The following is a 57,671-nucleotide window of genomic DNA, read 5'->3' on the forward strand; positions in this document are numbered from 1 at the left end:
CGAAATCCGTACTGCCATGTGCAACGCACTGGAAGAAATGGGCCAGACCGTTGAAGTTCACCACCACGAAGTGGCGACTGCCGGCCAGAACGAAATCGGCGTCAAGTTCAACACCCTGGTGAAGAAAGCGGACGAAGTACAGGCCCTGAAATACGTCGTGCACAACGTTGCCGACGCTTACGGCCGTACCGCCACCTTCATGCCGAAGCCACTGTACGGCGACAACGGCTCGGGCATGCACGTGCACATGTCGATCTGGAAAGACGGCAAGAACACCTTCTCGGGTGAAGGCTATGCCGGCCTGTCCGACACCGCCCTGTACTTCATCGGCGGTATCATCAAGCACGGTAAGGCCCTGAACGGCTTCACCAACCCGTCGACCAACTCGTACAAGCGTCTGGTACCAGGCTTCGAAGCCCCGGTAATGCTGGCCTACTCGGCTCGCAACCGTTCCGCCTCGATCCGTATTCCTTACGTCGGCAGCCCGAAAGCCCGCCGTATCGAAGCACGCTTCCCGGACCCATCGGCCAACCCGTACCTGGCCTTCGCGGCCCTGCTGATGGCTGGCCTGGACGGCATCCAGAACAAGATCCACCCAGGCGATGCTGCCGACAAGAACCTGTACGACCTGCCACCAGAAGAGGCCAAGGACATTCCGCAAGTGTGCGGCAGCCTGAAAGAAGCCCTGGAAGAGCTGGACAAAGGCCGTGCGTTCCTGACCAAGGGCGGCGTGTTCTCCGATGACTTCATCGATGCCTTCATCGAGCTGAAGTCGGAAGAAGAAATCAAGGTCCGCACCTTCGTGCACCCACTGGAATACGAGCTGTACTACAGCTGCTGATCTGACCGGCGCCTGGCGCCGATCACATGATCAAGACGGCCTCCTTCGGGAGGCCGTTTTCGTTTCTGCACCAGGCAAAAACCACCCCCACCACGCTATGCTCTATCTTGGTGCACCCAAAAGCACCCTGCCCCTATTTGCTCCCCAATCTGGTTCACATGAAACGTTTCATCCAGAGTTTCTGATCCGAATTTGCGCAGATACAGGCCTTTATCGGCAAATCCCGCTTCTTTTCGGAGCTTTGGTTTGTTTCTTGCATTTCTTGCGGGTAGAGAGCTTCGCACCAGCGGGGCCACCGCACCTGGCCCTGGCCAAAGCAGTGCCAGGCAAGCGCCAAAAGAGGTCAACGACGCCTTATGACCATCAGCGATGCGCAGCACCGTCTGCTTCTGGACAACCTGACCACCGCCACGTTGCTGCTCAATGCCGAGCTGCGCCTGGAGTACATGAACCCGGCCGCGGAAATGCTGCTGGCCGTCAGCGGCCAACGCAGCCATGGGCAGTTCATCAGCGAGCTGTTCACTGAGTCGACCGAGGCGCTCAGCTCGTTGCGCCAGGCGGTCGAACAGGCGCACCCGTTCACCAAGCGCGAAGCGCAGCTGACCTCGCTGACCGGGCAGACCATCACCGTCGATTACGCGGTAACCCCTATCCTCAACCAGGGCCAGACCCTGCTGTTGCTAGAGGTGCATCCACGCGACCGGCTGCTGCGCATCACCAAGGAAGAGGCCCAGCTGAGCAAGCAGGAAACCACCAAGATGCTGGTGCGTGGCCTGGCCCACGAAATCAAGAACCCCCTCGGCGGCATCCGCGGCGCAGCGCAGTTGCTGTCACGCGAATTGCCCGAGGAAGGCCTGCGCGATTACACCAACGTGATCATCGAAGAGGCCGACCGCCTGCGTAACCTGGTCGACCGCATGCTCGGTTCGAACAAGCTGCCGTCGCTGGCCATGACCAATATCCACGAAGTACTGGAACGCGTTTGCAGCTTGGTCGAGGCTGAAAGCCAGGGCTGCATCACTTTGGTGCGCGATTACGACCCAAGCCTGCCGGACGTGCTGATCGACCGCGAGCAGATGATCCAGGCCGTACTCAATATCGTGCGCAACGCCATGCAGGCGATCAGTTCGCAGAACGAACTGCGCCTGGGCCGCATCACCCTGCGCAGCCGCGCCTTGCGCCAGTTCACCATCGGCCACGTGCGCCATCGCCTGGTCGCGCGGGTCGAGATCATCGACAACGGCCCGGGCATTCCGCCGGAACTGCAAGACACCCTCTTCTATCCCATGGTCAGTGGCCGCCCGGACGGTACCGGGCTGGGCCTGGCCATCACCCAGAACATCATCAGCCAGCACCAGGGCCTGATCGAGTGTGAAAGCCACGCAGGCCATACCGCCTTCTCGATCTACCTGCCCCTGGAACAAGGAGCCACCGCCTCATGAGCCGAAGTGAAACCGTATGGATCGTCGACGATGATCGCTCCATCCGCTGGGTCCTGGAAAAAGCCCTGCAACAGGAAGGCATGACCACCCAGAGCTTCGACAGCGCAGACGGTGTGATGGGCCGCCTGGCACGCCAGCAACCGGACGTGATCATTTCCGACATCCGCATGCCGGGCGCCAGCGGCCTCGACCTGCTGGCGCAGATCCGCGAGCAACACCCGCGCTTGCCGGTCATCATCATGACCGCCCATTCCGACCTGGACAGCGCCGTGGCGTCTTACCAGGGCGGCGCCTTCGAGTACCTGCCCAAGCCGTTCGATGTGGACGAGGCGGTCTCGCTGGTCAAACGTGCCAACCAGCATGCGCAGGAGCAACAAGGGCTGGATGTGCCGCAAAACCTGGCGCGCACCCCGGAAATCATCGGCGAAGCACCGGCCATGCAGGAGGTGTTCCGCGCCATTGGCCGCCTCAGCCACTCCAACATCACCGTGCTGATCAATGGCGAGTCCGGCACCGGTAAAGAGCTGGTGGCCCACGCCCTGCACCGCCATAGCCCGCGGGCGGCGTCGCCGTTCATTGCCCTGAACATGGCAGCCATCCCGAAAGACTTGATGGAATCCGAACTGTTCGGCCATGAGAAAGGGGCCTTCACCGGTGCTGCCAACCTGCGCCGGGGCCGCTTCGAACAGGCCGACGGCGGCACCTTGTTCCTCGACGAGATTGGCGACATGCCCGCCGACACCCAGACCCGCCTGCTGCGGGTGCTGGCTGATGGCGAGTTCTACCGGGTTGGCGGCCATGTGCCAGTCAAGGTCGACGTGCGCATCATCGCCGCGACCCACCAGAACCTGGAATCGCTGGTGCAGGCCGGCAAGTTTCGTGAAGACTTGTTCCACCGCCTGAACGTGATTCGCATCCACATCCCGCGCCTGGCTGACCGCCGTGAGGATATCCCTGCCCTCGCCCGCCACTTCCTCGCCCGTGCCGCCCAGGAACTGGCGGTAGAGCCGAAGATCCTCAAGCCGGAGACCGAAGAGTTCATCCGCAACCTGCCGTGGCCAGGCAACGTGCGGCAGATGGAGAACACCTGCCGCTGGATCACGGTGATGGCCTCCAGCCGTGAAGTGCTGATCGGTGACCTGCCGCCCGAACTGCTGAACCTGCCACAGGATGCCGCGCCGGTCACCAACTGGGAGCAGGCCCTGCGCCAGTGGGCCGACCAGGCTCTGGCGCGTGGGCAGACCAACCTGCTGGACAGTGCGGTGCCGAGTTTTGAACGGATCATGATCGAGACGGCGCTCAAGCACACCGCTGGGCGGCGCCGGGATGCCGCGCTGTTGCTGGGTTGGGGACGCAATACCCTGACGCGCAAGATCAAGGAACTGGGGATGAATGTGGCGGGCGGGGATGATGAGGAAGGTGACGAGCACTGACTCTCGGTAATTCTGCAAGATCCTTGGGGCTGCTGCGCAGCCCATCGCGACTCAAGGCCGCTCCAGGAGAACGCAATCCTCTGTAGGAGCGGCCTTGTGTCGCGATTGGGCCGCAAAGCGGCCCCAGCCATTTCAGCCCCGATGCACCGATCCTGTGCCCAATGCACCTCTCGAAGGCACAAATCCCCTCAAAACCCGGCCAAATCCCCCTCAAAGCCCAGTATTTCCGGGTTTTGCAAAACTGGCACGCCCCCTGCAATAGCTAATACATATCCAGTTTCGGGGCCCTGGTACAGGCAGGCCGGGTGAACCCCTCTTTTATTTGCAGCATCGCCCGTTTCGGGGACCTCGGTACAGGCAGGCCGGGCCATCCCCTCTTTACACGCAGTACGCCGTAGCCCTTTTGGGGACCCTGGTACAGGCAGGCCGGGATATCCCCTCTTTTATTCGTGCAGTTTCACCTGCACCCGCCAGCGTCCAGCGTCCTCTGCACCGGCCCACTCGCCGTGCAGGGGGCGCGCGGCCACCACTGTCAGCAACAAGCCTTCCTTGCTCTTCTGCACCCGCCAGCTCACCGGCTTCCCCTCAAGGCTCAACTGCCCTTGCTGGGCCTTGCCCTGGGCCTGGAACAGCAACCCAACCGTACCTTCCACGTTCTCGCCGTGCAGCTGCGGCTCTTCGTTGAACCAAAGGTCCAGGCCGTTCTGCACCACCTCCACCTGCTGCAACACCCGCTCTTCGGGCATTGTCAGGCGGCCGATCATCAACCCGACCATAACGCCAACGATCGCCAACGACAGCATCATCCGCGGGAACGCCTTCGAACGCACGTCCGGTTCAGGGGTAGAATGCCCGTCATCTTCACGCTTGGAGCCGTGCATGTTTCACGTCATCCTTTTTCAACCAGAAATTCCGCCGAATACCGGCAACATCATTCGCCTGTGCGCCAACAGCGGCTGCCACCTGCACCTGATCGAACCCATCAGCTTCGAACTGGATGACAAGCGCTTGCGCCGCGCGGGGCTGGATTACCACGAGTATGCCACGCTCAAGCGCCACGAGAGCCTGGCCGGATGCCTGGAAAGCCTGGGCAATCCAAGGCTGTTTGCCTTCACTACCAAAGGCTCGCACCCGTTCCATGAAGTGGCCTATCAGCCGGGCGATGCCTTTTTGTTCGGGCCGGAGAGCCGCGGGTTGCCAGCCGAGGTGCTGGACAGCCTGCCGGCCGAACAACGCCTGCGCCTGCCAATGCGGCCGGGGTGCCGGAGCCTGAACCTGTCCAATACCGTGGCGGTGACGGTGTATGAGGCCTGGCGGCAGAATGGGTTTGCCGGGAGTTGATCTTTCTTTTGTGCGGGCCCTTTCGCGGGCTCGCCCGCTCCCACAGGGATCGCACCAGCCTCAAGTACAGCGCTGTACCTGTGGGAGCGGGCATGCCCGCGAAGAGGCCCGCACAGGCAACAAAAAAGCGCCCCGAGAGGCGCTTTTTCTGAAGCCGGCAGCGATTACTGCACGGTCGGCGCTTCGCCCGCTTCCTGCATGCGCTGCATCTCTTGCGCGTACAGGGCGTCGAAGTTGACCGGCGACAGCATCAGTGCCGGGAACGAACCGCGGGTCACCAGGCTGTCCAGGGTCTCACGGGCATACGGGAACAGGATGTTCGGGCAGAACGCGCCCAGGGTGTGGCTCATCGAAGGGGCATCGAGGTTGGCGATCAGGAAGATACCCGCCTGCTGCACTTCAGCGATGAAGGCCACTTCGTCACCGTTCTTGACGGTAACCGACAGGGTCAGTACCACTTCGTGGAAGTCGCCTTCCAGGGCTTTCTGCTTGGTGTTCAGGTCCAGCGCGACGCTCGGCTCCCAGCTCTGGCGGAAGATCTGCGGGCTTTTCGGGGCCTCGAACGACAGGTCGCGCACGTAGATGCGCTGCAGGGAAAACTGTGGGCTGTTGTCTTCTGCAGCAGCGCCGTTGGTCTGTTGGTCAGTCATGGCAGATCCTTATCCTAATGTTTTTGAATGCAGTGCAAATCAGGCCGCCAGCAACGCGTCGAGCTTGCCGGCGCGCTCCAGGGCATAGAGGTCATCGCATCCACCGACATGGGTGCTGCCGATCCAGATCTGCGGCACCGACGTACGGCCGGCCTTCTGGCTCATCTCGGCACGAACCTGCGGCTTGCCGTCGACCTTGATTTCCTCGAAGGCCACGCCCTTGCTCTCAAGCAGGTACTTGGCGCGCATGCAGTAGGGGCAGTAGTCGCTGGAATAGACGATGACGGGCTTCATATCACTTCACCAGGGGCAGGTTATCGGCTTTCCAGCTGGAAACGCCACCGCTCAGTTTGGCAGCGGTGTAACCAGCCTTGAGCAGCTCGCGGCAGTGGGTGCCGGACTGCTGGCCCATTGCGTCGACGACGATCAGGGTCTTCTCTTTGTGCTTGTCCAGCTCGGTCATGCGGGTGGCCAGCTTGTCCTGCGGAATGTTGATCGCACCGACGATGTGGCCGGCGGCGTATTCCTTGGCAGTACGGATGTCGAGGACCAGGCCCTTGTCGGCGTTGACCAGGGCGGTCAGCTGGCCATTGGTCAGGCTCTGGCCGCCACGGCGGATTTCATTGAGCAGCAGCAGGACCAGCAGAACAACGAAGATCGCAACCAGGATGTAGTGATCTGTCGCGAATTGAATCAGGTGAGCAACCATCAGCGGTGTTCCAGGCGATTGAAAATGCCGGCCAGTATACACAGCCCCCCAGTGCCACCAAAGCCCGACGGGCCGGCCGTAAAGGTACCTTCATGTTGCCGCATGAGGCGCGCTGGTCCGGGAACAGGACGAATATTCGCCGCAGGTGGCGCATTTGCCCTAAAATGCGTGTCTTTATCATCTTTGAACAACCGTGAGTTTGATTGATGACGAGTACGCCCAAACCCCTGGTCCTGATCATCCTGGATGGCTTCGGCCACAGCGAAGTCCCCGAACACAACGCCATTTTTGCCGCCAACACGCCGGTCTATGACCGCCTGCGCGCCACCCAGCCGCATGGCCTCATTTCCGGCTCAGGCATGGATGTCGGCCTGCCGGACGGGCAGATGGGCAACTCCGAAGTCGGTCACATGAACCTGGGCGCGGGCCGCGTCGTCTACCAGGACTTCACCCGCGTTACCAAAGCCATCCGTGACGGCGAGTTCTTCGAAAACCCGGTGCTCACCGGTGCCGTGGACAAAGCCACCAGTGCCGGCAAGGCCGTGCACATCCTCGGCCTGTTGTCGGATGGTGGCGTGCACAGCCACCAGGACCACATCGTTGCCATGGCCGAACTGGCCGCGCAGCGTGGCGCCGAAAAAATCTACCTGCACGCCTTCCTCGATGGCCGTGATACTCCACCACGCAGCGCGCAGTCGTCGATCGAACTGCTCGACGCCACCTTCGCAAGGCTGGGCAAGGGCCGCATCGCCAGCCTGATCGGCCGCTACTACGCCATGGACCGCGACAACCGCTGGGACCGTGTAAGCGCCGCCTACAACCTGATCGTCGACAGCACTGCCGAATACACCGCCGACACCGCCCAGGCCGGCCTGGAAGCGGCCTACGCCCGCGACGAGAGCGACGAGTTCGTCAAGGCCACGCGCATTGGCGAAGCGGTCAGGGTCGAGGACGGCGATGCCGTGATCTTCATGAACTTCCGCGCTGACCGTGCCCGCGAGCTGTCGCGCGTGTTCGTCGAAGCCGACTTCAATGAATTCCCGCGCGCCCGCCTGCCAAAACTGGCTGCCTACATCGGCCTGACCCAGTACTCGGCCAAGATTCCGGCGCCGGCAGCCTTTGCACCGGCCAGCCTGAACAACGTGCTGGGCGAGTACCTGGCTAAGAACGGCAAAACCCAGCTGCGTATTGCCGAAACCGAGAAGTACGCCCACGTTACCTTCTTCTTCTCGGGTGGCCGTGAAGAGCCGTTCGAAGGCGAAGAGCGCATCCTCATCCCGTCGCCCAAGGTTGCCACCTACGACCTGCAGCCGGAAATGAACGCGCCGGAAGTGACCGATCGCATTGTCGAAGCCATCGAGCAGCAGCGCTTCGACGTGATCGTGGTCAACTACGCCAACGGCGACATGGTCGGCCATACGGGCGTGTTCGAGGCTGCGGTGAAGGCGGTTGAAGCGCTGGATACCTGCGTCGGCCGCATCGTCGAAGCGCTGGCCAAAGTGGACGGCGAAGCGCTGATCACCGCCGACCACGGCAACGTCGAGCAGATGGAAGACGAATGCACCGGCCAGGCGCACACCGCGCACACCACCGAGCCGGTACCGTTCATCTATGTAGGCAAGCGCAACGTGAAAGTGCGCGACGGCGGCGTACTGGCTGATGTGGCGCCGACCATGTTGAAGCTGCTGGGGCTGGAAAAGCCGGTGGAAATGACTGGTACTTCGATTCTGGTAGACGCCTGAATCTGTGAATTGGGGCCGCTTTGCGGCCCATCGCGACACAAGGCCGCTCCTACAGGGGACCGCGTGATGACTGTAGGAGCGGCCTTGCGTCGCGATCGGGCTGCGCAGCAGCCCCCGATTACACATGAATTCCAGACAAACGCCCCTCTGCACCCGCAGCGAGGCGTTTTTTTTGCCCGCCCGGGCGGGCATACTAGGCCAGTCTCCATCCTTGGTACGCCAAACCCCATGCTTCGCGCCCTGATCCTACTCGCCCTGTCTTGCCTGCTCAGCCCGGCCTTCGCCGATGAGCGTGCACAGACCCAGCAGCAACTGGACGCCACCCGCCAGGACATTGCCGAGCTCAAGAAAACGCTGGGCAAGCTCCAGGAAGAAAAGGCCGGTGTGCAAAAGGACCTCAAAACCACCGAGACCGACATCGGCAACCTCGAAAAGCAGGTGGAGGCGCTGCAGCAAGAACTAAAAAAGACCGAGGGCGATCTGGAGCGCCTTGATACCGAGAAAAAAAAACTCCAGAGCGCCCGCGTTGAACAACAGCGACTGATCGCCATCCAGGCCCGTTCGGCCTACCAGAACAATGGCCGCGAGGAATACCTCAAGCTGCTGCTCAACCAGCAGAACCCCGAGAAGTTCGCCCGCACCCTCACCTACTACGACTACATCAGCAAGGCGCGCCTGGAACAACTGCGCACCTTCAACGAAACCCTGCGCCAACTGGCCAACGTCGAGCAGGAAATGGCCACCCAGCAGCAACAGCTGCTGGCCCAGCGCGCCGACCTCGACAGCCGCCGCCAGGCCCTTGAGGCCGAACGAGGCAAGCGCCAGCAGGTACTGGCCAAGCTTAATGGCGACATGAAGGACCGCGACCAGAAGTTGCAGGCCCGCGAGCAGGACCAGGCCGACCTGTCCAAAGTGCTCAAGACCATCGAGGAAACCCTGGCCCGGCAAGCCCGCGAGGCTGAAGAAGCGCGCAAGAAAGCCTTGCTGGCCCAGCAGGAAGCGGAAAAACGCCGCCAGCAGGAGGCCCTGGCCGCCGCCGCTGCCCGCGAAGAGGCCAAGGAGCCGGTGGAGCCACCGAAGAAGGCCCGCACCACCCTCGGCCCGATGGTTTCCACCGACGGCGAGAGCTACGGCGGCGCATTTTCTTCCGCACGTGGAAAACTTCCGTGGCCCGTGAATGGTCGATTGCTGGCACGCTTCGGCGATGCGCGCGGCAGCGATGCCCGTGCCAAGTGGGACGGCGTGATGATCAGCGCCAACCCAGGCACCCAGGTACGCGCCGTACACGGTGGGCGTGTGGTGTTTGCCGACTGGTTGCGCGGTGCCGGGCTTCTGGTCATTCTCGACCATGGCAATGGTTACCTGAGCCTTTACGGCCACAACCAGAGCCTGCTCAAGAGCGCCGGTGATATCGTCAAGGCCGGTGAAGCCATTTCCACCGTGGGCGACAGCGGTGGCCAGGACGCGGCAGGCTTGTACTTCGCCATCCGCCAGCAGGGCCGACCGACCGACCCTGCGCAGTGGTGCCGGGGCTAGTCAAATTTCTACGGCGTAGCCTGAATGCTGCGCCGATGCTCCCCAGGGAGCGCTTACAGGATCAGGAGTTCGTTCGACATGCTGCACTCGCCTCGTCTCACCCAGCTGGCCCTGTCCATCGCCCTGGCGGTCGGCGCGCCCCTGGCCACCGCCGCCGAGCCGGCCAAGGCCGCCGCAGTGCCCGCCACCGAGGTGACCGCCAAGGCGCCGCTGCCACTGGAAGAGCTGCGCACCTTTGCCGAGGTCATGGACCGCATCAAGGCGGCCTATGTAGAGCCGGTGGACGACAAGACCCTGCTGGAAAACGCGATCAAGGGCATGCTCAGCAACCTTGACCCGCACTCGGCCTACCTTGGCCCCGAAGACTTCCAGGAGCTGCAGGAAAGCACCAGCGGCGAGTTCGGCGGGCTGGGCATCGAAGTGGGCCAGGAAGACGGCTTCATCAAGGTGGTCTCGCCCATCGACGACACCCCGGCCTCGCGTGCCGGGGTGCAGGCTGGCGACCTGATCGTCAAGATCAATGGCGCACCCACCCGCGGCCAGACCATGACCGAAGCAGTCGACAAGATGCGCGGCAAGGTTGGCGAGAAAATCACCCTGACCCTGGTGCGCGACGGCGGCAACCCGTTTGACGTGACCCTGGCCCGCGCGGTCATCCAGGTCAAGAGCGTGAAGAGCCAGCTGCTGGAGAACGACTACGGCTACATCCGCATCACCCAGTTCCAGGTCAAGACCGGCGACGAGGTGGGCAAGGCCCTGGCCAAGCTGCGCAAGGACAACGGCAAGAAGCTGCGCGGCGTGGTGCTGGACCTGCGCAACAACCCGGGCGGCGTGCTGCAATCCGCCGTGGAAGTGGCCGACCACTTCCTGACCAAGGGCCTGATCGTCTACACCAAGGGCCGCATCGCCAACTCCGAGCTGCGCTTCTCGGCCGACCCGGCCGACGCCAGCGAAGGCGTGCCGCTGGTGGTACTGATCAACGGCGGCAGCGCCTCGGCCTCGGAAATTGTCGCCGGCGCCCTGCAGGACCAAAAGCGCGCCGTGCTGATGGGCACCGACAGCTTCGGCAAAGGTTCGGTGCAAACCGTGCTGCCACTGGCCAACGACCGCGCCCTGAAGCTGACCACTGCGCTGTACTTCACCCCCAATGGCCGCTCGATCCAGGCGCAAGGCATCGTTCCTGACATCGAAGTGCGCCCGGCCAAGCTCACCGCTGAAGTCGACACCGACAATTTCAAGGAAGCTGACCTGCAAGGTCACCTGGGCAATGGTAACGGCGGTGCCGACCGCCCGACCGGCAGCAGCAAGCGCAAGGAGCGCCCGCAGGATGACGACTTCCAGCTGAGCCAGGCACTGAGCCTGCTCAAGGGCCTGAACATCACCTCGGGCAAGTGATACAACGCATGCGTTATCTGCTGTGCCTGCTGTTTTGCCTGTTGGCCGGGGTCGCGCAAGCGGCACCGGCCAACAAGGCCTACATGAGCATCATCATCGACGACCTGGGCCAGAGCCCCGAGCGTGATAGCCGCACATTGGCCCTGCCGGGCCCGGTGACCATGGCAATCATGCCCGACACCCCGCACGCCACCGACTTCGCCCGCCAGGCGCACAAGGCTGGCAAAACGGTGATCCTGCACATGCCGATGGACCCGGCCACCGGGCCCTATGCCTGGCACCCGGGCATCGTCATCGAGGAACTGGCCCGGCGCCTGAATGCGGCCTTGGCCAAAGTCCCGTACGCGGCAGGCATCAATAACCACATGGGCAGCCGGATGACGGCCCAACGCGAACCGATGACCTGGTTGATGACCGAGTTGCAGCGGCGCCACCTGTTCTTTGTCGACAGCCGCACCAGTGCGGCGACGGTAGCGGCGGCCGAAGCGCAGGCACAGGGGCTGGCACACGTTTCCCGTGATGTGTTCCTCGACGACGAGCGCACCAACGAAGCGATCAGCCGGCAACTTCAGCAAGGTATCGCCCTTGCCCGCCAACAAGGCTCCGCCGTGTTGATCGGCCACCCTTACCCGCAAACACTCGACATACTGGCGCGCGAGCTGCCACGCCTGGCGCAACAAGGCATCACCCTGGTCAGCCTGCAGCAGATGATCGCCGAACGGGGTAACCAGGCCATGCCGGCGCACGGCAGGCATGGCCGGTACACCAACCGCAGCCAGCGTTAGCAATCAGAAGGGAATGATCCCCCGGGCTTGCTCCAGCGTCAGCTTGCCATAATGAAGGCGCTGGCCCGCGGCGGCGGCCAGGCGACGGCTCATTCGGCGCTGGCTCCAGGTTTTCAGGTGCCCGGTGGTGAAGTCCTGTGCGTAGTCATCAGGTGAACTGAAATGAAAGTGCGCGGCCCACAGGTTTCGCCTGCTCGGTAGGCGCAGCACCTTGTATTCATCAAATGCACTACCGTCCTGCATGGTGCGCCTTTCGTTGTATTCAACCGTGATCACGCCCTCTGCATGCAGGAACTGCAGGGCGTCAGCAGAGGGATAGCTGGTGTCGGTGTACAGGGTGGTCAGTTGCAGTTTTTTCTCGGCCCGCAGTGCATCTGCATCCCGCTCCAGCGTCCTGAGAAGGCTCTCGTTGCCCCCCGCATCGCGCACGACGCTCGCGGCCTGGTCCAGTTTGTTCAGCTGCTGATCAAACAGCTGGGCGAGCAAGGAGCCCTTGATATCGTGCTCGACGTACGACCTGGCCTTTTCCCGCACAGCCGTATTTTCTTCAAGCAGCGACTGCACCCACATGGGTAGATCGTCCGGAGGCGCCTGATCAACCAATGAAGGCCTTTTAGCCTCTCGCTCACGCCATTGGCCCTGAACCTGCTCGAATGTGGCCAACACATCGTCGGAAAAGGACTCGCGCACCTCGACGATGCGCTGCCCCTCCACCTCGGTCTCCGTCCCGATCAGCAACTGCCCTTGAGCATTGCGGACCAGCCGCTGCTGCGTGCTGGCGACCGAATAGGGCGAACGCCTATCGGGTACAGTGCCGGTTTCCTGCTCACGAACCGCTTCGACCAGGCGGCGTCCGGCGTCCAGCTTGAGCTTGCCGACATGTTCCTGGTATCGATCGATCATCCCCGGCTCGATCAACTGCCCGCCTGTTTTGCGGATACGCGCGCTGTTGAGCAGCGCGGCTGTGTATTCATCCCAGGCTTCCTGCAGGATGACAACCCTGTCCTGCGCCGACAGGGTGACAACGTCCAGTTCACCGTGGGCATCTGCGGCGCTACGCAAGTTCAGGCCGGCCAATTCTTCCCTGTAGCCGACAAGCGTTTCGATCCCGGTTTCGCTGTCCAGGTGCAAAGCAAGGTCACTCAGGTTCAGCACCTGGTGGAAACGCAATTGGACAGTGGTGAAGTGACGCGAAGCAATCAACTGGCCAACGGTATGCGCCGATTCCTCCGGCGCGCTGGATATCTCGAAATCGTCCGCTGTCACAGCCAATAATTCATCGAGATGCTCTTGAGCCAGAAGTATGCGGTCCTGCAGGCCTACAACGGTTTCAAGCTTGAGGCGTAACTTTTTGTACAGCTCGGAGACTTCAACGATAGGTCGCCCGTTCAGGCGGTTTCGCATCTCGGCAAGCGCCTGATAATCCGCTAATTCCCACAGCTCTTTGACAATGAAATCACTATTGCGGATTAGCCCCGTTCGAACGTTCTTCTCGTGCTGCTCGATCACGGCATCCCAATCGTCCATCGAGCGCTCGGTAGCAAATTTGGGCTCCTTCATGGTCGTTAGCAGTGGCAGAATCGCTTGTTCTGCGCGCACAGCGGTCTCCAATTGCTGTACCGATTCCTCCCTGCGCTTGAAATCCTCCGCTTCCCACTCAGCTATACGGTCATCGTACCGCTGAAGCAAACCCTGCATCTGCGTAACATCAGCCCCCTCTGGCGGTGAGAGTAGCGCTGCAGCTGCCTTCGCCCTGAGAGCCTTGAGGTTTTGCAACCGGTCTAACGATTCAAGCGATTTTTTTGCCCGTGCGCCGAACAGTTCCCTCGCTTCATTCACCTGCAGGTCCAGTTGGCGGATCTTGTCTTTCATCTCGTGGAACCGGTTCGCAAGCCTGGCCCGAGTAGCGCTTTGTTTCATACCGCCATACAGGCGGAGTGAGGTGTCGACTCGCCAGACACCATCGAAAACGATCCAGGGCCCTGGTGTTCCTCGGGGATCGACGACTCGTACACCGGCTGGTGATCGCTCCACACGGTAGGCGTCCCCGCCCAACGCCGCATAATAGTGGCCATCGATAAGGTACAACCCCCTCGCCTCATGGGTGGTCAACGGCTGCAGGCCGTTGAGCGCCACGTTTGAACGCATGGCATGGAGCGCTTGCCGCTGTGCAGGCGGCAACCAGTTGAGCCCACTCTGGCCCCGCCAGGAGAAGTCGAGCCAACGGCCAGGCAGCGCCGCCAATGCCTGGCCAGTGCCAACGTCCACGGGAACGAGCGTGTTCTCGGCAAAAGCGCCGCGCTGGGCAACGGGGCCTTCAAACACTGAAGCGTCAGGTAGCTCAGTGACCGCAGCCAGCCCCTGCACAGGTTGACGGGCATGCAACAAGGTCATACCCAGGTTCAACATCAGGTCGGCAATGGCAGCCGAACGTGCGAATTCGCCACCCTGCTCAAGCGCGTTCAGGTCGTTCTCCAAAGCACCAAGGAGCTGGACCAGCCAGGCCATGGAGGCGACTGGGCCACGGATAACCAGAGTCACCACATCGAACAGAAGCCACGCGCCTTCGCTCAGCGTCTGCCAGCGGCTTTCGGCATTGGAAACGGACTGCTCGTTCGCGAGCTCGACGAGCAAATCCCGGTTTGCGGCATAGAGCCTTTCATCAAGATCATTGCGCCAGAATTCAATAGAAAAGCTGGCGGGTTCAGGAGTAGCGGGCGGCGTGTAGAAATCAATTCCGATAACAGCAATGTGAGGCTCCTGAAACCCCCCGTTCTGATAGATCGCGCGAACAGCCGGGTCCATCCAGTCAACGATACTGCCCTGTAACGGCTGCGACTCGCGAACCTGGTCGAGCAAGGCCGGCAGGCTTGCATACTCGCGCAGGGTGTCTTGCGCAAACAGGGGCCGATATAGAAGTACCAGTGAAGGTTCGGCGCAGTACAACATGTACATGCCCCCTACCCGGTCCCTTTTCCCGGACGCCGGGCTGCGCTTGAACGCCAAGGGAATAAGCACCATTCGCGGTGTGATCGGGTCTATATGCCCGGCACAGAAGTCGACAACGCATTGCAGCCCGGCTTGCGAGACCCGCTGGTCAAGTTTGGCGGTGACGGCAGTGCAAAGCAGTGCGCTGCGCCATTCCCGCCCAAATCGCCTGACACGGTCGGCACGCGTCGTAGGGTCGTCCAGATGCCCGGCTACGTAGGCTGGATAACTACCACCAATGTCGACCTGAAGCACCAACCGCCTGACAGAGTCCGGATTCAGCCAAGTGGGCACTTCACTGCCATCACTGTGGCGAATGTTTCGAATGGTCGCTCCCTTCAGGGATGAAAGATTGCCGATGGCAAATTCTGTGAGGGTCTTGCTACCGACGAACGCCAGCGGCTCTCCTCCCCCGGCGCCTGTTGCCCCACCACCCGGCATCCCACGCGCCAGGTACAAATCCAGAAGAACGTTGTCTGCTGAGCCTTCGTCAGCGTGGTCCAGGCGAATTTGCTCCGCCAACTGCTGGCGGGTATAGGCTTGCAGAGACTGAACACCCTCCAATGCGGCGATGCCGTCTGCATCGAGTTGGTAGGCGGCGATTTGCAACAGCGCGGCACTCCACGCAAAGCTGTCCTGGGCGCTGCTGGCACGCAAGCCCAGTGGCGGTTGAACCGCTGGCGTTTCATTCTCGTAATCGACGAACCATGACGATGGATCACTCAACTCGGCAAACCGCTGCTCAAGCGCCCCAACATCGCTAATGGCACTGAAAGATACCCGATCAAGCCTGCGGAACACGGTTTCGAGCAGCAGCGAAACTTGCTGGGCGAAAGCATTGCCTTGCACAGGGTAACGCTGCCAGCTCATCTGCTCGAATGCGTAGCGCTGCGCCAGCTCATCACGAAGGGCGTAGCCGAAATCAACCAGGGATTCGAAACTGCGCACGGTGCCAGACGGCTCGCACCACAACACAACCTGCCGCTCGTCCCACTCGCCCAGCACCAACAGGTGGCACAGCATTTCATCGTATTGCTGTGACGCACTCGTCAGTTGGGCCTGCACGAAATAAACCGACGGCTGGTCAGCCTGGCCGCGTATCACCCCTCGGATGCAGGCCTGCTCCTTTGCATCCAGGCCTTGCATGGGCAGGCCGCGCAACAGGGCGGTTTGCAACACAAGCTGCAACCAGCTATCCCGGCTGACCCCAGCGCTACCCTGGGCCTTCCAGTACTCAAGCTGGGCCTCACAGAAGCTTTGCGCCAAGCGCGCAACCAGTTCATTCAGCGAGCGCGACAAACCCGTCAGCCGCCGGGTATCGAGCTCACTGTGGGAGCCCGCAAAACGGTGGGGCGCCGTGAGCCCGACATTGAACTGGCGCCCGTCCTCCAATGGCTCGATATCAAGCAGCTGTGGGTCCAACAGCGCTTGCAACACTCGGTCGAGCAACGGTTGAGTGGTCCAGTAAGGCGTGTCGGGGTCCGGGCTATCCAGCATCAGGGGTTCAGCCGTTGACAGGGCGGGCGTTACATCAGCCAGCCATGGCAGCTCGGCCAGCAACACTGCCAACAGCTGCTCACTGGCGACCTGCCGCAAGGTGGGCCGGCCAGCAAACTGTTTGGCAACTGCTTGCGCGAAGGCAAACGTGCGGGGCTCGGGGCTGTTCATGTTGCGCATACCTCCTCGGTAAATCCGGGAGGCTGCTACACGCCTTGCCGAGGCCTACGCTAAATATTGCTCGCGCAAAAAAAAAAGGCCTTGCTCTGTCGAGCAAGGCCTTCTTTTCAGCGTATCAGCATCAGCTGTACACACGCCCCAACAGCTGGCGGTGGCTTTCGAACTGGTCCAGCACATCCCGTACGATCTGCTCAGGCGCAAAGCCCATCAGGTCATACTCCTGGCTGCCGTCGTGCAGGTACACCTCGGCACGGTAGAAGCGCTGGCGCACTTCCGGCTCGCCTTCCACGGGTGCTTCGCTCGGCGCGGCCATGTAGCCGTCCAGGCTCACTTCGTAAACGAACGGGTTACCCTCGTCCATCATCACTCGCAGGCCCATCATGTTGCGCGACTGGCCAACCCGGGTTTCCACCTCGAAGCCCAAGGTCTGCAGCTGCGCGGCGGCGTCTTTGAGCGCCGGGCTGACCTGTTTGTCCATGAAACGCTGCACCACGGCCTGGGTCGGCTGCAGCTCCAGCTGGGTCAGGCGCTCGCTGAAGCCGCGACGGCCACGGGCAGCCAGTTCGGCACGCTCCTGCTCCACTGCCACGTCCTGCTTCATGGCCTTGTACAGGCCGAACATGAACAGCACCAGCACCACCGAGAACGGCAGGCCTGCCAGCACCACCATGGTCTGCATGGCTTCGAAGTTGCCGGCAAACAGCAGGCCGATGGTGACCAGGGTAATGACCACCGACCAGAACACCACCATCCAGTGCGGGGCGTCTTCGTCGACCTTGCCGCCTTTGCACGACAGGTTGGCCATCATCACCGCGCCGGAGTCGGCCGGGGTGAGGAACAGCACAAAGCCCACGAACACCGCTACACCGATCACGATCTTGGCGGCCGGGAAGTATTCCAGCAGCTGGTAGATCGACATCGAGGGTTGCTCAAGCGCGGTCTTGCCCAGTTCCACTGCGCCCTGGTTGATCACCAGGTCCAGCGCGGTGTTGCCGAAGATCGACAGCCAGGCCAGGGTGAAGCCCAGCGGGATCAGCAGCACGCCCATGACCAGTTGGCGGACGGTGCGGCCTTTGGAGATACGGGCAATGAACATGCCGACGAACGGGCCCCAGGAAATCCACCAGGCCCAGTAGAACACGGTCCACAGGCCCAGCCAGCGCTCGGACTTGCCCGCCTCGCCTTCATACACATACAGGTCGAAGGTTTTCAGCACGATGCCGTTCAGGTAGTCACCGACGTTCTGCACGAAGCCATTGAGCAGGTGCAGGGTTTCGCCGCCCAGCAGCACGAAGATCAACAGGCCGCTGAACAGCATGATGTTCAGGTTGGACAGGCGGCGAATGCCGTTTTCCACACCCGAGACCGCCGCCACGGTGGCCACACCGGCCATGACCAGGATCACCACCAGCAGGTTGGTCTTGCTGTGGTCCATGCCGAACAGGTATTCCAGGCCGGACGACACCTGCATCGAACCGATGCCCAGGTTGGTCACCAGGCCCAGCAGGGTGACGAACATGCCGAAAATGTCCACGGCATTGCCGGCAGCACCTTTGACCCAACGCTCGCCTACCAGCGGGTACAGCGCCGAGCGCAGTGCCAGCGGCTGGTTGTGGCGGTAGGCGAAGTAACCCACGGCCAGGCCGACCAGGGCGTAGATCGCCCAGCCATGCAGGCCCCAGTGCAGGAAGGTCAGTTGCAGGCCCTGGCGTGCAGCTTCGAGGCTGGCCGGGGTGCCTTCCGGTGGGTTGAAGTAGTGATCCAGTGGCTCGGAAGCACCGAAGTACAGCAGCGAAATACCGATACCGGAGGAAAACAGCATGCCGGCCCAGGCGCCGTAGCTGAAGTCCGGCTGGTCGTCCTTGCCGCCCAGCTTAAGGCTGCCGTAGTCGGAGAAGGCCAGGTAGACGACAAACACCAGGTAACCGCAGATCACCAGCATGTAGTACCAGCCAAAGGTGCGCGTCAGCCATTTCTGGGCCACGCCCAGCACTTGGCCGGCGGTTTCGGGTACAGCGATCAGCAAGGCAGTCAGAACAAGGATCATCAGCGCGGAGGTGAAGAACACCACGCGGTTGACCCGTACCCTCTCGGCGGGGGGCTTGGTAAGTGAGGCAGAACTCATTGCACGAATGCTCCGGGCAGTACGGCTGTGGAGGCTAATCAGTCTTTCCCGAGCAATTGGTGGAATATCCCCACTGCGTCAGGTGTTATAAAAGCACCCTGGAAACCGTGATCCCGAATCGATACGTTGCAAAAAAACAGACAGGTGGCCTGCTGAAAATGCCACGCCTCGGCTGAGGTGCGCGCATTCGTCACAGATCACCCCGCCCGCTCCAAGGGCCTGTCGCAGGGCCAGTGACCGTACGGCAGAATCTGCATTTCGCATCGCTCATGCCCGTCAACGCCTTGTATTCCGGGGGTTACGCGATTTCCTGGGGTGTCAATCCGTGCCTTCTCGACCGCCTGAAAAACTGTCAATGGCACAAATTGTCGCAGAGCTTATTCTTTATTGATTGAACGTTCAATCAAAACAAAATAGACTGGCCTTCGCCGAGTCAGCCGCCCGTCGTCTGCTCGCAGGCCTGAGGAGATAGCAAGATGCCCAAGGTCGGTATGCAACCCATCCGCCGCCAGCAGTTGATCGAAGCCACGTTGCAGGCGGTCGATCAGGTCGGTCTGGGGGACGCCAGCATTGCGCTGATTGCCCGTTTGGCCGGTGTGTCGAACGGCATCATCAGTCACTACTTTCGGGACAAGAACGGCCTGATCGCAGCGACGATGGGTTACATCATGAACATGCTCAACGAAGGCGTTCGAGCACGTCGCCAGGCCCTGACGGACGACAGCCCGCGCGCCCACCTGAAAGTGATCATCGAGGGCAACTTCGATGCCAGCCAGGTGAACGGCCCGGCAATGAAAACCTGGTTGGCCTTCTGGGCTTCCAGCATGCACCAGCCCGATTTGCACAGGTTGCAGCGGATCAACGACCACCGCTTGTATTCCAACCTGTGCTGCCAGTTCCGCCGCGCCCTGCCGCTCTACCATGCGCGCAAGGCAGCCCGCGGCCTGGCGGCCCTGATCGACGGTTTGTGGCTGCGTGGTGCCCTGTCGGGTGATGCATTCGACACCGACCAGGCGATACGGATTGCTTACGAATACATGGATCTACAACTGGCTAAACAGCACACCCTGAGCACCAACGACCAGGCTGCTGACCAAGCGCGCACGGCCCTTGCCAACCCGGCAGGAGCGTGACGCGCAAGCCAAACCACACACTGCACTTGCGAGGACACTATGGCCCGTTTCGGAACGCAAAAACTCTACATTGATGGCGCTTACGTCGACGCTGGCAGCGATGCCACCTTCGAAGCCATCAACCCGGCCACCGGCGAAGTCCTCGCCCACGTTCAGCGTGCTACCGAGGCCGACGTCGAGAAGGCTGTGGAAAGCGCCGAGCGCGGCCAGAAAGTCTGGGCAGCAATGACAGCCATGCAGCGCTCGCGCATCCTGCGCCGCGCCGTCGACATCCTGCGTGAGCGCAACGACGAGCTGGCCATGCTGGAAACCCTGGACACCGGCAAGTCGTACTCCGAAACCCGCTACGTCGACATCGTCACCGGCGCCGACGTGCTGGAATACTACGCAGGCCTGGTACCAGCCATCGAAGGCGAGCAGATCCCGCTGCGTGAATCGTCCTTCGTCTACACCCGCCGCGAGCCGCTGGGCGTCACCGTGGGTATCGGTGCCTGGAACTACCCGATCCAGATCGCCCTGTGGAAGTCTGCCCCGGCCCTGGCCGCTGGCAACGCCATGATCTTCAAGCCTTCGGAAGTCACCTCGCTGACTACCCTGAAACTGGCCGAGATCTACACCGAAGCCGGCCTGCCGAATGGTGTGTTCAACGTACTGACCGGCAGCGGCCGCGAAGTCGGCACCTGGCTGACCGAGCACCCACGCATTGAAAAAGTGTCCTTCACCGGCGGCACCACCACCGGCAAGAAGGTCATGGCCAGCGCCTCCAGCTCGTCGCTGAAGGAAGTCACCATGGAACTGGGCGGCAAGTCGCCACTGATCATCTGCGCCGACGCCGACCTGGACAAGGCCGCCGACATCGCCATGATGGCCAACTTCTACAGCTCGGGCCAGGTGTGCACCAACGGCACCCGCGTGTTCATCCCTGCCGAGATGAAAGCTGCTTTCGAAGCCAAGATCGCCGAGCGCGTTGCCCGCATTCGCGTTGGCAACCCGGAAGACGAAAACACCAACTTCGGCCCGCTGGTCAGCTTCCCGCACATGGAAAACGTGCTGGGCTACATCGCCAAAGGTAAAGAAGAAGGTGCCCGCGTGCTGTGCGGCGGCGAGCGTCTGACTGCCGGTGACTTCGCCAAGGGCGCCTTCGTGGCCCCGACCGTGTTCACCGACTGCACCGACGACATGACCATCGTCAAGGAAGAGATCTTCGGCCCGGTGATGAGCATTCTCACCTACGAAACCGAAGAAGAAGTGATCCGTCGTGCCAACGACACCGAGTACGGCCTGGCCGCCGGTGTGTGCACCAACGACATCACCCGCGCCCACCGCATCATCCACAAGCTGGAAGCCGGTATCTGCTGGATCAACGCCTGGGGCGAATCGCCAGCCGAAATGCCGGTTGGTGGCTACAAGCAGTCGGGTGTCGGCCGTGAAAACGGCGTGAGCTCGCTGGCTCAATACACCCGCATCAAGTCGGTCCAGGTCGAGCTGGGCGGCTACAACTCGGTCTTCTAAGGCCCTGTCCAGCCACGCCCGTGCCGCTGCGCACGGGCGTTCCCGCTCCCTGATCACCGCCAACACGAGGGTACTTTCATGTCCCAAGAATTCGATTACATCATCGTCGGTGCCGGCTCGGCCGGTAACACCCTGGCCACCCGCCTGACCGAAGACGCCGGCGTTACCGTACTGCTGCTGGAAGCCGGTGGCCCCGACTACCGCTTCGACTTCCGCACCCAGATGCCAGCCGCCCTGGCCTTCCCGCTGCAAGGCCGCCGCTACAACTGGGCCTACGAGACCGACCCGGAGCCTCACATGGATGGCCGCCGCATGGAGTGTGGCCGCGGCAAGGGCCTGGGTGGCTCGTCGCTGATCAACGGCATGTGCTACATCCGCGGCAACGCCATGGACTTCGACGGCTGGGCAGAACTGCCGGGCCTGCAAGACTGGACCTACCTGGACTGCCTGCCGTACTTCCGTAAAGCCGAAACCCGCGACATCGGCCCGAACGACTACCACGGCGGCGAAGGCCCGGTCAGCGTTGCCACGCCGAAGGCTGGCAACAACCCGCTGTTCCACGCCATGGTCGAGGCCGGCGTACAAGCCGGTTACCCACGCACCGAAGACCTGAACGGCTACCAGCAGGAAGGCTTCGGCCCGATGGACCGTTCGGTAACCAAGAACGGCCGCCGTTCCAGCACCGCCCGTGGCTACCTGGACCAGGCCAAGAAGCGCCCGAACCTGACCATCGTCACCCACGCCCTGAGCGACCGCGTGCTGTTCGACGGCAAGCGCGCAATTGGCGTGACCTACCTGGTCGGCGACAGCGAAGAGCGTGTTGAAGCCCGTGCGCGCAAGGAAGTGATTGTCAGCTCTGGCGCCATCGCTTCGCCGCAACTGTTGCAACGCTCCGGCGTAGGCCCACGCGCCCTGCTGGAAAGCCTCGACATCCCGGTCGTGCACGACCTGCCGGGCGTTGGCGAAAACCTGCAGGACCACCTGGAACTGTACCTGCAGTACGCCTGCACCCAGCCGGTGTCGCTGTACCCATCGCTGCTGTGGTGGAACCAGCCGGCCATCGGTGCCGAGTGGATGTTCAACGGCACCGGCATCGGCGCCAGCAACCAGTTCGAGGCTGGCGGTTTCATCCGCACCCGCCCTGAGTTCAAGTGGCCGAACATTCAGTACCACTTCCTGCCAGTCGCCATTAACTACAATGGCTCCAATGGCGTGAAAGAGCACGGTTTCCAGGCGCACATGGGCTCCATGCGCTCGCCTGCCCGTGGTCGCATCCAGGCCAAGTCGAAAAACCCGCGCCAGCACCCGAGCATCCTGTTCAACTACATGTCCACCGAGCAGGACTGGCAGGAATTCCGTGACGGCATCCGCCTGACCCGCGAAATCATGGCCCAGCCGGCGCTGGACCCGTACCGTGGCCGCGAAATCAGCCCGGGCGCCGACGTGCAAACCGACGAGCAGCTGGACAAGTTCATTCGCGAGCACGCCGAAACCGCCTTCCACCCGTCCTGCTCGTGCAAGATGGGCACCGACGACATGGCGGTGGTTGACGGCGAAGGCCGTGTACACGGCATGAAAGGCCTGCGTGTGGTCGACGCGTCGATCATGCCGCTGATCATCACCGGCAACCTCAACGCCACCACGATCATGATCGCCGAGAAAATTTCGGACAAGATCCGTGGCCGCAAGCCGCTGGCACGCAGCACTGCCAAGTACTACGTGGCAGGCGATGCACCGGTGAAAGGCAAGCCGATGCGTGAAGTGAAGCAGGCGTAAGCCCGCACTGGCCCTTTCGCGGGCTTGCCCGCTCCCACAGGTACTGCATCGCCAGCAGGCCTTGCAAGATCCCTGTGGGAGCGGGCGAGCCCGCGAAGAGGCGCGCCCAGGCAACACAACAAAAGGCACCCACCGCGGTGCCTTTTGCACATCTGCAGAAACGCTTTACATGCTGCCAATTCATCAGGTTAGAATCGATTGGCACGCGACCTGCTAGCGAGATGCTACCAAGTCCCTTCCCCCCGCTGTCTCGGAGTACCTGCCTTTGGATGCAAGCACCATCAACAGCCTGTTTCTGATCGGCGCATTGCTGGTGGGTGCAAGTATCCTGGTCAGCTCGCTGTCGTCACGCCTGGGCATCCCTATTCTGGTCATCATCCTCGCCGTCGGCATGATTGCCGGCGTGGATGGTGGCGGCATCATCTTCAACAACTACCCGACCGCTTACCTGGTGGGCAACCTGGCACTGGCCGTGATCCTGCTCGACGGCGGCCTGCGCACGCGGGTGGCAAGCTTCCGCGTAGCGCTGTGGCCGGCGCTATCGCTGGCCACCGTCGGGGTGATGATCACCACTGCCCTCACCGGCCTGGTCGCCGCCTGGCTGTTCAACCTGAGCCTGATCCAGGGCTTGCTGATCGGCGCCATTGTCGGTTCCACCGACGCTGCGGCAGTGTTCTCGCTGCTGGGCGGCAAAGGCCTGAATGAGCGAGTTACCGCCACCCTGGAGATTGAATCGGGCAGCAACGACCCGATGGCGGTATTCCTCACCGTCACCCTGATCGACATGATCGCCAGCGGCCAGACCGGCCTGCACTGGAGCCTGCTCACGCACCTGCTGCGTGAGTTCGGTATCGGCGGGCTGCTGGGCCTGGGCGGCGGCTGGTTGATGCTGCAACTGGTCAACCGCATCAACTTGGCCGGCGGCCTGTACCCGATCCTGGTGGTGGCCGGCGGCCTGGTGGTGTTCTCCCTGACCAACGCCCTGCACGGTAGCGGCTTCCTCGCCGTGTACCTGTGCGGCCTGGTGCTGGGCAACAAGCCGATCCGCAGCCGCCACGGCATCCTGCACATGCTCGACGGCATGGCCTGGCTGGCCCAGATCGGCATGTTCCTGGTGCTGGGGCTGCTGGTCACCCCGCACGACCTGCTGCCCATCGCCCTGCCGGCGCTGGGCCTGGCGCTGTGGATGATCCTGGTGGCACGGCCTTTGTCGGTGGTCGCGGCCCTGCTGCCGTTCAAGGCCTTCCATGGCCGCGAGAAGGGCTTCATTTCCTGGGTCGGCCTGCGCGGCGCGGTACCGATCATCCTGGCGGTGTTCCCGCTGATGGCCGGCCTGCCGGATGCCCAGCTGTTCTTCAACCTGGCGTTCTTCATCGTGCTGGTGTCGCTGCTGGTGCAAGGTACAAGCCTGCCGTGGATGGCCAAACTGCTGAAAGTGACCGTACCGCCAGACCCGGCACCAATTTCACGCTCCGCCCTGGAAGTGCACATCACCAGCGAGTGGGAACTGTTTGTCTACCGCCTGGGTGCCGAAAAATGGTGCATCGGCGCCGCCCTGCGCGAGCTGAAAATGCCCGAAGGCACGCGGATTGCCGCCTTGTTCCGTAACGAGCAGCTGTTGCACCCGTCGGGCAGTACCGTGCTGGAAGTGGGCGACATGCTCTGCGTGATCGGCCACGAGCACAACCTGCCGGCCCTGGGCAAACTGTTCAGCCAGGCGCCACAACGGGGCCTGGACCTGCGCTTCTTCGGCGACTTCGTGCTCGAAGGCGATGCCGAACTGGGTGCAGTGGCCGCGCTTTATGGCCTGAAACTCGACGGCCTGGACGCGAAAATGCCATTGGCGCAGTTCATCCGACAGAAGGTCGGAGGCGCTCCAGTAGTAGGTGACCAGGTCGAATGGCATGGCACGATCTGGACCGTGGCGACCATGGACGGGAACAAGATCCAGAAAGTAGGCGTCAGATTCCCCGAAGGAACGCGACCCGGACCAGGATTGTTCCTCTAAACTTCGTTTCTGCCGGATCCACAAGTAGTCTGCCTATGTCCCTGCGCGTGTACCTTCGCACAGCCCTGCTCGGGCTGTGCCTGTCCCTTTCCTTTGCGGCCACTGCCGCAGAGGCCCCGACCACCGCCAGCATCCAGAACAGCCTCGACAAGATCGCCGAGCGCAAGCTGCCCGAGGCCGACCAGAAGGCCCTGCAGCAGGTGCTCGAACAGACCTTGAGCCTGCTCGCCAGCAAGGAAGACAACGAAAAGAAGCTGGCCGCGCTGAAGCAGCAACTGGCCGGCGCGCCAAAGGAAACCAGCGAAAGCCAGAAAGAACTCGCCCGGCTCAAGGAAACCAAGGCCCAGCCCGTGGCCCAGCGCTACGCCACACTGGCCGTGCCGCAGCTTGAGCAGATGCTCAGCGAACGCAACACCCAGCAGGGCGAGCTGCAGAAGGCGCTGTCCGAAGCCAACAGCCTGATCATCAATTCGCAAACCCGCCCAGAGCGCGCCCAGGCCGAAATCAGCAACAGCCAGGCACGCACCCAGCAGATCAACAACATTCTTAAAACCGGCAAGGATGGCGGCAAATCCATCAACGCCGACCAGCGCAACCAGCTCAATGCCGAACTGGCCTCGCTCAACGCACTGACCCTGCTGCGTCGCCAGGAGCTGGCCGGCAACAGCCTGTTGCAAGACCTGGGCAACGCCCGACATGACCTGCTGATCGAACGCGCCGCGCGCCTGGAGCAGGAAATCCAAGACCTGCAGACGCTGATCAACGACAAACGCCTGGCCCAGTCACAGGAAGCGGTCACCCAACAATCGATCGAGGCCCAGAAGGCCGGCGGCAGCAGCCTGCTGGCCACCGAAAGCGCGGTCAACCTCAAGCTGTCCGACTACCTGCTGAAAAGCACCGACCGCCTGAACGAACTGACCCAGCAGAACCTGCGCACCAAACAGCAACTCGACAGCCTGACCCAGGCTGACCAGGCGCTGGACGAGCAGATCAACGTGCTCAAGGGCAGCCTGCTGCTGTCGAAAATTCTCTACAAGCAGAAGCAGACCCTGCCGCACCTGAAAGTCGACCGCGACCTGGCCGACCAGATCGCCGACACCCGCCTGTACCAGTTCGAAGTCAACCAGCAACGCGAGCAGATGAGCAGCCCGGTCACCTATGTCGACAAGCTGCTGGCCGTGCAGCCGCAGGAAGAGGTGAGCCCGCAACTGCGCAAAGCCTTGCTGGAAGTTGCCATCAACCGCAGCGACCTGCTTGAACGGCTGAACCGCGAACTGTCGGCGCTGCTTAACGAATCGATCACCCTGCAGCTCAACCAGAAACAGTTGCTGGGCACCGCGCAGAGCCTGCGTACAACCCTCGACGAACAGATGTTCTGGATCCCCAGCAACAAACCGCTGGACTGGGACTGGCTGAGTTATGTACCCGAGCGCCTGGCCGACCAGGTCGCCAACCTGCCGTGGGGCTCGGGCCTGAAGGAGCTGGCCGACGGCCTCAGCCAGCGCCCGTTGCTGTTCCTACCCCTGCTATTGGTGATCGGCGCCCTGTTGTGGCGGCGCAAATACCTGTACCAGCGGCTGGGCAAGGTGCACCAGGACATCGGTCACTTCCGCCGTGACAGCCAGTGGCACACGCCCCAGGCGATTCTCATCAATATCCTGCTGGCGATGCCGGTCAGCCTTGGCCTGGCACTGTGCAGCTATGCCCTGCAGATCGACGCCCGCGGGCAAAACGCCAACCTGGGCGCGGCCCTCTGGCAACTGGCCCAGGCCTGGCTGGTGTTCTACACCGCCTACCGCATCCTCGCCCCCGGTGGCGTAGCAGAAATCCACTTCCGCTGGCACAAGCCGCAGGTCGAGTTCCTGCGCGGCTGGGTGCGCCGCCTGGGTACCGTGGTGCTGGCACTGGTCGGCGTGGTGGCGGTGGCCGAGCACCAGCCATCGGCGCTGGCCGACGACGTACTGGGTATCGGCGTGGTGCTGACCTGCTACGCACTGATGGCCTGGCTGCTCAGCCGCCTGCTGCTCAGCAGCCCGGCACACCGCGACACCTCACTGTTCCGCAGAGCCGTGGGCGTTGCGTTCACTGCCCTGCCCATCGCCCTGTTCGTCGCCGTGTGCTTCGGCTACTACTACACCGCGCTGAAGCTCACCGACCGGCTGATCTACACCCTGTACCTGCTGCTGTTCTGGCTGGTGATCGAGGCCGCGTTCGTGCGTGGCCTGTCAGTGGCGGCTCGGCGCCTGGCCTACCAGCGGGCGCTGAGCAAGCGCGCAGCAGCCAAGGAGGGGCTGGATGGCGAAGTCATCACCGAAGAGCCAACGCTGGACATCGAACAGGTCAACCAGCAGTCGCTGCGCCTGATCCGCCTGGCCCTGCTTGGCGGCTTCATCGCCGGCCTGTACTGGGTGTGGGCAGACCTGATCTCGGTGTTCGCCTACCTCAACAACTTCGTCCTTTACGAATACACCAGCGGCACCGGTGCCGCCGCCAGCATGGTGCCAATCAGCCTTGGCGACCTGCTGGGTGCGCTGGTCATCGTCGGCATCACCTTCGCCCTGGCCGGCAACTTGCCGGGCCTGCTGGAAGTGCTGGTGCTGTCACGCCTCAACCTGGCCCAAGGCAGCGCCTACGCCACCACCACGCTGTTGTCGTACACCATCGTCGGCGTCGGTATCGTCAGCACCCTGTCCACCCTGGGGGTGAGCTGGGACAAGCTGCAATGGCTGGTGGCAGCGTTGTCAGTGGGCCTGGGCTTCGGCATGCAGGAAATCTTCGCCAACTTCATCTCCGGCATCATGATCCTGTTCGAGCGCCCGGTGCGTATTGGCGACACCATCACCATTGGCAACCTGTCGGGCACGGTCAGCAAGATCCGCATCCGCGCCACCACCATCACCGACTTCGACCGCAAGGACATCATCGTCCCCAACAAGACCTTCATCACCGGCCAGCTGATCAACTGGTCGCTGACCGACACGGTCACCCGGGTGACGCTGAAGCTGGGCATCGACTACGGCTCCGACCTGGACCTGGTGCGCGACCTGCTGCTCAAGGGTGCGCATGAAAACCCACGGGTGCTGAAGGACCCGGAGCCGATCGTGTACTTCCTCAACTTCGGCGAAAGCTCGCTGGACCACGAGTTGCGCATGCACGTACGCGACCTGGGCGACCGCAACCCGACGCTGGACGAACTCAACCGCTACATCAGCCGCGAGTTCAAGGCGCATGACATCAAGATATCGGTGCGCCAGGTCGAGGTGTTCCTGATGGACCCGAAAGGCGGCAAGCAGCAGTTGATTCCCATGGAGCAGCCGAAATCCGATGGCACTGCTTCAGCCTGAATCCTTTATTCTGTGCTGAAACCCTGCGAGGGCTCCGCCCTCGTTCGCGGGCGCGCCCGCTCCCACAGGGACCGCGCCGATCTTGAAACCTGCGCTGTGCCTGTGGGAGCGGGTTTACCCGCGAAGGGCCGCAAAGCGGCCCCAATGCCCCCATTCCAGGAGCCGGCCCCGTGAAAGCCCTCGACCAACTCACCTTCGACAACCGCTTCGCCCGCCTGGGTGACGCGTTCTCCACCCAGGTGCTACCCGAGCCCATCGCAGACCCACGCCTGGTGGTAGCAAGCGAGTCGGCCATGGCCCTGCTCGACCTCGACCCTGCACAGGCCGAACTGCCGGTGTTTGCCGAGCTGTTCAGCGGCCACAAGCTGTGGGAAGAAGCCGACCCTCGAGCGATGGTTTATTCCGGCCACCAGTTCGGCTCCTACAACCCACGCCTGGGGGATGGCCGCGGCCTGCTGCTGGCCGAAGTGCTCAACGATGCCGGCGAGCACTGGGACCTGCACCTCAAGGGCGCGGGCCAGACGCCTTACTCACGCATGGGCGACGGCCGTGCCGTGCTGCGCTCGTCGATCCGCGAATTCCTTGCCTCCGAAGCCCTGCACGCCCTCGGCATCCCCACCAGCCGGGCGCTGTGCGTGATCGGCTCCAGCACCCCGGTATGGCGCGAAACCCGCGAAAGTGCTGCCATGCTCACGCGCGTAGCGCAGAGCCATGTGCGCTTCGGGCATTTCGAGTATTTCTACTACACCAAACAGCCCGAACAGCAGCGCGTGCTGATTGACCATGTGCTGGAGCAGCATTACCCCGAATGCCGCGAAGCCGAACAGCCCTACCTGGCCATGTTCCGTACCATTGTCGAGCGTAATGCCGAACTGATCGCCCGCTGGCAGGCTTATGGCTTCTGCCACGGGGTGATGAACACCGACAACATGTCGATCCTGGGCATCACCTTCGACTTCGGCCCGTTCGCCTTCCTCGACGACTTCGATGCCAACTTCATCTGCAACCATTCCGACGACCGTGGCCGCTACAGCTACGCCAACCAGGTACCCATTGCCCACTGGAACCTCAGCGCGCTGGCCCAGGCCCTGACCACGGTGATCGAGGTGGAGCCATTGAAGGAGGCGTTGGGGCTGTTCCTGCCGCTGTACCAGGCCCACTACCTGGACCTGATGCGCCGGCGCCTGGGCCTGACCACTGCCGAGGATGACGACATGGCGCTGGTCGAGCGCCTGTTGCAGTGCATGCAGCGTGGTGGTGTGGACTACAACCTGTTCTTGCGCAAACTTGGTGAGCAGCCGGTTGCCGACGCGTTGAAAGTGGTGCGGGACGATTTCATCGACCTGGCCGGGTTCGATGCCTGGGGCGCGGAGTACCTGGCACGCTGCGAGCGTGAAGCTGACAACGCCGAAGGGCGCCGTGAGCGCATGCACGCGGCGAACCCTCTGTACATACTGCGCAACTACCTGGCGCAGAAGGCCATCGAAGCGGCTGAAGCGGGGGATTACAGTGAAGTGCGGCGGCTCCATCAGGTGCTGAGCATGCCCTTCGAAGAGCAGCCTGGGATGCAGGCCTACGCCGAGCGCCCGCCGGAGTGGGGCAAGCACCTGGAAATCAGTTGCTCTTCATGAACCCTGGGGCCGCTTTGCGGCCCATCGCGACACAAGGCCGCTCCTACAAGGGTACGCGGACTCCTGTAGGAGCGGCCTTGTGTCGCGATGGGCTGCAAAGCAGCCCCAAAAATCTCAAGGAAACAACATGTCCGAGCCATTGGTAATCCCCTGCCCCCACTGCAACGGCCTCAACCGCCTGCCCGCCGAACGCCTGGCTGACGCGCCAAAATGCGGCCGCTGCAAACAGAATGTGCTACTGAGCAAGCCCTTCGAACTCACCGAAGCCAGCTACGCCAGCCAGATCAAGGGCGACCTGCCGCTGCTGATCGACATCTGGGCCGACTGGTGCGGCCCGTGCAAATCCTTCGCCCCCACCTTCGAACAGGCGGCCCGCCAACTGACCGGCCGCTGCCGCCTGGCCAAGCTAGACAGCGAAGCCAACCGCAACCTGGCCGGCCAACTGGGCATCCGCTCGATCCCCAGTCTGCTGCTGTTCAAGAACGGCCGCGAAGTCAGCCGCCAGGCCGGGGCGTTTCCACTCCAGTCGTTGCTGGAGTGGTTGCGTAGCCAAGGGGTTTAAGCGTTTTCTTCCAGCAGCGAATGCAACTCGACAAACTGCTGGGTCAGCTTGTGCTTGGGCTCCAGGTGAATCAGCGGCAAGCTGGCGTGGTGCGATTCACGCATTTTCACCGAGCTGCTCAGGTACACAGGTAGCACCGGCAAGCCCTCGGCTTGCAGTTCATCAAGCATCTGCTGCGGCAGGCTGGCGCGGGACTGGAACTGGTTGACCACGATGCCCTCGACCATCAGGTCTTCGTTGTGGTCTTCCTTGAGGTCTTCGATTTCGGCCAGCAGACCATACAGGGCCTGGCGCGAAAAGCTGTCGCAGTCGAAGGGGATCAGCACGCGATCGGCAGCGATCAGTGCAGAAACCGCGTAGAAATTCAGCGCTGGCGGGGTGTCGATGTAGATCCGGTCGTAGTCCTCATCCAGTTCGTCCAGCAACTTACGCAGCTTGTTGATCTTGTGCTTGGCCTCAAGCTTGGGCTGCAAATCGGCCAGTTCGGGTGTGGCGGTAACCACATGCAGGTTATCGAACGGGGTTTCGTAAATATCGACCTTGTTCTTCTTGCTGAACGGCCCGCTGGACAGGCTCTGCTTGAAGAAATCGGCAATGCCCATGGGGATGTCCTCGCCGGTAAGGCCTGTGAGGTACTGGGTCGAGTTGGCCTGGGCATCCAGGTCGATCAGCAGGGTCCGGTAGCCTTCATTGGCACTGACCGCCGCCAGGTTACAGGCAATGCTCGACTTGCCCACACCACCTTTCTGATTGAACACCACGCGCCGCATGATTGACCTCCGTGTATCAACGAATGCCCGAGTATGTGGCGGCGCCGCAGCAATGGCCAGTGCCATTTGCCGGGTATGAAGGCGCCACGCCGTCAGCCATAGGCCTGCCCGGTGACCAGCTCCGCAAACGCCCGCGCCATCGCCGACCCACCGCGCTCGCGCTGCACCAGCCACACTGCCGACATCGCCCCTTCATCGAGCAAGGTGCGGTAAACCACCCCTTCAATGCGCATGCGCTGGAACGACGCCGGCAACACCGATACCCCCAACCCCGCCGACACCAGGCCGATGATGGTCATCGCCTCCCCCGCCTCCTGGGCAAAATGCGGGCTGAAGCCTGCCTGCCGCGCCAGGCTCAGCAGCTGCGCATGCAGGCCGCTGCCGTAACTGCGCGGAAAGAACACGAACGGCTCATGGGCCAGCGCCGCCATGTGCACACCCTGTTCGGTGCCTTCCGCCAGCGGATGCGAAGCATTGATCACCGCGACCAGCGGCTCCCGGAACAACTCGGTGGCCAGCAAGCCCTCCGGCAGCGGCATGGGCCGCATCAGCCCCACTTCGATGGACTCGTCGAACACCCCTTCGGCAACATCGCGGCTGCTCATTTCCTTGAGGTTCAGGTGCACCGCCGGGAAGCGCTGGCGAAAGGCGTGGATTGCCTTGGGAATCTTCGAGGTGAATGGCGCAGACGACGTGAAGCCAATCTTCATCTCGCCCAGTTCACCCAACTGTGCACGCCGCGCCACATCGGCAGCCTTCTCTACCTGCGCCAGCACTTGCCGGGCCTCGTCAAGGAACAGCCGCCCCGCCTCGCTCAACTCGACCCGACGGTTGGTGCGCTCGAACAAGCGCGCGCCCAGCTCCTGCTCCAGCGCCTGGATCTGCTGACTGAGCGGCGGCTGTGAAATACCCAGCTGCTGTGCCGCACGGCCAAAGTGCAGTTCTTCGGCCACGGCAATGAAGTAACGCAGATGGCGCAGTTCCATGATCAGCTCCAAACAGGTCGCAAAACGTCTTAAATAGGTCGAACAATATATTGGATCTAATCATTAGCCAGCTATATGCTTTTTTCATTGCGTCAGAGGTACCCGCCCGTGAAAACTGCTGTAGCCCCCCTTCCCGCCGAGCCAGAACCCGCTCCCCTGAACGAAATGTGGATCGAAAAAGGCACCCCCGCCTTCATGAAAACCGTGCTGGCCCTGTTCAGCGGCGGCTTCGCCACCTTCGCCCTGCTGTACTGCGTACAGCCGATGATGCCGCTGTTGTCCAAGGAATTTGCCATCAACGCGGCGCAAAGCAGCCTGGTGCTGTCGGTGTCCACCGCCATGCTGGCGTTCGGCCTGTTGATCACCGGCCCTATTTCCGACCGCATCGGGCGCAAGCCGGTAATGGTCTTTGCATTGGTCTGTGCAGCCCTCTCCACCCTGGCCAGCGCAGTGATGCCAAGCTGGGAGCTGGTACTGGCCACCCGTGCGCTGGTCGGCCTGTCACTGAGCGGCCTGGCGGCGGTGGCGATGACCTACCTGAGCGAGGAAATCCATCCGCAGCACATTGGCCTGGCCATGGGCCTGTATATCGGCGGCAACGCGATTGGCGGTATGAGTGGGCGGCTCATCACTGGCGTACTGATTGACTTCGTCAGCTGGCACACGGCGATGCTGACTATCGGTGGCCTGGCACTGGTGGCCGCGCTGGTGTTCTGGAAGGTATTGCCCGAATCGCGCAACTTCCGCCCACAGTTGATGAACCCACGCAGCCTGCTGGACGGCTTTGTCATGCACTTCAAGGATGCCGGCCTGCCTTGGCTGTTCCTCGAGGCGTTCCTGCTGATGGGCGCCTTCGTCACCCTGTTCAACTACATCGGCTACCGCCTGCTGGCCGAGCCCTACCACATGAACCAGGCGCTGGTCGGTTTGCTGTCGGTGGTGTACCTGTCGGGCATTTACAGCTCGGCACAGGTGGGCGCCCTGGCGGACAAGCTGGGCCGACGCAAAGTGTTCTGGGCCAGTATCGTGGTGATGGCGGGTGGCTTGCTGATGACCCTGGCCAGCCCGCTGGCGATGGTGATCGTGGGCATGCTGGTGTTCACCTTCGGCTTCTTTGGCGCACACTCGGTGGCAAGCAGCTGGATCGGGCGCCGGGCGCTGAAAGCCAAGGGGCAGGCGTCGTCGCTGTACCTCTTCAGCTATTACGCAGGGTCCAGCGTGGCGGGTACGGCAGGCGGGGTGTTCTGGCACCAGTGGGGCTGGGATGGCATCGGGTTGTTCATTGGCAGCTTGCTGGCGGTGGCGTTGCTGGTGGCATTGCACTTGAGCAAGTTACCGCCTAAATCGGTGTGAAGCATTCGCGGGCAAGCCCGCTCCCACAGGGTTCGGTGCAGTCCCTGTGGGAGCGGGCGTGCCCGCGAAAGGGCCGCCGGATCAGTTGATGATCTCGACAATATCCACATCCACTTCCCGGCTCATCAGGTGCTTCTCCACCTCGCCGGTCAGCTTGACCTTGGTCTTGTCGTTGAACGGGGTCGGCGGCAGGTCTTCGTCATCGATCTCAACGGTAATGGTGCCCGTGTTGTCCTTGAACTCGTACTTGTCGTCGTTGTTGATCTTCTTGGTTACAAACCCTTGCAGTACGACCGGAGTGTCATCCGCAGCTTCGTTGGCAGCGGCCACGGTGGCGACCGACTGGGCGCCGGGGCCGGTGTAAGTCGCAGCCAGTGCGGCGGTACTGAACAGAGGGGCAAGGATCAGTGCAACGTAATGAGCTTTCATGAGGATCAGGTCCTGTTTGGGTTTCGATGGGACCAGATTAACGACGATCGCTGAATTAAAACTTAATGCAACAAAAAGCCCGGCACATGGCCGGGCTTTTTGTTTTCAGCGATCAGTTCACTGATGGTACTGCGCCGACAGCTCGTGCACGGCATTGATGAACACGCCGGCATGCTCCGGGTCGACTTCCGGGGTAATGCCGTGGCCGAGGTTGAACACGTGGCCAGTACCGTGGCCATAGCTGGCCAGGATGCGCGCCACTTCCTGGCGGATGGCCTCGGGCTTGGCGTACAACACGGTCGGGTCCATGTTGCCTTGCAGCGCCACCTTGTCACCCACGCGGCGACGCGCGTCGCCGATCTCGCAGGTCCAGTCCAGGCCCAGTGCGTCGGCACCGGCTTCAGCGATGCTTTCCAGCCACAGGCCGCCGTTCTTGGTGAACAGGATTACCGGCACCTTGCGGCCTTCGTGCTCGCGGATCAGCCCGCTGACGATCTTGCGCATGTAGGCCAGGGAGAATTCCTGGTAAGCCGCCGCCGACAGGTTGCCGCCCCAGGTGTCGAAAATCTGCACGGCCTGGGCGCCGGCCAGGATCTGGCCATTCAGGTAGCTGGTGACCGACTGGGCCAGTTTGTCCAGCAGCAGGTGCAGGGCTTGCGGGTTGTCATAAGCCATGGCCTTGGTTTTGCGGAAGTCCTTCGACGAGCCTCCCTCCACCATGTAGGTGGCCAGGGTCCACGGGCTACCCGAGAAGCCGATCAGCGGCACGCGACCATTCAGTTCGCGGCGGATGGTGCTGACCGCGTCCATCACGTAGCCGAGGTCTTTCTGCGGGTCGGGGATCGGCAGTGCTTCGATATCGGCCGGGGTGCTGATGGTCTTCTTGAAACGCGGGCCTTCGCCCGTTTCGAAGTACAGGCCCAGACCCATGGCGTCGGGGATGGTGAGGATGTCCGAGAACAGGATCGCTGCGTCCAGCGGATAGCGGTCCAGCGGCTGCAGGGTGACCTCGCAGGCAAACTGCGGGTTCATGCACAGGCTCATGAAGTCACCGGCCTTGGCGCGGCTGGCGCGGTACTCCGGCAAGTAGCGGCCGGCCTGGCGCATCATCCACACCGGGGTGACGTCTACAGGTTGCTTGAGCAGTGCACGCAGGAAACGGTCGTTCTTCAGGGCAGTCATGTCGGCATCCGGAAAAATAGTGCGGGCATTTTCTCAGACGCCAGCGCAAAAGGCACGGCCATGGCCATGCGTTTTGTCTATTGGATGCCACAGATCAAGCGTTTTTGTATACAAAAGCTTCGCGGGCACGCCCGCTCCCACAGGTTCTGCGCCGAACCCTGTGGGAGCGGGCGTGCCCGCGAACAGGTCGAGAATCAGACTTCCAGGTAGTCCAGGATACCCTCAGCAGCAGTACGCCCTTCGAAGATAGCCGTCACCACCAGGTCCGACCCACGCACCATGTCGCCACCGGCAAACACTTTCGGGTTGCTGGTCTGGTGCTTGAACTTACCCTTCTCCGGCGCCACCACACGGCCCTGGCTGTCCAGCTGGATACCATGCTGCTCGAACCACGGCGCCGGGCTTGGGCGGAAGCCGAAGGCGATCACCACGGCATCGGCAGGCAGGATCTCTTCAGAGCCCGGGATCGGCTCGGGGCTGCGGCGGCCACGGGCATCCGGCTCGCCAAGACGGGTCTCGACCACCTTCACGCCTTCAACCTTGTCTTCGCCGACAATGGCGATAGGCTGGCGGTTGTAGAGGAACTTCACGCCCTCTTCCTTGGCGTTCTTCACCTCTTTGCGCGAGCCTGGCATGTTGGCTTCGTCACGGCGGTAGGCGCAGGTCACCGACTTGGCGCCCTGGCGGATCGACGTGCGGTTGCAGTCCATCGCAGTGTCGCCACCGCCCAGCACCACCACCTTCTTGCCCTGCATGTCGACGAAGTCTTCCGGCGACTTCTCGAAGCCCAGGTTGCGGTTGACGTTGGCAATCAGGAAGTCCAGCGCGTCGTGCACGCCCGGCAGGTCTTCGCCCGGGAAGCCGCCCTTCATGTAGGTGTAGGTACCCATGCCCATGAACACGGCGTCGTACTCGGCGAGCAACTGTTCCATGGTCACGTCCTTGCCCACCTCGGTATTCAGGCGGAACTCGATGCCCATGCCGGTGAACACTTCGCGGCGGTTGCTGAGCACGGTCTTTTCCAGCTTGAACTCGGGGATGCCGAAGGTCAGCAGGCCGCCGATTTCAGGGTTCTTGTCAAACACCACCGGGGTGACGCCGGCACGTACCAGTACGTCGGCACAGCCCAGGCCTGCCGGGCCGGCGCCGATGATGGCGACGCGCTTGCCGGTTGGCTTGACCTTGGACATGTCAGGGCGCCAGCCCATGGCGAAGGCGGTGTCGGTGATGTACTTCTCCACCGAACCGATGGTCACCGCACCAAAGCCGTCGTTCAGGGTGCAGGCACCTTCACACAGGCGGTCTTGCGGGCACACGCGGCCGCACACTTCCGGCAGGGTGTTGGTCTGGTGCGACAGCTCGGCTGCGGCCAGGATGTTGCCTTCAGACACCAGCTTCAACCAGTTGGGGATGAAGTTGTGCACCGGGCACTTCCATTCGCAGTACGGGTTACCGCAGCCCAGGCAGCGGTGTGCCTGATCCACGGACTGCTGCGGCTTGAACGGTTCGTAGATTTCCACGAACTCCTTCTTGCGCTGGCGCAGCAGCTTTTTCTTCGGGTCCTTGCGGCCCACTTCGATGAACTGGAAGTCGTTGTTCAGACGTTCAGCCATTTTTCAAAACCTCTTTACAGCAGCTGCAAGCTACAAGCTGCAAGCCGCAAGACGATCACTTAAGCCGGGCAAACCTCGTGCTGCTACTTGCAGCTTGAGGCTTGCCACTTGCAGCTGTTTTTACTGCGGGTTGGCACGGGTGCTGGACAGCAACTGCTTCAGGTTGGCTGCCTTCGGCTTCACCAGCCAGAAGCGCCGCACGTAGTCGTCCAGGTTCTCCGAGAGCTCACGCCCCCACTCGCTGCCGGTTTCTTCCACATACTCGCCCAGGACACGCGCCAGGTGGCTGCGGTACGCCTCCATCGCTTCACCACTGATACGCTGGATTTCCACCAGTTCGTGGTTGAGCTTGTCGACGAAGCTATTGTCCATGTCGAGCACGTAGGCGAAGCCGCCAGTCATGCCAGAACCGAAGTTGTAACCGGTCTTGCCCAGGACGCAGACAAAGCCGCCGGTCATGTATTCACAGCAGTGATCGCCAGTGCCCTCGACAACAGCGTGGGCGCCGGAGTTACGCACAGCGAAGCGCTCGCCCGCAGTACCCGCGGCAAACAGCTTGCCGCCAGTGGCACCGTACAGGCAGGTGTTACCGACGATGGCGCTGTGCTGGGTTTCGAACGGGCTGCCGGCTGGCGGCACGATGGTGACCTTGCCACCGGTCATGCCTTTGCCGACGTAGTCGTTGGCGTCGCCTTCCAGGTGCAGGTTCAGGCCGCCGGCGTTCCACACGCCGAAGCTCTGGCCAGCAGTACCCTTGAAGCGGAAGGTGATCGGCGCCGCAGCCATACCCTGGTTGCCGTGCAGGCGAGCGATTTCGCCCGACACACGCGCACCGATGGAGCGGTCGCAGTTGCAGATGTCGAGGCTGAACTCGCCACCGGCCTGATCGCGGATGGCCGGCATGGCCATTTCCACCATTTTTTCGGCCAGCTCACCCTGGTCGAATGGCGGGTTCTTGTCCACTTCGCAGAACTGCGGCTTATCAGCCGGAATGTGCGAGCTGCCCAGCAGCGGCGTCAGGTCCAGGTGGTGCTGGCGTTCGGTATCGCCTGGCAACACGTCGAGCAGGTCGGTGCGGCCGATCAGCTCGCCCAAGCTGCGTACACCCAGCTTGGCCAGCCACTCACGGGTTTCTTCGGCGACGAAGGTGAAGAAGTTGATCACCATGTCGACAGTGCCGATGTAGTGGTCCTTGCGCAGCTTGTCGTTCTGGGTGGCAACGCCGGTGGCGCAGTTGTTCAGGTGGCAGATGCGCAGGTACTTGCAACCCAGGGCGATCATTGGCGCGGTACCGAAGCCGAAGCTTTCCGCACCGAGGATGGCCGCCTTGATCACGTCCAGGCCGGTTTTCAGGCCGCCGTCGGTCTGTACCCGTACCTTGCCGCGCAGGTCGTTGCCGCGCAGGGTCTGGTGGGTTTCCGCCAGGCCCAGTTCCCACGGGGCGCCGGCATACTTGATCGAAGTCAGTGGCGAAGCACCGGTACCACCGTCGTAACCCGAAATGGTGATCAGGTCGGCATAGGCCTTGGCCACGCCAGCGGCGATCGTACCGACGCCGGCTTCTGCCACCAGTTTGACCGACACCAGTGCCTGCGGGTTGACCTGCTTGAGGTCGTAGATCAGCTGGGCCAGGTCTTCGATCGAATAGATATCGTGGTGCGGTGGTGGCGAAATCAGCGTCACGCCCGGTACCGCGTAGCGCAGCTTGGCGATCAGCCCGTTGACCTTGCCGCCCGGCAACTGGCCGCCCTCACCGGGCTTGGCGCCCTGGGCAACCTTGATTTGCAGCACTTCGGCGTTTACCAGGTACTCCGGGGTCACGCCAAAGCGGCCGGTGGCCACCTGCTTGATCTTGGAGCTGCGGACAGTGCCGTAGCGCGAAGGGTCTTCACCGCCCTCACCGGAGTTGGAGCGCGCACCCAGGCGGTTCATGGCCTCGGCCAGCGCTTCATGGGCTTCTGGCGACAGTGCACCCAGCGAGATACCGGCGGAGTCGAAGCGCTTGAGGATGGCCTCCAGCGGCTCGACATGCTCCAGCGGCAGCGGCTGGTCGGCCACTTTCACCTTCAGCAGGTCGCGGATCATCGACACAGGGCGTGTGTCGACCAGCGTGGTGTATTCCTTGAACTTGGCGTAGTCGCCCTGTTGCACGGCGGCTTGCAGGGTGTTGACCACATCCGGGTTGTAGGCGTGGTACTCGCCACCGTGCACGAACTTCAGCAGGCCACCTTGCTGGATCGGCTTGCGCGCGCTCCAGGCCTCGGCCGCCAGCAGCTTCTGGTCGTTTTCCAGGTCTTCGAAGCGGGCACCCTTGATACGGCTGGACACACCCTTGAAGCTCAGGCCGACCACTTCCTCGGACAGGCCGATAGCTTCGAACAGCTGCGCACCGCGGTACGAGGTAATGGTGGAGATACCCATCTTCGACAGGATCTTCAGCAAGCCCTTGGAGATGCCTTTGCGGTAGTACTTGAAGACTTCGTCCAGGTCGCCCAGTACTTCGCCGGTGCGGATCAGGTCGGCCAGCACTTCATAGGCCAGGTACGGGTAAACGGCCGAGGCACCGAAGCCCAGCAGCACGGCGAAGTGGTGCGGGTCGCGGGCGGTGGCGGTTTCCACCAGGATGTTGCTGTCGCAACGCAGGCCCTGCTCGGTCAGGCGGTGGTGCACCGCGCCAACAGCCAGCGAAGCGTGTACCGGCAGCTTGCCCGGGGCGATGTAGCGGTCGCTCAGCACCAGCTGGGTCTTGCCAGCGCGCACGGCTTCTTCAGCCTGGTCGGCGATGTTGCGGATGGCCGCTTCCAGGCCGACGCTCTGCTCATAGTTGAGGTCGATCAGCTGGCGGTCGAAACCTTCGCGCTCCAGGTTCATCAGCGAACGCCACTTGGCAGGCGAGATCACTGGCGAGCTGAGGATCACCCGCGAAGCGTGCTCCGGGGATTCCTGGAAGATGTTGCGCTCGGCACCGAGGCAGATCTCCAGCGACATCACGATCGCTTCGCGCAGCGGGTCGATCGGTGGGTTGGTCACCTGGGCGAACTGCTGACGGAAGAAATCGAACGGCGAACGCACGCGCTGCGAAAGCACGGCCATCGGCGTGTCGTCACCCATCGAGCCAACGGCTTCCTGGCCCTGCTCACCCAGCGGGCGCAGCACCTGGTCACGCTCTTCGAAGGTGACCTGGAACATCTTCATGTATTGCTTGAGCTGGTCAGCATCGTAGCTGGCCGCGCCCTGGTCGTCGGTCAGGGTCGCCTGGATGCGGGTGGCGTGCTGACGCAGCCAGCGCTTGTACGGGTGGCGCGACTTCAGGCGGTTGTCGATGGCGTCGGTGTCGAGGATCTGGCCGGTTTCGGTGTCCACGGCAAGGATCTGGCCCGGGCCGACACGGCCTTTGGCCAACACTTCCTCAGGCTGGTAGCCCCATACGCCGATTTCCGAGGCGATGGTGATGTAGCCATTGGTGGTGGTCACCCAGCGCGCCGGGCGCAGGCCGTTGCGGTCGAGCAGGCACACCGCATGGCGGCCTTCGGTCATGACGATACCGGCCGGGCCATCCCACGGCTCCATGTGCATGGAGTTGTATTCGTAGAAGGCGCGCAGGTCGGCGTCCATGGTCTCGACGTTCTGCCAGGCTGGCGGTACCAGCATGCGCACGCCGCGGAACAGGTCGATGCCACCGGTCACCATCAGTTCCAGCATGTTGTCCATGCTCGACGAGTCGGACCCCACGCGGTTGACCAGCGGGCCGAGCTCTTCGAGGTCGGGGATCAGGTCATTGGCGTAGTTGGTGCGTCGGGCCATGGCCCAGTTGCGGTTGCCGGTGATGGTGTTGATCTCGCCGTTGTGGGCGAGGAAGCGGAACGGCTGCGCCAGCGGCCATTTCGGCAGGGTGTTGGTGGAGAAGCGCTGGTGGAACACGCAGATCGCGGTTTGCAGGCGCTCGTCACCCAGGTCTGGGTAAAACGCCGCGAGATCGCGCGGCATCATCAGGCCTTTGTAGATGATGGTCTTGTGCGAGAAGCTGCAAATGTAATGGTCGGCGTCATGGGCGTTGGCCACCGACGAACGACGACGGGCACTGAACAGCTTGATGGCGAATTCCTGATCGCTCAGGCCTTCACCGCCGATGAACACCTGCTCGATCTGCGGCAGGCGCTCCAGGGCCAGGCGGCCGAGCACGCTGGTGTCGATCGGCACCTTGCGCCAGCCGACCAGCTTCAGGCCAGCGGCAAGGATCTCGCGGTCCATGTTGGCGCGGGCAGCTTCGGCTTTGACCGGGTCCTGGTTGAAGAACACCATGCCGACGGCGTACTGCTTGGGCAGCTCGACGGCGAAGTGTTCCTGGGCCACGGCACGCAGGAATTGATCGGGCTTCTGCATGAGCAGACCGCAACCGTCACCGGTCTTGCCGTCGGCGTTGATACCGCCGCGGTGGGTCATGCAAGTCAACGCCTGCATGGCGGTTTGCAGAAGGTGGTGGCTCGGCTCGCCCGTCATATGGGCGATCAGGCCAAAACCACAGTTGTCCTTGAATTCTTCGGGATGGTACAGACCTGTTTTCATAGACACATTCTCACCAGGTTCACCTCTCAACGGAGGCAAATCTCTTTTTTAACAACCACTTACCATCCACGCCGATCAAACGCCAGCTTTTTTGCGGTGGCCATGGAAAACCATTGTTGCACAGCGACAGCGATGCCCACAAATTTTCATGTCTCACCATTGAAAATTTATGTCGCAATTTTGAATGTTTTTGCGCCATGCGCCGTGATAGCGGCTTGGCTCGAGTCTGAAGCGTTTCAGCCATGACTGCAACTAGGGCTTGTGGCCGGCAGTCTGGGACAGAAAAGCCTGCCGCGTAAAAACGCAGCAGGCTAGTCGAAAGCTAGAATTCGCTTAGCTACTGGGCGGCGGGGTGATGCCGCCCGGAAGGTATCAGCGGGCCGAAGCCAGCTCTTGTTGGACGCTGGCGACGGTACGTGGCCAAGGTTTACCAGCCTGGACCTTCGCTGGCAAGTTCTTGATTGCCGCAACCGCTGCGTCACGGTTGGCGAAGCTGCCATAAGTGACCACAAACAGCGGCTTACCCTGCAGGTTTTTCTTGAAGTAGCGATAGTCGCCACCCTGGGCCTTGACGTACGCCTGGGCCGAAGCTTCGGAGCTGGTGCCGAGGATCTGCACCACGTAGTTGCCCGGTTTTTGTCCAGCGTACCAGCCACCGCTACCACCAGCAGCAGGCGCTGGTTTTTCAGCTGGCTTGGCGGCCGGCTTGGCCACGGCAACCTGGGTGGGTGCTGGCGCAGGCTTGGCCGGTGCAACCGGCTTGGCTGGCTGGGTTGCGACCGGTTTTGGCGCAGGCGCTACCGGCTGTGCAGGAACACTGGCAACAGGCTGGGCAGGCGCAGGCGCCGGGCCAGCCGGCACGCCTTGCGGCGGCGCAATGGTGGTCACGGTTGGCGGCGGGTTGCCAGGCTGCAGGGCGGTGTCGCCAGCCGGGCTGCCTTCCTCACCCTCGCCCATACCAGCGGCCTGGGCCAGCGGTTCGCGCATCACCGGCTGGGACTGGCCAACCAGTGGCAATGGCATCGGCTGGGACGAGCCAGAGAACTCGATGGCAGCCCCCTGCTTGCCCTCGCCAAGCGGCAGCTGGGCCTGGGCGGCCGGCGCTTCGGCCGGAGCCTTGTCACCCTTCTTGGGCATCAAAACCGCGGCACCAACGGCGACCACGACCACAGCGGACAGCGCGAGCACATGTTTTTTAGGCATCTTGAACCCCATGGATGGTCGCTTGACCGTCGAACGGCTGGCGATCATGGCTTCGATCAAAGTGTCACGGGCGACCTGGTTGATGTTGCCAGGCCAACCGTCGGAGTTTTCATGGATATCGACGATCTGTTCACGGCTGAACACCTCGATGCCCCGGCCAGCCCCTTCCAGGCGCTGCTCCAGGTACTCGCGGGTTTCTTCTTCACTGTAGGGGGCAAGCTCGATGATGTGGAAGCGTTCTTCCTCGACATTGAGTTCATCCAGCCCGGCAATCAGCGAAGGCTCACCAAACAGGAATATATGCGGGCGCCCTTCCGGCACGCCCGCCGCCAATTCCAGCAACGCTTGGAGTGCCGACTCGTCGAGTTGTTCCGCATCGTCCACCAGCAAATACACTTCCTGCCCGGTGAGCGCCAACTGCACTACCTTGGACAGGATCGCCTGCACTTCAGCCTTGTCCACGCCCAGGTCCTGGGCAACGTGGGCCAGCATGCCAGAGGCATCGCTGGCGCTGCGGGCAGGCACCACCACACTCTGCACGGCCTGCTTGTTGGTACTGGCCACCAGGGCCTGGCGCAGCAGCGACTTGCCGCTGCCCAGCGGGCCGCTGACCACCAGCATCAGCTGGCTGTAGCGCGCCAGGTGGTGCAACTGGCCAAGCACAGGCTTGCGCTGGGCCGGGAAGAACTTGAAGCCGGGCACGCGGGGCGCGAACGGATCGTGACTCAACTGGTAATGGTCGAGAAAGGCCTCATCGGCATGCAAACTGGTCATTGCGCTGTCACAACCTCAAAGCTGGGCCACGATCGCGCGGTAATCCGCCGACAGCGTGGCCTGTAGAATCTCTTTCGGATAGTCGTCGGTAACCACGGCCTCGCCCATCTGGCGCAGCAGCACCAGACGCAAGCGCCCGTCGAGCACCTTCTTGTCGACCGCCATGTGCTCCATGAAATGCGCCGGGGTCATTTCCTGTGGTGGCACCACCGGCAAACCTGCGTCCTGCAACAGGCGGATTCCGCGATCGCGCTCGGCCTGGTCGATCCAGCCAAGGCGCATGGACATTTCCAGGGCCATTACCGTGCCCGCTGCCACGGCTTCGCCGTGCAGCCACACGCCATAGCCCATGTGGGTCTCGATGGCATGCCCGAAGGTATGCCCCAGGTTCAGCGTGGCCCGTACGCCGGACTCACGCTCGTCGGCCCCCACTACCGCAGCCTTTGCCGCGCAAGAGCGGCTGATAGCCTCGGTCAGGGCCACAGGGTCCAGGCCACGCAGGGCCTGAATATTGTCCTCAAGCCAGGCAAGGAACGGCTTGTCGCAGATCAGGCCGTACTTGATCACTTCAGCCAGGCCTGCCGACAGCTCGCGTGCGGGCAGCGTGTTCAGGCTGGTCGTGTCGATCAGCACCGCATTGGGCTGATAGAAGGCGCCCACCATGTTCTTGCCCAGCGGGTGGTTGATACCGGTCTTGCCGCCTACCGACGAGTCAACCTGGGAAAGCAAGGTGGTTGGCACCTGGATGAAGTCGACACCCCGCTGATAACAGGCAGCCGCGAAGCCAGCCATGTCACCGATTACGCCGCCGCCCAGGGCGACCACGGTGGTACGGCGATCATGGCGCGCGGTGAGCAGGCCATCGAAGATCAGCTGCAGGGTTTCCCAGTTCTTGTAGGCTTCGCCATCAGGCAACACCACTGGCAGCACCGAATAGGCACCCAGGGTCTTGGTCAGGCGTTCGAGATACAGGGGCGCGACGGTCTCGTTGGAAACGATGGCAACTTGCCGGCCGGCAATGTGTGGCGCCAGCAGTTCAGGCTGGTCCAGCAGGCCTTCGCCAATGTAGATCGGGTAGCTACGCTCGCCCAGGTCGACCTTAAGTGTCTGCATGTATCCCCACAATGTACTTGAGCGCGGCGCCTTACGGGCAACCCGCGCGGTAACGTTGAACCTCGCCTCGGCGCTGGTGGCCGAGAATAGTCCCGGGTTAACGGGGCGGCAACTGCTGCAAGCGTTCGAGAATATCGATCACCACCATGCGTGGCGGCCGCTCGTCGGTTTCCACCACCACGTCGGCGATCTCGCGATAGAGCGGGTCACGGGCCTCCAGCAGGGCGCGCAAGGTTGCCTCGGGGTTGGCGGTGCGCAACAACGGGCGATTGCGATCGCGCGCGGTACGGCCAACCTGCTGTTCCACCGAGGCATGCAGGTAGATCACCCGGCCACCCTGATGCAAAGCCTGGCGGTTGGCTTCGCGCATCACGGCACCACCGCCGGTCGCCAGGACCACGCCATCGAGTTCGCACAGTTCGGCGATCATCGCCTGCTCGCGGTCACGGAAACCCGGCTCGCCTTCCTTGTCGAAAATCCACGGGATATTGGCGCCGCATCGCAGTTCGATTTCCTTGTCGGAATCCTTGAACAGCAGGCGCAGCTCTTTGGCCAAAAGGCGTCCAATGGTGCTTTTACCAGCGCCCATGGGCCCCACAAGTATCAAATTTCGCACAGAATCAACGACTCACAGCAATCGCCTGGTCACTCATGATACGCGGAGTCAGGAAGACCAGCAGCTCGGATTTTTTCTCTTGTAATGCATCGCGTCGAAATAGCCGCCCAACATACGGCAGATCACCGAAAAATGGCACCTTGTCGACCACATTGTTTTGCGAAGTCGAGTACACCCCACCAATCACGATCGTTTCGCCGTCCGCCACGCGAACCTTTGCGTTGACCTCGTTCTTGCGGATTGGCGGCACCTCGTTCAAGGCATTGACGTAATCCGGCTCGTCCTTGGTCACCCTGACCGCCATGATCACCTTGTTGTCCGGTGTAATCTGCGGCGTCACCTCAAGCGACAGCGACGCCTCGCGGAAGGCCACCGAGGTGGCGCCGCTCTGGCTGGTTTCCTGGTAGGGCACCTCGGTGCCTTTGATGATTCTGGCTGTTTCCTTGTCGGCCGTGACAACCTTGGGCTGCGAAATGATCTCGCCGTTACCGCTCTTTTCCATGGCGCTGAGTTCCAGGTCGAGCAGCACATCGCCGCGCAGCAGGCCCAGCCCGACGCCAGTGCCCGCACGCTCCACACCAAGATCGACGAACAACTCCTTGCCCGGCCGCAGGCGTTCACCGTAAAGCGGCCCGCCCCAGCGCACCCCCAGGCTTTTCTCGTAATCGACATTTGCCTCGACGATGCGCGCCTCGATCGCCACTTGGCGCACTGGCACATCCAACTGCGCAACCAGTTGGCGCAATTCGGCCAAACGATACGCAGGCTGGTGCGCCACCAGGGTATTGGTGCGTTCATCGACTCCCAGGCTGCCTCGAGCGGCAAGGGTGTCGTCATCCGCCAGGGTGTTCAGCAATAGCTCAACCAGCTCGGCGGCCTTGGCGTGGTGGATCGGTATCAACTCACGGCGTAACGGCTGCTCGCTGGCATCGGCGACCGCCCCAACCGCAGCATTGAACGGCTGCGCAGCAAACGCTGCCGCAGGCGCCACCAGCAACACATTACCCTCCTGCCGCCGGGCCAGGCCCTTGCTGCGCAGCACCAGGTCAAGGGCCTGATCCCAGGGTACGTCCTGCAAACGCAAGGTGACATTACCCTGTACGTCATCGCCAACCACCAGGTTGACACCCGCATAGTCGGCCAGCACCTGCAAAACCGAGCGCACCTCCACATCCTGGAAGTTCAACGACAGGGGCTCACCCTGATAAGGCATCGCCGACGCCAGCGGGCTCGAAAGCAGGGCTGCCAACCCCCATTTCATCAACATTTTCATTCTGCTTCGAGGCCTCCTTGCCCAAGCGTTTCGTCAGGGTGATGAACGCCGTGCGCTCATGCCACACCCCCGCCATGAATAGCCGTTCGCGTACCTCAACCCCGCCTTGATCGATTCGCACCACCACACCATGGTTACGACCCAGGCGCTCTCCTGCATGCACGCGGTAGAGCCTGCCAGCCGCCATCAGCAGCGCCTCGTGTGCTGTTCCCCGCGACAGGCTGCCGACCATTTCCAGCTGTGCCAGCGGCACGCTGGTCAGCCCGGAGCCAACCCTGCGTGTCGCCACGGCCGCGAAGGGGTCGACCACGGGCACTGGCGTCGCAGCCCTGGCGGGCATGCGAGCAAGTACATCAGCTGCTGGCATGGGTGCGGGCGAATGAAAGGCATCGACGCGCAACTGCAGACGCAAAAGCCCAGGCTGCCCCTCAACTGCGGCCAGGTTCATCTCGCCGCTGCGAAGCAGGCGCGCCTGGCCCAGCCAGTCACCCAGCCACTGACGCAAAGCCACATAACGCCCTACTACCTGCAGCTCCAGCGGTACTTTGCGGTAGCCAGCCTGCTGCTCGGCTTCATGCACGTCGAGCCGTTCGATCAACAGGCCATGCGCATGCCCCGAAGCCGCCAGGCGGTCGAGCAGATCGCTCATGCCCTCCCCGGCGGCCAGGTACCAGTGAGCTACCTGCAACCGCTGCTCGGCATCAACCAGAGCAGCCTGCATCTGCTCCAGCTCCGCCCGCTTCGCCACACTGGCTGAATGCTGCTCGCTCAATGCAGCCTGTCGAGCCGCTTCGTGCGCCTGCTGTTGCAAGCCCGCGGGCAGGCGAAGCGCGCAACCCAAACCAAACACCAGCGCTGCAACCAGCACCGGCACCATGCACCTCATACGCGTGGAACGCTCGACGACCGCCCACCACGCAAGGATCGGCACCACATTCACGACCAGAACGCCGAAACACGCGCAGTCACCCGAAACTCATCACCACCCGGCAAGCTCCTGACGCGCCTGAGTTGCAGGTCAAGCAGAAGGCCCGACCGGTCCAGGTCGCGCATGAACTGCGCCACCACGGCACCAGACGTCGCCAGGCCGGTGATGTTCAGGTGGCCCTCTTCCAGGCTGAGGTCGATCAGCTGGAGGCCTATCGGCAGCGCCTCTTCAAGGCCAGTGAGCATATCGCCCAAGGCACCCTGCCGGGCGCGCAAGCCCTCCAGCGCCAACGCACGGGCGATCAGCGCCTCGTACTGCGCCTGCATTTCGGCCAGCGGCTGCAGTTGCTCGGTCAATTCTTCAAGAACGGCCTGCTGCCGCACGTTGGCCAGCGCCTGCTGTTGCCCGCGCTGCCTGGCCATTTGGTCGACCAGCGTCACGGCGCACAGGGCCAGCACTACGCCGACAACCAGCTGGGTGCGAAAGCGCCGCAGCGCTGCCCGACGCTGCCGCTCACGCCAGGGCAACAGATTCAACCGCATCATGGGCGCAACCCTCCAAGCGCCAGGGCGCAGGCCAGCAGCATCGAGCCATCGACATGTTCAAGCCCGCCCACGGCAGGTAGATGCCGGCACGGCGTATTCAGCTGGCAGCCAAGGCCATGCAGCCAACTCGGCTCCACCGCCGAACTGCTGCTTACCCACAGGCCCGCAGGCAAATGCGCATCAGCAAGCAAGGCATGCAGGTGCTCCGACAACAGCCCCATCGCCTTGAGCCCCGGTGCTGGCAGCTCACGGCGCTGGCAGGGCTGGCCAGGCTGCCAGTCATGAAGCACTGCGCCGTGCGCTTCGACACGCAGCAGTGCCGAGCCTTCAAGGCAACCCCGAGGCAACATGCGACAGAGGGCGATGTTGTCGACCTCGACAGCCTCAAGCTGTAGCCCTGCCTGCGCGACGACGGCTTCAAGTGACGCCAGCGCACTTTGCCGGCACGCGGCCACCATCACTTCCGTGCACCCCGGCTGCTCCCGGGACGCGCCCAAGACCTGAAAATCCAGGGCCAGGTCGTCCAACGGAAACGGGAACAGCTGCTCAGCGTCGGCCAGCAACTGCGCCTCAAGCGCATCCCCTGCCTGCGCCACCGGCAGATGGCACAACTTGCAGATCACCTGGCTGGCCGGCAACGCCAGCGCCACCCGGCGCAGCCTGGAGCCACTGCGTCGGTAAGCTCGACGCAACGCTGCCACCACAGCAGCGGGCTCGCTCACCCAGTCGTTGCCGACCGCGGATTCCAATGGTTCTTGAGCCGAAGCAAGCACCCGGCAGCGCCGACTGCGCCGCTGAAGTTGCACAACCCGGACAACGTCGGAGGCAATTTCTACCCCCATGAGTGAACTGGCATCCTTGCCAAAGCGTCCTAACATCGCGGCTTCCTTGCTGCCACTTGCAGCGGCCTGTCGCAACCCCGCGTCAACACTGGCCCCGGCCTGCCCGTCGGGCCGACGGGCAGCCTGGCCGGTAACCCGGAGAGGCGAAAAAATGCTTATAATGCCCAGCGTTTTCCGGTCCGCCGGACCTGCGTGCAATCCACTCCCAACCTGGACACCGAAAAGCCTTGATACGTCTGCTGAAGTTCTTCTGGTGGTCTTCCGTCGCAGTCATCTGCGCGCTCGTACTCGGTGTGAGCGGTGCGTTTCTGTATCTTAGCCCCAGCCTGCCCTCGGTCGAGTCCCTCAGAAGCATCCAGTTGCAGATCCCCCTCAGGGTGTACAGCAGCGACGGCAAACTGATTGCCGAATTCGGCGAAATGCGCCGCTCGCCGATCCGTTTTGCGGAAATTCCGCCACAGTTCATTCAGGCGCTTCTGTCAGCCGAGGACGACAATTTCCTCAACCACTATGGTGTCGACCCCAGCAGCCTGATGCGCGCCGCAACCCAACTGGTGAAAACCGGGCATATCCAGACCGGCGGCAGCACCATCACCATGCAAGTGGCGAAGAACTTCTTCCTCACCAGCGAACGCAGCTTCTCGCGCAAAACCAACGAGATCCTGCTGGCCCTGCAGATCGAGCGTGAGCTGACCAAGGACGAAATCCTCGAGCTGTACGTGAACAAGATCTACCTGGGCAACCGCGCCTACGGCATCGACGCCGCCGCGCAGGTTTATTACGGCAAATCGATCCGCGACGTGAGCCTGGCGCAGATGGCGATGATCGCCGGCCTGCCCAAGGCACCGTCGCGCTTCAACCCGCTGGCCAACCCGGTGCGCGCCAAGGAGCGCCGCGACTGGATCCTCGGCCGCATGTACAAGCTGGGCAAGATCGACGAAGCCAGCTACCAGGCCGCCCTGGCCGAGCCGCTCAATGCCAGCTATCACGTGCCAACGCCTGAGGTGAACGCCCCTTACATCGCAGAAATGGCCCGCGCCGAAATGGTCGGGCGTTACGGCAGCGACGCGTACACCGAAGGCTTCCGCGTCACTACCACCGTGCCCAGCGACATGCAGGACATGGCCAACAAGGCCATCCTCAACGGCCTCTCCGACTACGACGAACGCCACGGCTATCGCGGCCCCGAAGCACGCTTCCCGGGCCGCACCCAGGCTGCCTGGCTGCAAGAGCTGGCCAAGCAGCGCATTCTTGGGGGCCTGGAGCCGGCCATCGTCACCCATGTCGATAAAACCGGCCTCAAGGTTCTGACCCGGGACGGCCAGCAAGCCGAGGTTGCCTGGGACACCATGAAGTGGGCGCGCCCGTTCATCAATAGCAACTCCCAGGGCCGTACACCGCAGTCGCCGGCCGACGTGGCCCAGGTCGGTGACCTGGTGCGCCTGCAACGTCTGGACGATGGGAAGTTCAAGTTCAGCCAAGTGCCTGGCGCACAAAGCGCCCTGGTCACCCTCGACCCTTACAACGGCGCTATTCGCGCACTGGTTGGCGGCTTCTCGTTCGAGCAGAGCAACTACAACCGCGCCATGCAGGCCAAACGCCAACCGGGTTCGAGCTTCAAGCCGTTCATCTACAGTGCCGCCCTGGACAGCGGCTACACGGCCGCGACCCTGGTCAACGATGCACCCATCGTGTTCGTCGACGAATCTGTGGACAAAGTGTGGCGGCCGAAGAACGACACCAACACCTTCCTCGGCCCGATCAGAATGCGTGAAGCGCTGTACAAGTCGCGCAACCTGGTGTCGATCCGCTTGCTGCAGGCCATGGGTGTAGACCGCACTATCGACTACATTGCCAAGTTCGGCTTCAACAAGCAGGACCTGCCGCGCAACCTGTCGCTGGCCCTGGGCACTGCCACCCTCACGCCTATGGAAATTGCCACCGGCTGGAGTACTTTTGCCAACGGCGGCTACAAGATCACCCCGTACCTGATCGACCGCATCGAAAGCCGCAGCGGCGAAACGCTGTTCACTGCCAACCCGGCCCGCGTACCGCAAGGTGCCGAGGACCAGGTTGGTCTGGCTGCCCCCGAACAACCGATCAGCACCGCAGCCATGCCAGGCGAAGCACCACCGGCCTTCAGCCAGGTAGCGACCGCACCCCAGGCACCTGCGGTGGCCGAGCAGATCATCGATGGCCGCACCACCTACATCCTTACCAGCATGCTGCAGGATGTGATCAAGCGCGGCACAGGCCGTCGGGCGCTGGCCCTGGGCCGTACCGACCTGGCGGGCAAGACGGGTACCACCAACGAATCCAAGGACGCCTGGTTCTCCGGCTACAACGCCGATTACGTGACTACCGTATGGGTCGGCTTCGACCAGCCGGAAACCCTTGGCCGCCGCGAGTATGGTGGTACAGCGGCGCTGCCGATCTGGATGAGCTTCATGGGCGCAGCCCTCAAGGACAAGCCGGCGCATGCGCCAGCAGAGCCGGAAGGCATCCTCAGCCTGCGCGTGGACCCGGTCAGTGGCCGTGCGGCATCGCCGAGCACACCGAACGCCTACTTCGAACTGTTCAAGGCCGAAGACTCGCCACCGTCGGTAGATGAGTTGGGCAATGGCGCAGCACCGGGCAGCCCGCTGCCGGCCGATGAAGCGGCGCCGATGGATCTGTTCTAAATCTGACAGGCTAACGCCGTCCGTGTAGGAGCGGCCTTGTGTCGCGAAAGGGGGGCGAAGCGCCCCCAGCAATATCTGCTTAGTGCACAAATCCTGGGGGCGCTTCGCACCCCTTTCGCGACACAAGGCCGCTCCTACAAGGGACCGCGTCAGCCGGGACATCGGCAAACAAAAAGCCCCGGCTCTTGCGAGCCGGGGCTTTTTCATGTCCCTACAGCGGCAATCAGCCGTTGAAGACTTCATCCACGCTGTTCAGCGGGTAGTGCTTCGGATACGGCAGGGTAGCAACGCCGGATTCGATGGCGGCCTTGGCCACAGCGTCGGAAACGACGGTGATCAGGCGTGCGTCCAGCGGCTTCGGAATGATGTACTCACGGCCGAATTCCAGGCCTTCAACACCGTAGGCTTCGCACACTTCCTTCGGCACTGGCAGCTTGGCCAGGTCCTTCAGGGCGATGGCAGCGGCAATTTTCATTTCTTCGTTGATGCGCTTGGCGCGAACGTCCAGGGCACCACGGAAGATGAACGGGAAGCCCAATACGTTGTTGACCTGGTTCGGGTAGTCGGAACGACCGGTAGCCATGATCACGTCGCTGCGCGTGGCGTGCGCCAGCTCTGGCGAAATTTCCGGGTCCGGGTTCGAGCAGGCGAACACGATCGGGTTGGCTGCCATCGACTTCAGGCCTTCCGGGCTCAGCAGGTTCGGGCCGGACAGGCCTACGAACACATCGGCACCGTTCAGGGCATCAGCCAGGGTGCGCTTGTCGGTGGCGTGGGCGAACTGAGCCTTGTACTGGTTCAGGTCGTCACGGCCAGCGTGAATCACGCCGCTGCGGTCGATCATGTAGATGTTCTCGACCTTGGCACCCATGCTCACCAGCAGCTTCATGCAGGAGATGGCGGCAGCACCGGCGCCCAGGCAGACGATCTTGGCGTCTTCCAGCTTCTTGCCGGCGATTTCCAGTGCGTTGATCATGCCGGCCGCGGTCACGATGGCGGTACCGTGCTGATCATCGTGGAACACCGGGATGTCGCACTGTTCGATCAGGGTGCGCTCGATTTCGAAGCACTCAGGCGCCTTGATGTCTTCGAGGTTGATACCACCGAAGGTGATCGAGATGCGGCGAACGGTGTCGATGAATGCTTGTGGGCTTTCCGATTCGACTTCGATGTCGAACACGTCGATACCGGCGAAACGCTTGAACAGAACACCCTTGCCTTCCATGACCGGCTTGGAAGCCAGTGGGCCGAGGTCACCCAGACCGAGGATGGCGGTGCCATCGGAAATCACCGCAACCAGGTTGCCTTTGCCGGTGTATTTGTAAGCCAGCTCTGGATCACGGCCAATTTCACGCACGGGCTCAGCAACACCTGGGCTGTAGGCCAGGGCGAGGTCACGGGCGGTGGCAGTGGGCTTGGAGAGTTCGACGCTCAGTTTCCCCGGACGAGGTTGAGCGTGGTATTCGAGAGCGGCGGTTTTCAGGTCTGACATGGTGGGCATTCCGCTATTTACTGTTCTGACGGACCGCCGAGGATACGCAAAGAGCCGGGGAGTCACAAGACTGGTCGGTCACTTGTGTCAAGGCCTTTAGCCTACGACTTTACGCTATAACCCACGGGGGCATACGGCTAACAGTGTGTACAATCCAATAGCGAAATGTCTACATCTTTTAGCCTGAAATACGCTCCAACATGCTCGGATCGGTCAATGGCAACAGCCAGCGTCGCTGCCCGGGCTTCAGGCCACCCTTGCGGGAACGGTCCAGCACCCAGCCACGCGCTTCAACCTGGCGTCCCTTGAGATTATCGAAGAAGCTGGCGGGGAAGTTGCGCTGCAGACGAGCGGGAACCTGCAGTACCACCGTGTCATCCAGGTTCAGCCAGACGCCGCCACGGTTGCGGTCGATACCGTTGATACGGCCAGCGACTACAGCAAAGCCTGACTGCCTGACATCACTGGCACGCACCACGGGCGAACGGCGCCACAGGCCGCTACCGGCCTTGCGCGCCGCTTGCTCGGCTGCTTTCTGACAGCCGCTGAGGTGTACGTTGGGGGCAACGGCCACGCGGTAGCCCAAGCCCTCGCTGAGCAACTGTGCTTCCAGATTGTCGCCATTACGCCCGTAGATATGCGCCAGTGTGCGGCCATATTTGTCCTTGCCTTCCACGCCAGGCACCAGCCCGACACGCCCGTCACTGGCCTTGACCAATGCCTGAAGGCGCCGCTTGGCGGCCTCGGCATAGGGCTCGCTGGTACGGCCGTTGCGGCCGACTTCCGGGGCATTGATACCAATCAGCCGTACGCTGCGGCCATCAGCCAGGCGCAAGGTATCCCCATCCACCACTTGGCGCACCAGCACCTGTTGTGGCTGGTCCGGCAGCGGGCAGAACGCCATGGCGGGAACGTGCCAGATGACGCCCATAAAAAAAGCGCCCACAAGGGGCGCCTTTTTTTGCAGCACTGCGAAACCCGAGGGGTTCGCCATGCGCATGATTACTTCTTGGCACCGAACATACCGAAGCGATCGGCGAACTTCTGTACGCGGCCGCCGGTGTCCAGGACTTTCTGCTTACCGGTGTAGAACGGGTGGCACAGGTTGCAAACGTCGATCGACAGGACATTGCCCAGGGTCGAACGGGTTTCGAACTTGTTGCCGCAGCTGCAGGTGACTGCAACTACTTCGTAGTTCGGGTGGATACCTTCTTTCATGGTCACTTCCTCGAGCTGCGTGCCGCCACCCAACACCAATTGTTGAATACCGCACGTAATTAGGCGGCGAATAATACCAGAGCACAGCGCCAGTGCAAGGTGTCGCTTGCACCGACCGTCGTCTGCTAGGCTCGCCAGTTCTTGTAACGCCCTCCGAGACTTTTTGCGTGTCCGACGTCATCCTGCGCCTTGCCCTGCCCTCCCCGCTGCGTCGCCTGTTCGACTACAAGGCGCCAGCGAGCATGGCGCGCCAGACCTTGACCCCAGGCATGCGCATTCGCGTGCCATTCGGCCGTCGCGAAATGATCGGCGTACTGGTAGAGGTGTGCACGCAAAGCGAAGTGCCTGCCGACAAACTCAAGCCCGCCAGCGCCCTGCTCGACCCGGTATCCGCCATTCCCGCGTCGCTGTTCAAGCTGTGCCTGTGGACCGCCCAGTACTACCAGCACAGCCTGGGCGACACCCTGAGCTGGGCCTTGCCCACGCTGCTGCGCCAGGGCGAACCCGCCGAAATGCGCCAGGAACGCTTCTGGCACATTGCCCCCGGTGCCCGCCTGGAAGACCCGCGCATCACTCGTGCACCGCGCCAGCGCGACGCCCTCAAGACTCTGGCCCAGCACCCGCATGGTGTGGCCCACAGCCTGCTGGCCAAGCTCAACCTGAACAAGGACAGCCTCGACCTGCTGCTGGCCAAGGACCTGGTACAGATCGAAGTCCGTCGCCACCTGCCGGCCCTGCGTCATGAACACTGGCTGGCGCAGCCGGAACTGCCCCTTAACGAGGAGCAACGCGACGCCTTCGACGCCGTACGCGAAGGCTTTGACGGCTTCGGCGCGTTTCTGCTGGCCGGTGTCACCGGCAGCGGCAAGACCGAGGTGTACCTGCAACTGATCCGCGAAACCCTGGAGGCCGGTAAGCAGGCACTGGTGCTGATCCCGGAGATCAACCTCGGCCCACAGACCCTGGCGCGTTTCGAGCAACGCTTCAACGCCCGCATTGCCCTGCTGCATTCGGCGGTGAACGACCGCGAGCGCCTGGACGCCTGGCTGGCGGCGCGGGACGGCGAGGCCGACATCATCATCGGCACCCGTTCAGCCTTGTTCACGCCCATGAAAAACCCCGGCCTGATCATCATCGACGAGGAGCACGACGGCTCCTATAAACAGCAGGAGGGCCTGCGCTATCACGCCCGCGACCTGGCACTGGTGCGCGCCCATCAGGAGAACATCCCGATCCTGCTCGGCTCCGCCACGCCGTCGCTGGAAACCTTGCACAACGCCCTTACCGGCCGCTACCGCCTGCTACGCATGAACCAGCGCGCTGGCGGCGCACGCCCGCCACGCATGCTGCGACTGGATGTGAAGAGCCTGCCACTGGACAGCGGCATCAGCGGCCCGTTGCAACAGGCCATCCGGCAGACCCTGGAGGCGGGCCAGCAGGTGCTGGTGTTCCTCAACCGCCGTGGTTTTGCCCCGACCTTGCTGTGCCACGATTGTGGATGGCTGTCCGAATGCCCGCGCTGCGATGCGCGCATGACCGTGCATCAGCGTTCCGGCGTACTGCGCTGCCACCACTGCGGCTATGACGAACGCCTGCCGCACCAGTGCCCGCAGTGCAACCACGTTGACCTGCGCCCGGTCGGTGCTGGCACAGAGCGCGCCGAAGAACGCCTGAAGGTGCTGTTTCCGGACTACCCGATCCTGCGGGTGGACCGCGACAGCACGGCGCGCAAGGACGCCATGCACAACCTGTTCAGCACCATCCAGCGCGGCCAGCCGAGCATCCTTGTCGGCACACAGATGCTTGCCAAGGGCCACCACTTCCCACGTGTGACCCTGGTAGCCATCCTCGATGCCGATGGCGGGCTGTTCTCCGGCGATTTCCGCGCCAGCGAGCGCATGGCGCAGCTGATTGTGCAGGTAGCCGGGCGTGCCGGGCGCGCCGAAGAGCCCGGCAAGGTGATCATCCAGACCCATCTGGCAGACCACCCGCTGCTGGTGCAGCTCACCGAGCAGGGCTACTTCGCTTTTGCCGAACAGGCCCTGGATGAACGCCGCGCGGCCGGGCTGCCGCCTTACTCCCACCTGGTACTGTTGCGAGCCGAGGCGCACAAGCCGGGGCAGGCCGAAGGCTTCCTCGACGAAGCGTGCGCTGCCGCCGAGCGCCTGGTGGCCGAGCAGCGCTTGCCGGGCATCGAACTGCTGGGCCCGGTACCCGCCCCCATGGAACGCCGCGCCGGGCGCTACCGCGCGCAACTGTTGATTCAGGCCAATACCCGGGCGCCTTTGCATCGACTGATCAGCGCCTGGTTGCTAGTGTTGGAGCAGATGCCGAGCGGGCGCCAGGTGCGTTGGTCACTGGACGTCGACCCGGTCGACCTTTACTGAGCTGCAGCCCAAAGGTTGGCAACCCGCTCCCGGCAACGGATAATGCCCAGTTTTTCCACCTGCGCATCCAGGCGCTCACCGCGCTTGCGGTCGAAAAGAGATCCCCATGAAAGACACCATTCGCCAGCTGATCCAGCAAGCCCTCACCCAACTCGTCACCGACGGTGTGCTGCCTGAAGGGCTGTCGCCGGCGATCCAGGTGGAAAACGCCCGGGACAAGACCCACGGCGACTTCGCCAGCAACATCGCCATGATGCTGGCCAAGCAGGCGGGCATGAAGCCGCGCGACCTGGCCGAAAAACTGATCAATGCCCTGCCGGCCAGCGCCGACATCAGCAAGGTCGAGATTGCCGGCCCGGGCTTTTTGAACTTCTTCCAGAATACCGACGCCCTGGCCAACCGCCTGGACGCCGCCCTGGCCGATGCCCACCTTGGCGTGCGCAAGGCCGGTGCCAGCGAAAAAGTAGTCATCGACATGTCGGCACCGAACCTGGCCAAAGAGATGCACGTCGGCCACCTGCGTTCGACCATCATCGGGGACAGCGTGGCTCGGGTACTGGAATTCCTGGGTGACAACGTCATTCGCCAGAACCATGTGGGCGACTGGGGTACCCAGTTCGGCATGCTGATGGCTTATCTGCAGGAAAACCCGATCACCAGCGACGAGCTGTCGGACCTGGAAAACTTCTACCGCGCCGCCAAGAAGCGCTTTGACGAGTCGGAAGAATTTGCCACCCGCGCCCGCGGCCTGGTGGTCAAGCTGCAAGCCGGCGACCCGGACTGCCTGGCCCTGTGGACGCGCTTCAAGGACATCTCGCTGTCGCACTGCCAGAAGACCTACGAGCTGCTCAACGTCAAACTGACCATGGCCGACGTGATGGGCGAAAGTGCCTACAACGACGACCTGGCCAACGTGGTGGCCGACCTCAAGGCCAAGGGCTTGCTGGTCGAAGACCAGGGCGCGCAGTGCGTGTTCCTCGAAGAGTTCAAGAACAGCGAAGGCGAACCACTGCCGGTCATCGTGCAGAAAGCCGACGGCGGCTACCTGTACGCCACCACCGACCTGGCGG

Annotated in this window: 42 protein-coding genes (1 of these 42 running past the window's edge); 19 read left to right on the forward strand and 23 right to left on the reverse strand. The window is 62.5% G+C overall.

Going from position 1 to position 57,671, the window contains the following annotated elements; all coding sequences use genetic code 11:
- The 3 genes from glnA to ntrC form a co-directional block, all read left to right on the forward strand.
- On the forward strand, positions 1-841 hold an 841-nt coding region (glnA, locus tag ACQKPZ_RS20535; protein WP_427541593.1), incomplete at its 5' end, for a type I glutamate--ammonia ligase.
- 356 nt (positions 842-1,197) lie between these two features.
- Positions 1,198-2,283: a nitrogen regulation protein NR(II) gene (gene glnL, locus ACQKPZ_RS20540; protein WP_016712463.1), complete on the forward strand. Its 1,086-nt coding sequence runs from the start codon at positions 1,198-1,200 to the stop codon at positions 2,281-2,283.
- On the forward strand, positions 2,280-3,716 hold the full coding sequence (gene ntrC, locus ACQKPZ_RS20545; RefSeq protein WP_391126398.1) for a nitrogen regulation protein NR(I): 1,437 nt from the start codon (positions 2,280-2,282) through the stop codon (positions 3,714-3,716). The genes glnL and ntrC overlap by 4 nt, the downstream gene beginning before the upstream one ends.
- A 443-nt stretch (positions 3,717-4,159) precedes the next feature.
- Here ntrC and ACQKPZ_RS20550 read toward each other — a convergent pair whose 3' ends face one another.
- Positions 4,160-4,597, reverse strand: coding sequence for a hypothetical protein (locus tag ACQKPZ_RS20550; RefSeq protein ID WP_427541596.1), 438 nt, complete (start codon positions 4,595-4,597; stop codon positions 4,160-4,162).
- Between ACQKPZ_RS20550 and trmL the strand changes: the two genes are divergently transcribed.
- Positions 4,596-5,057 (forward strand): tRNA (uridine(34)/cytosine(34)/5-carboxymethylaminomethyluridine(34)-2'-O)-methyltransferase TrmL, encoded by a 462-nt coding sequence (gene trmL, locus ACQKPZ_RS20555; protein WP_012274606.1) that lies wholly within the window; start codon positions 4,596-4,598, stop codon positions 5,055-5,057. The two genes, ACQKPZ_RS20550 and trmL, sit on opposite strands and share 2 nt — an antisense overlap.
- Positions 5,058-5,221: 164 nt before the next feature.
- Here the strand turns inward: trmL and secB are convergent, their stop codons facing one another.
- The 3 genes from secB to ACQKPZ_RS20570 are packed head-to-tail and all read right to left on the reverse strand — an operon-like array spanning position 5,222 to position 6,416.
- The gene (gene secB, locus ACQKPZ_RS20560) at positions 5,222-5,707 is read right to left on the reverse strand and encodes a protein-export chaperone SecB (protein ID WP_391126407.1); all 486 of its coding nucleotides are present in this window, start codon (positions 5,705-5,707) and stop codon (positions 5,222-5,224) included.
- A 39-nt stretch (positions 5,708-5,746) separates the two neighbouring features.
- Positions 5,747-6,001, reverse strand: coding sequence for a glutaredoxin 3 (gene grxC / locus ACQKPZ_RS20565; protein ID WP_003249204.1), 255 nt, complete (start codon positions 5,999-6,001; stop codon positions 5,747-5,749).
- Between the two features lies 1 nt (position 6,002).
- A complete protein-coding gene (locus tag ACQKPZ_RS20570) occupies positions 6,003-6,416 on the reverse strand; it encodes a rhodanese-like domain-containing protein (RefSeq protein ID WP_427541598.1) in 414 nt (137 codons plus the stop codon).
- 206 nt (positions 6,417-6,622) lie between these two features.
- Here ACQKPZ_RS20570 and gpmI point away from each other — a divergent pair, with 206 nt between their 5' ends.
- The 4 genes from gpmI (at position 6,623) to ACQKPZ_RS20590 (ending at position 11,874) form a co-directional block, all read left to right on the forward strand.
- Positions 6,623-8,158 (forward strand): 2,3-bisphosphoglycerate-independent phosphoglycerate mutase, encoded by a 1,536-nt coding sequence (gene gpmI, locus ACQKPZ_RS20575; protein WP_427541601.1) that lies wholly within the window; start codon positions 6,623-6,625, stop codon positions 8,156-8,158.
- Positions 8,159-8,386: 228 nt separating this feature from the next.
- Positions 8,387-9,694, forward strand: coding sequence for a murein hydrolase activator EnvC family protein (locus ACQKPZ_RS20580; RefSeq protein ID WP_427541604.1), 1,308 nt, complete (start codon positions 8,387-8,389; stop codon positions 9,692-9,694).
- Between the two features lie 78 nt (positions 9,695-9,772).
- Positions 9,773-11,089 carry a S41 family peptidase gene (locus ACQKPZ_RS20585; RefSeq protein ID WP_427541607.1) on the forward strand — a complete coding sequence of 439 codons (1,317 nt, stop codon included), beginning with the start codon at positions 9,773-9,775 and terminating at the stop codon, positions 11,087-11,089.
- Positions 11,090-11,097: 8 nt separating this feature from the next.
- Positions 11,098-11,874 (forward strand): divergent polysaccharide deacetylase family protein, encoded by a 777-nt coding sequence (locus ACQKPZ_RS20590; RefSeq protein WP_427541610.1) that lies wholly within the window; start codon positions 11,098-11,100, stop codon positions 11,872-11,874.
- Between the two features lie 3 nt (positions 11,875-11,877).
- Here the strand turns inward: ACQKPZ_RS20590 and ACQKPZ_RS20595 are convergent, their stop codons facing one another.
- Entirely contained in the window at positions 11,878-16,530 is a 4,653-nt protein-coding gene (locus tag ACQKPZ_RS20595; RefSeq protein ID WP_427541613.1) for a hypothetical protein, read from the reverse strand.
- A 130-nt stretch (positions 16,531-16,660) separates the two neighbouring features.
- On the reverse strand, positions 16,661-18,607 hold the full coding sequence (locus ACQKPZ_RS20600) for a BCCT family transporter (RefSeq protein WP_391126669.1): 1,947 nt from the start codon (positions 18,605-18,607) through the stop codon (positions 16,661-16,663).
- Positions 18,608-19,140: 533 nt separating this feature from the next.
- Between ACQKPZ_RS20600 and betI the strand changes: the two genes are divergently transcribed.
- From betI to trxC, 7 genes are all read left to right on the forward strand, one after another.
- A complete protein-coding gene (gene betI / locus ACQKPZ_RS20605) occupies positions 19,141-19,797 on the forward strand; it encodes a transcriptional regulator BetI (RefSeq protein WP_391126428.1) in 657 nt (218 codons plus the stop codon).
- A 39-nt stretch (positions 19,798-19,836) separates the two neighbouring features.
- Positions 19,837-21,309, forward strand: coding sequence for a betaine-aldehyde dehydrogenase (betB, locus tag ACQKPZ_RS20610; RefSeq protein ID WP_427541616.1), 1,473 nt, complete (start codon positions 19,837-19,839; stop codon positions 21,307-21,309).
- A gap of 78 nt (positions 21,310-21,387) precedes the next feature.
- Positions 21,388-23,085, forward strand: a complete 1,698-nt coding sequence (betA, locus tag ACQKPZ_RS20615; protein WP_427541619.1) for a choline dehydrogenase — start codon at positions 21,388-21,390, stop codon at positions 23,083-23,085.
- 265 nt (positions 23,086-23,350) lie between these two features.
- A complete protein-coding gene (locus ACQKPZ_RS20620) occupies positions 23,351-25,093 on the forward strand; it encodes a potassium/proton antiporter (RefSeq protein ID WP_427541622.1) in 1,743 nt (580 codons plus the stop codon).
- A gap of 35 nt (positions 25,094-25,128) precedes the next feature.
- Positions 25,129-28,437, forward strand: coding sequence for a mechanosensitive channel MscK (gene mscK / locus ACQKPZ_RS20625; protein WP_391126441.1), 3,309 nt, complete (start codon positions 25,129-25,131; stop codon positions 28,435-28,437).
- Between the two features lie 170 nt (positions 28,438-28,607).
- Positions 28,608-30,068: a protein adenylyltransferase SelO gene (gene selO, locus ACQKPZ_RS20630; RefSeq protein ID WP_427541625.1), complete on the forward strand. Its 1,461-nt coding sequence runs from the start codon at positions 28,608-28,610 to the stop codon at positions 30,066-30,068.
- A gap of 127 nt (positions 30,069-30,195) precedes the next feature.
- Positions 30,196-30,630, forward strand: coding sequence for a thioredoxin TrxC (trxC, locus tag ACQKPZ_RS20635; RefSeq protein WP_427541628.1), 435 nt, complete (start codon positions 30,196-30,198; stop codon positions 30,628-30,630).
- On the opposite strand, the gene ACQKPZ_RS20640 is transcribed toward trxC, so the two are convergent.
- Complete coding sequence (locus ACQKPZ_RS20640) at positions 30,627-31,400, reverse strand: ParA family protein (RefSeq protein WP_427541631.1); 774 nt, start codon at positions 31,398-31,400, stop codon at positions 30,627-30,629. The genes trxC and ACQKPZ_RS20640 overlap by 4 nt on opposite strands.
- Positions 31,401-31,492: 92 nt before the next feature.
- Entirely contained in the window at positions 31,493-32,386 is an 894-nt protein-coding gene (locus ACQKPZ_RS20645) for a LysR substrate-binding domain-containing protein (RefSeq protein ID WP_427541634.1), read from the reverse strand.
- Positions 32,387-32,551: 165 nt separating this feature from the next.
- Between ACQKPZ_RS20645 and ACQKPZ_RS20650 the strand changes: the two genes are divergently transcribed.
- Positions 32,552-33,739: an MFS transporter gene (locus ACQKPZ_RS20650; RefSeq protein WP_427541670.1), complete on the forward strand. Its 1,188-nt coding sequence runs from the start codon at positions 32,552-32,554 to the stop codon at positions 33,737-33,739.
- Between the two features lie 81 nt (positions 33,740-33,820).
- Here the strand turns inward: ACQKPZ_RS20650 and ACQKPZ_RS20655 are convergent, their stop codons facing one another.
- From ACQKPZ_RS20655 to pilM, 12 genes are all read right to left on the reverse strand, one after another.
- Positions 33,821-34,168 (reverse strand): NirD/YgiW/YdeI family stress tolerance protein, encoded by a 348-nt coding sequence (locus ACQKPZ_RS20655; RefSeq protein WP_427541637.1) that lies wholly within the window; start codon positions 34,166-34,168, stop codon positions 33,821-33,823.
- A gap of 117 nt (positions 34,169-34,285) precedes the next feature.
- A complete protein-coding gene (hemE, locus tag ACQKPZ_RS20660; protein ID WP_427541640.1) occupies positions 34,286-35,350 on the reverse strand; it encodes a uroporphyrinogen decarboxylase in 1,065 nt (354 codons plus the stop codon).
- Positions 35,351-35,544: 194 nt separating this feature from the next.
- A complete protein-coding gene (locus ACQKPZ_RS20665) occupies positions 35,545-36,963 on the reverse strand; it encodes an FAD-dependent oxidoreductase (protein ID WP_016712489.1) in 1,419 nt (472 codons plus the stop codon).
- 120 nt (positions 36,964-37,083) lie between these two features.
- Entirely contained in the window at positions 37,084-41,529 is a 4,446-nt protein-coding gene (gene gltB / locus ACQKPZ_RS20670; protein ID WP_427541643.1) for a glutamate synthase large subunit, read from the reverse strand.
- Between the two features lie 19 nt (positions 41,530-41,548).
- A complete protein-coding gene (locus tag ACQKPZ_RS20675) occupies positions 41,549-41,773 on the reverse strand; it encodes a hypothetical protein (protein ID WP_338745505.1) in 225 nt (74 codons plus the stop codon).
- Between the two features lie 128 nt (positions 41,774-41,901).
- Positions 41,902-43,506 carry an AAA family ATPase gene (locus tag ACQKPZ_RS20680; protein ID WP_427541646.1) on the reverse strand — a complete coding sequence of 535 codons (1,605 nt, stop codon included), beginning with the start codon at positions 43,504-43,506 and terminating at the stop codon, positions 41,902-41,904.
- A gap of 15 nt (positions 43,507-43,521) precedes the next feature.
- Positions 43,522-44,619, reverse strand: coding sequence for a 3-dehydroquinate synthase (aroB, locus tag ACQKPZ_RS20685; protein ID WP_391126473.1), 1,098 nt, complete (start codon positions 44,617-44,619; stop codon positions 43,522-43,524).
- A gap of 97 nt (positions 44,620-44,716) precedes the next feature.
- Positions 44,717-45,235, reverse strand: a complete 519-nt coding sequence (gene aroK / locus ACQKPZ_RS20690) for a shikimate kinase AroK (RefSeq protein ID WP_391126476.1) — start codon at positions 45,233-45,235, stop codon at positions 44,717-44,719.
- Between the two features lie 4 nt (positions 45,236-45,239).
- Positions 45,240-46,508 carry a type IV pilus secretin PilQ gene (locus ACQKPZ_RS20695; RefSeq protein ID WP_427541649.1) on the reverse strand — a complete coding sequence of 423 codons (1,269 nt, stop codon included), beginning with the start codon at positions 46,506-46,508 and terminating at the stop codon, positions 45,240-45,242.
- Positions 46,432-47,433 carry a pilus assembly protein PilP gene (locus ACQKPZ_RS20700; protein ID WP_427541673.1) on the reverse strand — a complete coding sequence of 334 codons (1,002 nt, stop codon included), beginning with the start codon at positions 47,431-47,433 and terminating at the stop codon, positions 46,432-46,434. Before ACQKPZ_RS20700 ends, ACQKPZ_RS20695 begins: the two co-directional genes overlap by 77 nt.
- Before the next feature lie 11 nt (positions 47,434-47,444).
- Positions 47,445-47,981, reverse strand: a complete 537-nt coding sequence (locus tag ACQKPZ_RS20705; protein ID WP_427541652.1) for a PilN domain-containing protein — start codon at positions 47,979-47,981, stop codon at positions 47,445-47,447.
- Positions 47,978-48,859, reverse strand: a complete 882-nt coding sequence (gene pilM / locus ACQKPZ_RS20710; RefSeq protein ID WP_427541655.1) for a type IV pilus biogenesis protein PilM — start codon at positions 48,857-48,859, stop codon at positions 47,978-47,980. The genes ACQKPZ_RS20705 and pilM overlap by 4 nt, the downstream gene beginning before the upstream one ends.
- Before the next feature lie 191 nt (positions 48,860-49,050).
- Between pilM and ACQKPZ_RS20715 the strand changes: the two genes are divergently transcribed.
- Positions 49,051-51,504 (forward strand): penicillin-binding protein 1A, encoded by a 2,454-nt coding sequence (locus ACQKPZ_RS20715; RefSeq protein WP_427541658.1) that lies wholly within the window; start codon positions 49,051-49,053, stop codon positions 51,502-51,504.
- Between the two features lie 223 nt (positions 51,505-51,727).
- On the opposite strand, the gene ACQKPZ_RS20720 is transcribed toward ACQKPZ_RS20715, so the two are convergent.
- From ACQKPZ_RS20720 to rpmE, 3 genes are all read right to left on the reverse strand, one after another.
- The gene (locus tag ACQKPZ_RS20720) at positions 51,728-52,996 is read right to left on the reverse strand and encodes a malic enzyme-like NAD(P)-binding protein (RefSeq protein WP_391126490.1); all 1,269 of its coding nucleotides are present in this window, start codon (positions 52,994-52,996) and stop codon (positions 51,728-51,730) included.
- A 178-nt stretch (positions 52,997-53,174) separates the two neighbouring features.
- Entirely contained in the window at positions 53,175-53,996 is an 822-nt protein-coding gene (locus ACQKPZ_RS20725) for a thermonuclease family protein (RefSeq protein WP_427541661.1), read from the reverse strand.
- Between the two features lie 2 nt (positions 53,997-53,998).
- On the reverse strand, positions 53,999-54,214 hold the full coding sequence (gene rpmE, locus ACQKPZ_RS20730) for a 50S ribosomal protein L31 (RefSeq protein ID WP_003249127.1): 216 nt from the start codon (positions 54,212-54,214) through the stop codon (positions 53,999-54,001).
- Positions 54,215-54,381: 167 nt separating this feature from the next.
- Here rpmE and ACQKPZ_RS20735 point away from each other — a divergent pair, with 167 nt between their 5' ends.
- Complete coding sequence (locus ACQKPZ_RS20735; RefSeq protein WP_427541664.1) at positions 54,382-56,601, forward strand: primosomal protein N'; 2,220 nt, start codon at positions 54,382-54,384, stop codon at positions 56,599-56,601.
- A 106-nt stretch (positions 56,602-56,707) separates the two neighbouring features.
- Positions 56,708-57,671: the 5' portion of an arginine--tRNA ligase gene (gene argS / locus ACQKPZ_RS20740; RefSeq protein WP_427541667.1), read on the forward strand. Its footprint extends 773 nt past the window's final position; 964 of the gene's 1,737 nt are visible here — the first part of the coding sequence; the start codon lies at positions 56,708-56,710; its stop codon lies off the right edge, out of view.

This window comes from Pseudomonas sp. NPDC089547, assembly GCF_050280665.1.
GTDB lineage: Bacteria > Pseudomonadota > Gammaproteobacteria > Pseudomonadales > Pseudomonadaceae > Aquipseudomonas.

Bases quoted from the DNA above. Each gene is read 5' to 3' on its own strand.
- glnL (WP_016712463.1), top strand. From the start codon at position 1,198: ATGACCATCAGCGATGCGCAGCACCGTCTGCTTCTGGACAACCTGACC.
- ntrC (WP_391126398.1), top strand. From the start codon at position 2,280: ATGAGCCGAAGTGAAACCGTATGGATCGTCGACGATGATCGCTCCATC.
- trmL (WP_012274606.1), top strand. From the start codon at position 4,596: ATGTTTCACGTCATCCTTTTTCAACCAGAAATTCCGCCGAATACCGGC.
- ACQKPZ_RS20550 (WP_427541596.1), bottom strand. From the start codon at position 4,597: ATGCACGGCTCCAAGCGTGAAGATGACGGGCATTCTACCCCTGAACCG.
- secB (WP_391126407.1), bottom strand. From the start codon at position 5,707: ATGACTGACCAACAGACCAACGGCGCTGCTGCAGAAGACAACAGCCCA.
- grxC (WP_003249204.1), bottom strand. From the start codon at position 6,001: ATGAAGCCCGTCATCGTCTATTCCAGCGACTACTGCCCCTACTGCATG.
- ACQKPZ_RS20570 (WP_427541598.1), bottom strand. From the start codon at position 6,416: ATGGTTGCTCACCTGATTCAATTCGCGACAGATCACTACATCCTGGTT.
- gpmI (WP_427541601.1), top strand. From the start codon at position 6,623: ATGACGAGTACGCCCAAACCCCTGGTCCTGATCATCCTGGATGGCTTC.
- ACQKPZ_RS20580 (WP_427541604.1), top strand. From the start codon at position 8,387: ATGCTTCGCGCCCTGATCCTACTCGCCCTGTCTTGCCTGCTCAGCCCG.
- ACQKPZ_RS20585 (WP_427541607.1), top strand. From the start codon at position 9,773: ATGCTGCACTCGCCTCGTCTCACCCAGCTGGCCCTGTCCATCGCCCTG.
- ACQKPZ_RS20590 (WP_427541610.1), top strand. From the start codon at position 11,098: ATGCGTTATCTGCTGTGCCTGCTGTTTTGCCTGTTGGCCGGGGTCGCG.
- ACQKPZ_RS20595 (WP_427541613.1), bottom strand. From the start codon at position 16,530: ATGAACAGCCCCGAGCCCCGCACGTTTGCCTTCGCGCAAGCAGTTGCC.
- betI (WP_391126428.1), top strand. From the start codon at position 19,141: ATGCCCAAGGTCGGTATGCAACCCATCCGCCGCCAGCAGTTGATCGAA.
- betB (WP_427541616.1), top strand. From the start codon at position 19,837: ATGGCCCGTTTCGGAACGCAAAAACTCTACATTGATGGCGCTTACGTC.
- betA (WP_427541619.1), top strand. From the start codon at position 21,388: ATGTCCCAAGAATTCGATTACATCATCGTCGGTGCCGGCTCGGCCGGT.
- mscK (WP_391126441.1), top strand. From the start codon at position 25,129: ATGTCCCTGCGCGTGTACCTTCGCACAGCCCTGCTCGGGCTGTGCCTG.
- trxC (WP_427541628.1), top strand. From the start codon at position 30,196: ATGTCCGAGCCATTGGTAATCCCCTGCCCCCACTGCAACGGCCTCAAC.
- ACQKPZ_RS20640 (WP_427541631.1), bottom strand. From the start codon at position 31,400: ATGCGGCGCGTGGTGTTCAATCAGAAAGGTGGTGTGGGCAAGTCGAGC.
- ACQKPZ_RS20645 (WP_427541634.1), bottom strand. From the start codon at position 32,386: ATGGAACTGCGCCATCTGCGTTACTTCATTGCCGTGGCCGAAGAACTG.
- ACQKPZ_RS20650 (WP_427541670.1), top strand. From the start codon at position 32,552: ATGTGGATCGAAAAAGGCACCCCCGCCTTCATGAAAACCGTGCTGGCC.
- ACQKPZ_RS20655 (WP_427541637.1), bottom strand. From the start codon at position 34,168: ATGAAAGCTCATTACGTTGCACTGATCCTTGCCCCTCTGTTCAGTACC.
- hemE (WP_427541640.1), bottom strand. From the start codon at position 35,350: ATGACTGCCCTGAAGAACGACCGTTTCCTGCGTGCACTGCTCAAGCAA.
- ACQKPZ_RS20665 (WP_016712489.1), bottom strand. From the start codon at position 36,963: ATGGCTGAACGTCTGAACAACGACTTCCAGTTCATCGAAGTGGGCCGC.
- gltB (WP_427541643.1), bottom strand. From the start codon at position 41,529: ATGAAAACAGGTCTGTACCATCCCGAAGAATTCAAGGACAACTGTGGT.
- ACQKPZ_RS20675 (WP_338745505.1), bottom strand. From the start codon at position 41,773: ATGGCTGAAACGCTTCAGACTCGAGCCAAGCCGCTATCACGGCGCATG.
- ACQKPZ_RS20680 (WP_427541646.1), bottom strand. From the start codon at position 43,506: ATGACCAGTTTGCATGCCGATGAGGCCTTTCTCGACCATTACCAGTTG.
- aroB (WP_391126473.1), bottom strand. From the start codon at position 44,619: ATGCAGACACTTAAGGTCGACCTGGGCGAGCGTAGCTACCCGATCTAC.
- ACQKPZ_RS20695 (WP_427541649.1), bottom strand. From the start codon at position 46,508: ATGAAAATGTTGATGAAATGGGGGTTGGCAGCCCTGCTTTCGAGCCCG.
- ACQKPZ_RS20705 (WP_427541652.1), bottom strand. From the start codon at position 47,981: ATGATGCGGTTGAATCTGTTGCCCTGGCGTGAGCGGCAGCGTCGGGCA.
- pilM (WP_427541655.1), bottom strand. From the start codon at position 48,859: ATGTTAGGACGCTTTGGCAAGGATGCCAGTTCACTCATGGGGGTAGAA.
- ACQKPZ_RS20720 (WP_391126490.1), bottom strand. From the start codon at position 52,996: ATGTCAGACCTGAAAACCGCCGCTCTCGAATACCACGCTCAACCTCGT.
- ACQKPZ_RS20725 (WP_427541661.1), bottom strand. From the start codon at position 53,996: ATGCGCATGGCGAACCCCTCGGGTTTCGCAGTGCTGCAAAAAAAGGCG.
- rpmE (WP_003249127.1), bottom strand. From the start codon at position 54,214: ATGAAAGAAGGTATCCACCCGAACTACGAAGTAGTTGCAGTCACCTGC.